Source organism: Paenibacillus sp. FSL R5-0475, assembly GCF_038004585.1.
Taxonomy (GTDB): Bacteria; Bacillota; Bacilli; order Paenibacillales; family Paenibacillaceae; genus Paenibacillus_AQ.
This window is the reverse complement of record NZ_JBBORK010000001.1, coordinates 2133849-2191519: the sequence shown is the minus strand read 5'-3', so window position 1 is coordinate 2191519 and position 57671 is coordinate 2133849. Positions and strand designations below refer to the sequence as shown.

The 57671-nt window shown below is 42.9% G+C and carries 56 protein-coding genes and 2 riboswitches (2 of these 58 cut by a window edge); of the genes, 48 read left to right on the top strand and 8 right to left on the bottom strand.

The window, feature by feature from the left end; all coding sequences use genetic code 11:
• On the bottom strand, positions 1–769 hold the 5' portion of the coding sequence (locus MKX41_RS09520; protein WP_340969898.1) for an MBL fold metallo-hydrolase. The gene continues 290 nt to the left of window position 1, outside the view; the window shows 769 of its 1059 coding nt (coding positions 1–769); it begins with the start codon at positions 767–769; the stop codon falls past the left edge of the window.
• Between the two features lie 920 nt (positions 770–1689).
• On the opposite strand from MKX41_RS09520, the gene MKX41_RS09515 reads away from it, so the two are divergent.
• The 9 genes from MKX41_RS09515 to murB all read left to right on the top strand — a co-directional run bounded on the left by MKX41_RS09515 (position 1690) and on the right by murB (position 12136).
• Positions 1690–3006, top strand: a complete 1317-nt coding sequence (locus MKX41_RS09515) for a hemolysin family protein (RefSeq protein WP_042188644.1) — start codon at positions 1690–1692, stop codon at positions 3004–3006.
• Between the two features lie 160 nt (positions 3007–3166).
• Positions 3167–3919, top strand: coding sequence for a DsbA family protein (locus MKX41_RS09510; RefSeq protein ID WP_340969894.1), 753 nt, complete (start codon positions 3167–3169; stop codon positions 3917–3919).
• A complete protein-coding gene (locus tag MKX41_RS09505) occupies positions 3916–4380 on the top strand; it encodes a disulfide oxidoreductase (protein ID WP_076298723.1) in 465 nt (154 codons plus the stop codon). The genes MKX41_RS09510 and MKX41_RS09505 overlap by 4 nt, the downstream gene beginning before the upstream one ends.
• A gap of 197 nt (positions 4381–4577) precedes the next feature.
• Positions 4578–4736: riboswitch (cyclic di-AMP (ydaO/yuaA leader) on the top strand.
• A gap of 123 nt (positions 4737–4859) precedes the next feature.
• Positions 4860–6677, top strand: coding sequence for an APC family permease (locus MKX41_RS09500; protein ID WP_076283595.1), 1818 nt, complete (start codon positions 4860–4862; stop codon positions 6675–6677).
• Between the two features lie 202 nt (positions 6678–6879).
• On the top strand, positions 6880–7887 hold the full coding sequence (locus MKX41_RS09495; RefSeq protein ID WP_340969890.1) for an ABC transporter substrate-binding protein: 1008 nt from the start codon (positions 6880–6882) through the stop codon (positions 7885–7887).
• A 221-nt stretch (positions 7888–8108) separates the two neighbouring features.
• Positions 8109–9164 carry a FecCD family ABC transporter permease gene (locus tag MKX41_RS09490; protein WP_339264976.1) on the top strand — a complete coding sequence of 352 codons (1056 nt, stop codon included), beginning with the start codon at positions 8109–8111 and terminating at the stop codon, positions 9162–9164.
• On the top strand, positions 9164–10198 hold the full coding sequence (locus MKX41_RS09485) for a FecCD family ABC transporter permease (RefSeq protein ID WP_340969887.1): 1035 nt from the start codon (positions 9164–9166) through the stop codon (positions 10196–10198). Before MKX41_RS09490 ends, MKX41_RS09485 begins: the two co-directional genes overlap by 1 nt.
• A 75-nt stretch (positions 10199–10273) precedes the next feature.
• Entirely contained in the window at positions 10274–11074 is an 801-nt protein-coding gene (locus MKX41_RS09480) for an ABC transporter ATP-binding protein (RefSeq protein WP_340969885.1), read from the top strand.
• A gap of 150 nt (positions 11075–11224) precedes the next feature.
• Complete coding sequence (murB, locus tag MKX41_RS09475; RefSeq protein WP_340969883.1) at positions 11225–12136, top strand: UDP-N-acetylmuramate dehydrogenase; 912 nt, start codon at positions 11225–11227, stop codon at positions 12134–12136.
• A gap of 60 nt (positions 12137–12196) precedes the next feature.
• Here murB and MKX41_RS09470 read toward each other — a convergent pair whose 3' ends face one another.
• Positions 12197–12532: a hypothetical protein gene (locus MKX41_RS09470; protein WP_042188628.1), complete on the bottom strand. Its 336-nt coding sequence runs from the start codon at positions 12530–12532 to the stop codon at positions 12197–12199.
• 212 nt (positions 12533–12744) lie between these two features.
• Here MKX41_RS09470 and MKX41_RS09465 point away from each other — a divergent pair, with 212 nt between their 5' ends.
• The 17 genes from MKX41_RS09465 (at position 12745) to MKX41_RS09385 (ending at position 29832) form a co-directional block, all read left to right on the top strand.
• A complete protein-coding gene (locus MKX41_RS09465; protein ID WP_340969880.1) occupies positions 12745–13593 on the top strand; it encodes an ABC transporter ATP-binding protein in 849 nt (282 codons plus the stop codon).
• A complete protein-coding gene (locus MKX41_RS09460) occupies positions 13590–14276 on the top strand; it encodes an ABC transporter permease (RefSeq protein WP_339241440.1) in 687 nt (228 codons plus the stop codon). The genes MKX41_RS09465 and MKX41_RS09460 overlap by 4 nt, the downstream gene beginning before the upstream one ends.
• 74 nt (positions 14277–14350) lie before the next feature.
• Positions 14351–14394, top strand: a riboswitch (PreQ1 riboswitch).
• A gap of 163 nt (positions 14395–14557) precedes the next feature.
• A complete protein-coding gene (gene queF, locus MKX41_RS09455; RefSeq protein ID WP_042193989.1) occupies positions 14558–15031 on the top strand; it encodes a preQ(1) synthase in 474 nt (157 codons plus the stop codon).
• 29 nt (positions 15032–15060) lie between these two features.
• Positions 15061–15723 (top strand): 7-cyano-7-deazaguanine synthase QueC, encoded by a 663-nt coding sequence (gene queC, locus MKX41_RS09450; RefSeq protein WP_076283604.1) that lies wholly within the window; start codon positions 15061–15063, stop codon positions 15721–15723.
• Complete coding sequence (locus MKX41_RS09445; protein WP_076283605.1) at positions 15723–16205, top strand: 6-pyruvoyl trahydropterin synthase family protein; 483 nt, start codon at positions 15723–15725, stop codon at positions 16203–16205. Before queC ends, MKX41_RS09445 begins: the two co-directional genes overlap by 1 nt.
• The gene (queE, locus tag MKX41_RS09440; RefSeq protein ID WP_340969878.1) at positions 16198–16920 is read left to right on the top strand and encodes a 7-carboxy-7-deazaguanine synthase QueE; all 723 of its coding nucleotides are present in this window, start codon (positions 16198–16200) and stop codon (positions 16918–16920) included. Before MKX41_RS09445 ends, queE begins: the two co-directional genes overlap by 8 nt.
• A 128-nt stretch (positions 16921–17048) precedes the next feature.
• The gene (locus MKX41_RS09435; protein ID WP_042188616.1) at positions 17049–17573 is read left to right on the top strand and encodes a cysteine hydrolase family protein; all 525 of its coding nucleotides are present in this window, start codon (positions 17049–17051) and stop codon (positions 17571–17573) included.
• Positions 17574–18392, top strand: a complete 819-nt coding sequence (locus MKX41_RS09430) for a VanW family protein (protein ID WP_340969874.1) — start codon at positions 17574–17576, stop codon at positions 18390–18392. It begins immediately after the preceding gene.
• A gap of 80 nt (positions 18393–18472) precedes the next feature.
• On the top strand, positions 18473–19609 hold the full coding sequence (locus tag MKX41_RS09425; RefSeq protein ID WP_340969871.1) for a zinc-dependent alcohol dehydrogenase: 1137 nt from the start codon (positions 18473–18475) through the stop codon (positions 19607–19609).
• Positions 19610–19750: 141 nt separating this feature from the next.
• The gene (locus MKX41_RS09420) at positions 19751–20665 is read left to right on the top strand and encodes a DMT family transporter (RefSeq protein WP_340969868.1); all 915 of its coding nucleotides are present in this window, start codon (positions 19751–19753) and stop codon (positions 20663–20665) included.
• A gap of 32 nt (positions 20666–20697) precedes the next feature.
• Positions 20698–21543 carry a class I SAM-dependent methyltransferase gene (locus MKX41_RS09415; RefSeq protein WP_340969865.1) on the top strand — a complete coding sequence of 282 codons (846 nt, stop codon included), beginning with the start codon at positions 20698–20700 and terminating at the stop codon, positions 21541–21543.
• A gap of 232 nt (positions 21544–21775) precedes the next feature.
• Positions 21776–23275 (top strand): sugar ABC transporter ATP-binding protein, encoded by a 1500-nt coding sequence (locus tag MKX41_RS09410; RefSeq protein WP_340969862.1) that lies wholly within the window; start codon positions 21776–21778, stop codon positions 23273–23275.
• Positions 23276–23307: 32 nt separating this feature from the next.
• Positions 23308–24300 (top strand): ABC transporter permease, encoded by a 993-nt coding sequence (locus tag MKX41_RS09405; protein WP_340969859.1) that lies wholly within the window; start codon positions 23308–23310, stop codon positions 24298–24300.
• A 60-nt stretch (positions 24301–24360) separates the two neighbouring features.
• Positions 24361–25341 carry an ABC transporter substrate-binding protein gene (locus MKX41_RS09400; RefSeq protein ID WP_340969857.1) on the top strand — a complete coding sequence of 327 codons (981 nt, stop codon included), beginning with the start codon at positions 24361–24363 and terminating at the stop codon, positions 25339–25341.
• Between the two features lie 113 nt (positions 25342–25454).
• A complete protein-coding gene (locus MKX41_RS09395) occupies positions 25455–27065 on the top strand; it encodes a response regulator (RefSeq protein WP_076298712.1) in 1611 nt (536 codons plus the stop codon).
• Entirely contained in the window at positions 27062–28846 is a 1785-nt protein-coding gene (locus MKX41_RS09390) for a cache domain-containing sensor histidine kinase (protein WP_340969854.1), read from the top strand. Before MKX41_RS09395 ends, MKX41_RS09390 begins: the two co-directional genes overlap by 4 nt.
• Positions 28843–29832 (top strand): substrate-binding domain-containing protein, encoded by a 990-nt coding sequence (locus tag MKX41_RS09385; RefSeq protein ID WP_076298710.1) that lies wholly within the window; start codon positions 28843–28845, stop codon positions 29830–29832. Before MKX41_RS09390 ends, MKX41_RS09385 begins: the two co-directional genes overlap by 4 nt.
• Before the next feature lie 65 nt (positions 29833–29897).
• Here MKX41_RS09385 and MKX41_RS09380 read toward each other — a convergent pair whose 3' ends face one another.
• Positions 29898–30782, bottom strand: coding sequence for a LysR family transcriptional regulator (locus MKX41_RS09380; RefSeq protein WP_076283614.1), 885 nt, complete (start codon positions 30780–30782; stop codon positions 29898–29900).
• A gap of 332 nt (positions 30783–31114) precedes the next feature.
• On the opposite strand from MKX41_RS09380, the gene MKX41_RS09375 reads away from it, so the two are divergent.
• The 10 genes from MKX41_RS09375 to MKX41_RS09330 all read left to right on the top strand — a co-directional run bounded on the left by MKX41_RS09375 (position 31115) and on the right by MKX41_RS09330 (position 38461).
• Positions 31115–32047, top strand: a complete 933-nt coding sequence (locus tag MKX41_RS09375) for a phosphate ABC transporter substrate-binding protein (RefSeq protein WP_042132223.1) — start codon at positions 31115–31117, stop codon at positions 32045–32047.
• 97 nt (positions 32048–32144) lie between these two features.
• On the top strand, positions 32145–33041 hold the full coding sequence (gene pstC / locus MKX41_RS09370) for a phosphate ABC transporter permease subunit PstC (protein WP_076298709.1): 897 nt from the start codon (positions 32145–32147) through the stop codon (positions 33039–33041).
• Positions 33038–33934, top strand: coding sequence for a phosphate ABC transporter permease PstA (gene pstA / locus MKX41_RS09365; protein WP_042128135.1), 897 nt, complete (start codon positions 33038–33040; stop codon positions 33932–33934). Before pstC ends, pstA begins: the two co-directional genes overlap by 4 nt.
• Before the next feature lie 39 nt (positions 33935–33973).
• Complete coding sequence (gene pstB / locus MKX41_RS09360) at positions 33974–34750, top strand: phosphate ABC transporter ATP-binding protein PstB (RefSeq protein ID WP_042188599.1); 777 nt, start codon at positions 33974–33976, stop codon at positions 34748–34750.
• 120 nt (positions 34751–34870) lie between these two features.
• A complete protein-coding gene (locus MKX41_RS09355; RefSeq protein ID WP_076283615.1) occupies positions 34871–35473 on the top strand; it encodes a nitroreductase family protein in 603 nt (200 codons plus the stop codon).
• Positions 35474–35712: 239 nt separating this feature from the next.
• Positions 35713–35892 carry a helix-turn-helix transcriptional regulator gene (locus tag MKX41_RS09350; RefSeq protein ID WP_042132222.1) on the top strand — a complete coding sequence of 60 codons (180 nt, stop codon included), beginning with the start codon at positions 35713–35715 and terminating at the stop codon, positions 35890–35892.
• Positions 35893–35894: 2 nt separating this feature from the next.
• The gene (locus MKX41_RS09345; protein ID WP_076298708.1) at positions 35895–36368 is read left to right on the top strand and encodes a DUF6773 family protein; all 474 of its coding nucleotides are present in this window, start codon (positions 35895–35897) and stop codon (positions 36366–36368) included.
• A gap of 83 nt (positions 36369–36451) precedes the next feature.
• Entirely contained in the window at positions 36452–37168 is a 717-nt protein-coding gene (locus tag MKX41_RS09340; RefSeq protein WP_076298707.1) for an MBL fold metallo-hydrolase, read from the top strand.
• Position 37169: 1 nt separating this feature from the next.
• Positions 37170–37742 (top strand): TetR/AcrR family transcriptional regulator, encoded by a 573-nt coding sequence (locus MKX41_RS09335; RefSeq protein WP_076298706.1) that lies wholly within the window; start codon positions 37170–37172, stop codon positions 37740–37742.
• 26 nt (positions 37743–37768) lie between these two features.
• On the top strand, positions 37769–38461 hold the full coding sequence (locus MKX41_RS09330; protein ID WP_340969843.1) for an AlkZ-related protein: 693 nt from the start codon (positions 37769–37771) through the stop codon (positions 38459–38461).
• A gap of 71 nt (positions 38462–38532) precedes the next feature.
• Here MKX41_RS09330 and MKX41_RS09325 read toward each other — a convergent pair whose 3' ends face one another.
• From MKX41_RS09325 to MKX41_RS09315, 3 genes are all read right to left on the bottom strand, one after another.
• Entirely contained in the window at positions 38533–38715 is a 183-nt protein-coding gene (locus MKX41_RS09325; protein WP_042128123.1) for a hypothetical protein, read from the bottom strand.
• Between the two features lie 221 nt (positions 38716–38936).
• A complete protein-coding gene (locus MKX41_RS09320; RefSeq protein ID WP_076283619.1) occupies positions 38937–40166 on the bottom strand; it encodes an aminopeptidase in 1230 nt (409 codons plus the stop codon).
• A 51-nt stretch (positions 40167–40217) separates the two neighbouring features.
• A complete protein-coding gene (locus MKX41_RS09315; protein ID WP_042188585.1) occupies positions 40218–41450 on the bottom strand; it encodes an aminopeptidase in 1233 nt (410 codons plus the stop codon).
• 177 nt (positions 41451–41627) lie between these two features.
• Here MKX41_RS09315 and MKX41_RS09310 point away from each other — a divergent pair, with 177 nt between their 5' ends.
• Positions 41628–41903, top strand: a complete 276-nt coding sequence (locus tag MKX41_RS09310) for a hypothetical protein (RefSeq protein WP_042188584.1) — start codon at positions 41628–41630, stop codon at positions 41901–41903.
• A 61-nt stretch (positions 41904–41964) separates the two neighbouring features.
• Here the strand turns inward: MKX41_RS09310 and MKX41_RS09305 are convergent, their stop codons facing one another.
• Complete coding sequence (locus MKX41_RS09305) at positions 41965–43311, bottom strand: TrkH family potassium uptake protein (protein WP_081393020.1); 1347 nt, start codon at positions 43309–43311, stop codon at positions 41965–41967.
• A 161-nt stretch (positions 43312–43472) separates the two neighbouring features.
• Between MKX41_RS09305 and MKX41_RS09300 the strand changes: the two genes are divergently transcribed.
• Genes MKX41_RS09300 through MKX41_RS09290 form a run of 3 tightly spaced genes read left to right on the top strand, consistent with a single transcriptional unit; the run spans position 43473 to position 44838 of the window.
• Entirely contained in the window at positions 43473–43826 is a 354-nt protein-coding gene (locus MKX41_RS09300; RefSeq protein WP_042193979.1) for a VOC family protein, read from the top strand.
• A 25-nt stretch (positions 43827–43851) separates the two neighbouring features.
• Entirely contained in the window at positions 43852–44280 is a 429-nt protein-coding gene (locus tag MKX41_RS09295; RefSeq protein WP_340969834.1) for a GNAT family N-acetyltransferase, read from the top strand.
• Positions 44281–44304: 24 nt separating this feature from the next.
• Complete coding sequence (locus MKX41_RS09290) at positions 44305–44838, top strand: GNAT family N-acetyltransferase (protein WP_340969832.1); 534 nt, start codon at positions 44305–44307, stop codon at positions 44836–44838.
• Positions 44839–44874: 36 nt separating this feature from the next.
• Here the strand turns inward: MKX41_RS09290 and MKX41_RS09285 are convergent, their stop codons facing one another.
• The gene (locus MKX41_RS09285; RefSeq protein ID WP_340969830.1) at positions 44875–46200 is read right to left on the bottom strand and encodes a hemolysin family protein; all 1326 of its coding nucleotides are present in this window, start codon (positions 46198–46200) and stop codon (positions 44875–44877) included.
• Positions 46201–46313: 113 nt separating this feature from the next.
• Between MKX41_RS09285 and MKX41_RS09280 the strand changes: the two genes are divergently transcribed.
• From MKX41_RS09280 to MKX41_RS09245, 8 genes are all read left to right on the top strand, one after another.
• Positions 46314–47081, top strand: coding sequence for a DUF1836 domain-containing protein (locus MKX41_RS09280; protein WP_042188578.1), 768 nt, complete (start codon positions 46314–46316; stop codon positions 47079–47081).
• Positions 47082–47172: 91 nt separating this feature from the next.
• Positions 47173–48375: an MFS transporter gene (locus MKX41_RS09275; RefSeq protein ID WP_042193977.1), complete on the top strand. Its 1203-nt coding sequence runs from the start codon at positions 47173–47175 to the stop codon at positions 48373–48375.
• A 192-nt stretch (positions 48376–48567) separates the two neighbouring features.
• Positions 48568–50172: a TerB N-terminal domain-containing protein gene (locus tag MKX41_RS09270; RefSeq protein ID WP_340969824.1), complete on the top strand. Its 1605-nt coding sequence runs from the start codon at positions 48568–48570 to the stop codon at positions 50170–50172.
• 15 nt (positions 50173–50187) lie between these two features.
• Positions 50188–51507, top strand: a complete 1320-nt coding sequence (locus MKX41_RS09265) for an ATP-binding protein (RefSeq protein WP_340969821.1) — start codon at positions 50188–50190, stop codon at positions 51505–51507.
• Entirely contained in the window at positions 51504–53702 is a 2199-nt protein-coding gene (locus MKX41_RS09260; protein WP_340969819.1) for a DEAD/DEAH box helicase, read from the top strand. The genes MKX41_RS09265 and MKX41_RS09260 overlap by 4 nt, the downstream gene beginning before the upstream one ends.
• A gap of 178 nt (positions 53703–53880) precedes the next feature.
• Positions 53881–55548, top strand: a complete 1668-nt coding sequence (locus MKX41_RS09255; RefSeq protein WP_076283627.1) for a spore germination protein — start codon at positions 53881–53883, stop codon at positions 55546–55548.
• A gap of 37 nt (positions 55549–55585) precedes the next feature.
• A complete protein-coding gene (locus tag MKX41_RS09250; RefSeq protein WP_076283628.1) occupies positions 55586–56689 on the top strand; it encodes a GerAB/ArcD/ProY family transporter in 1104 nt (367 codons plus the stop codon).
• On the top strand, positions 56682–57671 hold the 5' portion of the coding sequence (locus MKX41_RS09245) for a Ger(x)C family spore germination protein (RefSeq protein ID WP_076283629.1). It continues 201 nt past the right edge of the window; 990 of the gene's 1191 nt are visible here — the first part of the coding sequence; it begins with the start codon at positions 56682–56684; its stop codon lies off the right edge, out of view. Before MKX41_RS09250 ends, MKX41_RS09245 begins: the two co-directional genes overlap by 8 nt.

The following is a 57671-nucleotide window of genomic DNA, read 5'->3' as shown; positions in this document are numbered from 1 at the left end:
CCTTCTCGGCATCGCCGGTAAACAGGAAGGACTTGTTTTTATAAGTAACTTTTAAAACAGCACTCCAGTCATTAAGATTATCCCCATACGATCTAATAGGAGCCAGAAACTTCGCCTCAACACCAGTCAAAGGAATAGTAGTGCCTTTAGTCACTGATTTGATGGTACGTCCTTCATTCTTCACAGCGGTTAAAAAATCTTTGTATGTTTCAGTGGTATGTGATACCTTTGGGGCGTAGACAGATTTAACGTCCAACGCTTTCAAAACATCATCTAACCCACCAATGTGATCTGCGTCAGGATGAGTAGCAACGAGGGCATCAAGTGTTTTTACACCAAGGCCATTCAGGTACTTTACTATATTCTTGCCCTGATCGTTATTACCTCCGTCAATGAGGACATATTGATTATTCGGAGTCCGAATTAGAGTAGAGTCACCTTGTCCAACATCAAAAAAGTAGACCTGAAGAGTACCAACGTTCTGTTTCTTTGGTAAAAGCAAAGCTGGAGCTGGAACTGGTGTGGCAGTAGGCTTTGCTGTTGGTTTCGCGGTAGGTTTAACAACTGGTTTAGCCGTGGCAGCCGGTTTTGAATTTGAACTTCCTCCATTATGGTAATGGTATTCTCCGTCTTCCAGTCCCCACTTTGCACAATTTGTACGGCAATAATGACCGCCTTTTGCATCTGTGCGTCCTGGATGTGCCTCAGCAAGTACAGGCATCAACAATAAAACAAGGGACATGATGATTGGTACAATAATTCTTTTCATAAAAAAATACTACCCCCAATGTATGATTCTGGGAGTAGTCTATCAGAATAAGGTAATATTTTCTACTTTAATTCGTAACTATTTAATTTATCTTGGTTGTGTTCGTATGAAAAATTAATTTATTTTTGTATTATATAGTCTAAAAAAAGGAGGACATGGAAGGGGACATTGGTCACAAATTTGGTCACAAACTCATTTTAATTAAGTTTAATCAATATTAGCTAATCCCAATAAAAACAAGAATTCTTGTATAGAGTTTAAGGCATTTAACCCTTTCCTCTATATCAGTTGGTTAGAGCGGTCGGTTTATAACCGATTGGTCGGGGGTTCGAGTCCCTCAGGACCCACTTATCAAAAAACCTTACTTTGTAAGTTTTTTTGCTGTCTTGAGAGTGCAATAGTAAATGGTCACATTTTGGTCATGGCGTTGATGTTGTGACTGACTGATGTTCGAAAATCAGTCTAGACTGGCAAGCGTTATGAATGATCATGAGTAGCAATTGGAACTTCAACGTAAGCTGGAGGTGCTCCGGTTGACGGGACGGGTTCTAAAGACTTAACATATATAATAGAAGGAACACATTTATAAGAAATTAGAACAAAAGAAAATCATCTGATAAAATCACGGAAAAATCACATAATCTCTTTTTATTAGTTTGTACCTGTTTCTACTATTAAGGGGGATGTGTCCATCAGCGGCAAAAATAGATCATATTTTTACACTGGTTTTGACCTGTTTTGATGGGCTATGTAATAATATAATAAAGTATATATTCAAAAACGTGATTCCAGACTGGAGATGAAACCATTGGGAAATTGATACTGAAAGGAACAACTGGCAAGCTTCTTGCCGATACTCTGAAAAAACGAAGGAGGTGGGCCTATCCATCCGTACGGAGAATGATGGATAGGATTATAAATTGAGCGACCCTTTACCCGGTATATTACACGTAGGTCTTATTATTCTGTTGGTATTATTAAATGGATTTTTTGTTTCAGTCGAATACGCAATGGTGAAAGTACGAAGCGGTAGAATTGATACCCTTATTGAAGAAGGTAGTAAAAAAGCTTTAAAAGCGAGAAGCATCGTACGCAACTTGGAAGGTTATCTATCCGCCTGTCAGCTTGGTATTACATTGGCTTCACTTGCGCTAGGATGGTTGGGGCAACCCGCTATAGCTAACCTTGTAGGGCCCTTATTAGGAAGTATAGGTTTTGGAGTAACCGCTGTTAATGTTGTATCTTTGATTATTGCTCTAATGTTTATCACTATCTTGCATATCGTACTAGGAGAGCTTGCACCTAAGACTATTGCAGTTAACAAGGCTGAATCTGTCCTTTTGCTAACATCTGGGCCGATGAATGTGTTTTACAAGATCATGTATCCAGTGATTTGGATCGTAAATGGGCTGGCACGTGGTTTATTACGGATCTTCCGTTTATCCCCTGCTTCAGAGCTGGGAACGGCGCATACGGAAGAAGAAATCCGTATTATCATGCAAGAAAGTAATAAAAGCGGCTTTATTGATAATACCGAAATGGCGCTGGTTGACAATATTTTTGAATTTGTGGACACAATGGCCCGTGAGATCATGATTCCTCGAACAGAAATGATTTGTCTGAATAATCATCTTTCAACGGAAGAGAACCTTGAGATTGCTTTTGATGGAATGAGGACGCGTTATCCAGTCTGTGATGGTGATAAGGATCATATCCTAGGCTTCATTCATATCAAGGACTTAATTAGGGATCGTGAACAAAGCTATAATAAATTGATTCGTCCTATACTAACCGTACCAGAATCTATTCAGATTAGTGCTCTGCTGAAAGTCATGCAGCGCGCAAAGACACAAATCGCCATTCTGATTGATGAGTACGGTGGAACATCAGGAATGGTTACGCTGGAAGATATCATGGAGGAAATTGTAGGAGAAATTCAGGATGAGTTCGATGAGGAACGTCCTGGTGTTGAGAAGCTGGGGGAGGATGAACACTCCATCGACGGCTTGATGCTTATTGAAGAGATCAATGATCTTTTGGGGCTCCATATGGATACTGAGGATTATGATACGATAGGCGGTTGGCTGTATTCTAAATTGGAGGTTAATCCACCTCAAAAAGGACAGTCTGTAGAATTTGATGATCATCTGTTTATTGTGGAAGAAACGGATAATAAGCGGATTTCTCGAATTAAGCTGCTGAAGTTACAGCTATTGACTGAAGAAGCTGGTGCATAACGAACTTATTAGTAATTATTAGGACACAGTGCTATAGCGCTGTGTCTTTTTTACAGCGTTTTTACAGTATTGTTTGCCAAAAAGAGATTAAAAATTATATAATTTTAAATGTATATGATAAAAACTACATTAGTCCACAGAGGACAGAAAGGAACTCTCCTTGAGTAAACCTAATAAAAGTACAAGCGTTCCCCAGCTTAGCAAACAAGAGAAACGGCGGGTAGAACAGGAGCAGCAAAAGCAGAAGACGAGAATTTTAATTATTAGTTCAATAGCTTTAGTAGTCATCATTTTTGTTGGATTGTTTATGTTAGCTTCGAAAGATGCCGCAAAAAATGCCACTTCGGGAGAACCAGTAGCATTCAATTACAGTGAGCTACCTAGAGTCGGTAAAGAGGATGCACCTGTTAAAATTGTTGAATTTGGAGACTTAAAATGTCCAGCGTGTTCCCAATTTGCAACTTCAGTTAAACCGAAAATTGTTCAAGATTTTGTCAACGAGGGAAAAGCAGCGCTCTACTTTGTAAATATGGCTTTCGTTGGTCCAGACTCTGAAACTGCCTCACTTGCTGCATTATCTGTTTACCATCAGAATCATGATGAATTCTGGAAGTTCTATGATGCTGTATATGCTCAGCAAGGTGATGAGAGCGAAGAATGGGCGACTGAAGATTTCTTAGTAAGCCTTGCGGAGAAAGAGAAGTTAGCTATCGATTACGAACTGCTTCGTAAAGATATTAAGGATCGTACGTATGCAGATGAGCTGAATAAGGGTATGCAGTTAGCTAGTGAAGCTGGGGTGACGACTACACCATCCCTTTATATCAATGGAGTAATGACTGCGGATCCATTTAACTTTGAAGCGATTTCAACTGAGATTAACGACGCCGCAAAAGCTGTGGAGGCAAAGTGACAAAGTTCCTATCTTTTTGCAAGCGTAACTGCCTGTATCTGGCCTGGTTCGTCTCTTTAGTTGCTGTTGCTGGTAGCTTGTATCTGAGCGAAGTATTGAAATATGAACCTTGTAAGCTTTGCTGGTTCCAGCGAATTTTTATGTATCCTCAGTTATTCCTCTTGGGAATTGCGACGTTTCGAGGGGATAAAAGGATTATCCCATATGTTCTTCCACTAAGCTTGATTGGTGGTAGTATCTCGATCTATCATTATGCGGAGCAGAAGATTCCTGCGTTAAGTAAAGTGCTTCCTTGTACAATTGGAGTTCCTTGTAATAAAGATTACTTGAACTTTTTTGGATTCATTACGATTCCTTTCCTTGCATTAATCGCTTTTGTTTTAATTAGCATTTTACTTTGGTACGGACGTAAGGAAGAAGAAGTGATGGAGTTAGATACAGAGGAAAGTTTAGGATTTTGATTTTTTAACTTTAAGTGATCCGAAAAAATGTGAAAAGTGATTAAAAACACGATCCAGAGGGATAATTGAAGAGAATGAAAGAGAGCATCCAATAAGACGCTGTATTTGCGCTTACTGGATGTTTTTTCATTCTTTTTTCATTTTTTTCAACGCTTTACTGTATACACTTTGTAGACTAATATTAGACCTTGTGAGAAGTTGAATATGCGCTGAATTTTCTTAGGAAAAACGGGGGAACCAAACTTGGCATATGTGCCAATGGGGTGAATCGGAATGGGTCGATTAGACTTTTACCGTAGGGCTAAACCACAGCCCGAATCCGCCAGCTAACCTCGTAAGCAAAGGTGGGATAATGACCATGCATAGCATGCGGATCATTTCCGTATGCTATTTTTAGTGTCTGCATTTATGAAATCCACCAATGAAAACAGCGCGCGGAAATTCCGTTTCAGCTCCCAAAGAAAGGAACTGTATCCACCATGGTAAGCAAGGTAAAACGACTATTGATCGGGCGTCCGATGAAGTCGAACGAACTCGATCATGAAAAGTTATCCAAGGTTAAAGCACTGGCTGTCCTGTCTTCTGATGCGCTCTCGTCTGTAGCCTACGGAACGGAACAAATTTTGATTGTACTGGTGGCTGCGGGGTTTACTGCCATCTGGTATTCCCTGCCAATTGCATTAGCCGTATTGGGCCTGCTGGCCATCCTGATTTTATCCTATCGGCAGACGATTTACGCTTATCCTCAGGGAGGCGGAGCTTACATCGTTGCCAAGAGTAATCTTGGTGTTCCGACAGGGCTCTTAGCAGGAGGGTCTTTGTTAGTGGATTACATTCTGACCGTAGCTGTTAGTGCGTCGGCAGGGACGGATGCGATCACATCGGCTTTTCCAAGTCTTCATAATCACACCGTTCTTATTGCAGTATCAGTTATTATTTTACTTACTTTGATTAATCTTCGCGGAGTTACAGAATCAGCTTCATTCATCGCAATCCCAGTGTATTTGTTTGTAGTGTCGATTGTAGTGTTGATTATCTCCGGTATTATTAAATATGCAGCGGGTGGCGTACATGCGAATGTCCCTGAAATTGGCTCTGCTGTTTCTAATGTTAGTTTGTTTCTACTATTAAAAGCCTTCAGTTCTGGCTGTTCGGCACTTACGGGTGTAGAGGCTGTATCTAATGCCATTCCAAACTTTAAAGCACCAGCTGAAAAGAACGCAGCCAAGACCTTAATGGTCATGGGGGTTATACTTGGATTTATGTTTACAGGTATCACACTACTGGCGTATTGGTACGGCATAGTGCCTGATGAAAAGGCAACGGTTGTTTCTCAGATCGCTGAATCGACCTTTGGCCGCGGAACCTTATATTTTTTCATTCAAGGTATCACAGCAGTAATTTTGTTCTTGGCAGCTAATACAGCTTACTCAGCGTTCCCGCTGCTCGCATTTATGTTTGCAAAAGATAAATATATGCCACATGCTTTTATGGTTCGTGGAGACCGTCTAGGTTTCTCTAATGGTATTATTTTTCTAGGTGTTCTGTCTGCTGTGCTTGTAGCTGCATTCCACGGAAATACAGAAAGCTTGATTCCACTTTATGCGGTTGGTGTATTCATTCCTTTCACATTGTCACAGCTAGGAATGATGGTTCATTGGTTTAAAACAAAACCATCGGGATGGAAAAAAAGATTTGTTGTAAATACCATCGGTATGCTGACTACATTGACGATTACGCTTATTTTTATCATCACTAAATTCTCAAGCGTATGGATGGCTTTCATTTTCTTACCTGCTGTAATGTTCGTGTTCCACCGGATTCACAAGCACTATTTGAACACTGCAGATCAGCTTCGTATATGCCCGAGTACAGATAAACCTTTGATTAAAGGCAGTACAGTTGTTGTTCCTGTTGCGGGTGTAACACGTGCTGTACTACATTCCATCAGCTATGCCAAGTCTCTAACGGATAATGTTGTAGCCGTGTATGTTGGCTTTGATGAAGAGGACATTCAAAAAATGGAGCAACGGTGGGAGGAATGGAATCCGGGTGTACGCCTGATTGTACTTCGTTCCAGATATCGCAGTATTATTCGTCCGTTAGTGAAATTTATTGATACAGTGGAGTGGAAGACCGCAGCGACGGATCATATCACGATTCTGATTCCACAGTTTATAACTAAGCATTGGTGGCAAGCTGTACTTCATAATCAGACCAGCTTTTTAATCCGTTCGTATCTAATGAATTCAAAAGATGTTGTAGTTGCGACTGTCCCATATCATTTGAATAAATAATGGATCATTAAGGAGAGGCTATATCCGGAACGTTCGGAATATAGCCTTTTTTTGTATTTTTAAGAAGGAAATTATTACAAATCCACAAAATTTAAAATTTATATGTTGACATAGAGAATGAGAATCAATATCATTTAAAAGTGAGACTGAGGTAGTCAACACCTTTGAATAACATAGGATGTACACACTAGGAGGGTATTTAATGTTTTTGTTTAACAGAAAAAGATTTGGAAGCATGAAATTAACGATGGTCGGATTAATGGTGATGGTGCTATTCTTATCCGCTTGCGGTAATAATAATCCCGGTAACGCTTCAAACGCAGGAACAGACAAAGCGACGGCACCTACTGCTGAAGCTACAGAAGCTCCTGCAGCTGCTAAGACGTTAACGGATGCAATGGGACATGAAGTAACGATTCCAGCTAATCCTGGGCGTGTACTGGGTTCTTATTTGGAGGATGCTTTGGTAACTCTAGGTGTGACTCCAGTAGCGCAATGGTCAGTGACTAATGGTATTCAAGATTATCTGTCCACTGAATTGAAGGATGTTCCTACGATCAGCTACGATCTTCCGCTCGAGGCAGTAACCAGCTTCGCTCCGGATCTTATCCTCATCCCATCGGAGTCATCTGTACAGAATGGTATCTATGACCAACTGAATAAGATTGCACCGACTTATGTGATTGGGGATAAGCTAAATCAAGATTGGCGTAAATCGCTACTCAAGATTGGTGAAATTCTGAACAAGACACCTGAAGCAGAGAAAGCCATTAAAGATTATGAAGACAAGGCGGCTGCAGCGAAAGAAAAGCTTAAAGGAGCTATTGGAGATGAGTCCGTGGCGATTTTATGGTTGGTACAAAAGAACTTCTATATTGTAGACGAAACCCGCAGCAGTGGTGCTGTATTATATACAGACCTTGGTGTAAAGCTGCCTAACTTAGTAACAGAAATTCCTGTTGGTACAAGAGCTACTTGGAATCCAATTTCGCTAGAGAAGCTTTCTGAGCTGACAGCAGATCATATTATCCTTGTAAATAGTGATAAGACTGAGGGTTCGGAGATTCTGGACAGTGCAATTTGGAAAGGCATCCCGGCTGTAAAAGCTGGCAATGTGCATGAAATGAGCTCAACAAGCAGTTGGCTATACAGTGGTGCGAACGCTGGTGGCAAAATTATTGATGATGTGTTAAAAAGTTTTGTGAAATAAAAAGTCGTAATTCACCATGAATGAGACTGATCATTTGGGTGGGGAAGGGCGTGCAGATCAAGTATCTTAAGATGCTTAGATCTGCACCATTTTTTTATAAACCATTCCTGTATTACTGAAAAATAACTCCTACAATTGTACAACCTAATTTTTTTTGCGATAATGAGAATGATTGTTGTTATCATATAGAACATTGTAACTATCGATTAAGGAGACGACTCATGGTTTCACCCTCAGATTTCGCACATCGTAATAAAAATGATACACAAAAAGCTATACATACCCGACCGGCAGCTGCAATGGGTATTCTAGTGATTGGACTCGCTGCCATTGCCTTTGGACTGGCACTTTCGGTCTCAGTAGGTGCGGCAGATATCAAGCTAGCTACGGTATGGGAAGCAATATTTCATTTCAATCCAGATGTACAAAAACATCAGGTGATAAGAGAACTGCGATTTCCACGCGCGATAGCAGGTGCTTTGGTCGGTGCTTGCTTCGCTGTAGCAGGGGCAATCATGCAGGGGATGACAAGGAACCCTCTTGCGGATTCAGGTCTGTTAGGCTTGAATGCGGGAGCAGGTGTAGCGCTGGCCATAGTTTTTGCTTTTGCACCTTCGCTCTCCTTCACTTCACTTATGTTGTTTTGTTTTATAGGTGCTGCTATAGCGTCTTTTATCGTATTTGGAATCGGGTCGCTATCTTTTAATGGCCTTACCCCTTTACGTTTGACGCTGGCAGGTTCCGCGGTTAGTGCACTACTGGTTGCTGTTAGTCAGGGCATAGCTATTCTTTTTAACTTATCCCAAGATATAGCCTTCTGGTTGGCTGGCGGAATGGGTGGGGCAAGCTGGACTCAGATCAAGATTATCTTCCCTTGGGTGTTCGTGGCACTAATCGCAGCGATGATGTTATCGCGGTCAGTCACCTTGCTCAGCTTAGGAAGAGAAGTTGCAGTTGGTCTGGGGCAGCGGACAAGATTAGTACAGTTGGCATGTATGATTGTTGTAGTAGTTCTTGCCGGAAGTGCAGTCTCAATGGTTGGCCCGATTGCTTTTATAGGACTAATTATTCCACATGTAGCACGTTATTTCGTTGGAGTAGATTATCGCTGGATCATTCCTTGCTCGGCAGTTCTTGGAAGCTTATTGATCATCTTTGCGGATATCGCCGCTAGAATGATAAATGCCCCTTATGAGACGCCGCTAGGCGCATTAATTGCCATCATCGGTGTACCTTTCTTTATTTACTTAGCGAGTAAGCGGAAGGGGGAGCTGTAATGCACAGAACAACCCTTTCTCCCAATGACAATGAACGCCGTACACGTGCTATTACAGTGTTATCACTCCTTGCCATATTGATCGTTGTTGTTTTTATTGTCAGTATGAATACAGGATTTATGCGTCTATCCCCACGGGAGGTATTACATACACTGCTGGGTGATGGAACTCATCAGCAAAAGCTTATTTTATTTGATTTCAGATTGCCTCGCATCGTAATTTCATTGTTGGTTGGAGCGGGCTTTGCGGTGTCAGGCTGTATTTTACAAAGTCTCGCAAGAAATGCACTTGCTGAACCGGCTACGCTGGGCATAAGTGCGGGTGCTGGTTTTGCGGTAATCATTTTTATCTCGTTTTTTCCGGCTACAACAGCAGCTCCGGTATTTGTCTTGCCGCTCTTAGCGCTTGGAGGGGCTAGCTTAACCGCCGCTTTAATCTATATTCTTGCTTATAGAAAAGCAGATGGTCTATCTCCAACGAGGTTGATCCTTATCGGGATTGCAGTCGCTGCCGGAATTAACGCTTGCCAGCTGGTGTTGGCACTTCGGCTTGATCCCAATAATTATCAGTTTGTAGCGACTTGGATCGCCGGGAAAATATGGGGTGGCGATTGGAGATTCGTCCTTGCTCTGCTACCTTGGATAGCGATTCTGTTACCGTTCGCCTTCTATAAAGCCCGTATTCTTAATGTATTGAATCTAGGGGACCATACTTCAGTAGGACTTGGAATGCGAGTGGAGAAGGAGCGTATTCTTCTTCTAGTGACTGCAGTTGCGCTTGCCGGCTCCTGCGTTGCTGTAAGTGGAGGAATTGGCTTTGTCGGCCTAATTGCACCACATCTTGCCCGCAAGCTTGTGGGACCCCGTCATCAGGTATTATTGCCCGCTAGTGCGTTGACAGGGGCGCTTCTTATGATTACTGCTGATACTATCGGCAGATGGGTGTTACAGCCTGCAGAAGTTCCAACAGGCATCGTGGTTGCGATCATTGGTGCACCTTACTTTTTATATTTACTCGCCAAATCGAAAGCATAATGCGTACGAAGCGAGTTTTACTATGTAGTTCATTCTAGGAGCATAGCTCCATAAAACTTTTAAGGAGTTGTTAACATGTCAGAACGTTTGAACACAGAAGAGTTAAGTATTGGGTATGCAGAGGCTACAATTGTTAAAGGGTTGAACTTAACTATCCCTACGGGAAAAATAACCGCACTAGTGGGCGCTAACGGTTCTGGTAAATCTACAATTCTTAAAACAATGGCCCGGATCATGAAGCCTAAGAGCGGCAGTGTAATGTTGGACGGTAAATCGATCCATAACTTTTCAACGAAAGAGGTAGCTCGTCAGCTTGCGATCTTACCGCAAAACCCAACAGCTCCAGACGGTCTAACGGTCTCTGAACTTGTCAGCTATGGTCGCTTCCCGCATCAAAAAGGATTTGGCACAATGACAGCAGAGGATCGCAGCATTATCTCCAACGCAATCACTGTTACAGGTATGGATCCTTTCCATGACCGTCCGATTGACCGCTTATCTGGAGGACAACGTCAGCGTGCTTGGATCGCTATGGCATTGGCGCAAGAAACTGACATTCTATTCCTGGACGAACCAACAACATTTCTAGATATGGCTCACCAGCTTGAAGTTCTACAGCTTCTGCAAAAGCTGAATGAGGAAGAAGGCCGTACCATTATCATGGTCGTGCATGATTTGAATCATGCTACTCGCTATGCACAACATATGGTAGCTATTAAATCCGGTACTGTGGTTAGTGAAGGCTCACCTACTGAAGTTATGACACCAGATGTACTGCGGGAAGTGTTTGGAATTGAGGCAGATATTGTTCCAGATCCACGCACCGGTGTGCCGCTGTGCCTTCCTTACGAGCTTGCGGCCTACAAAGCTGTGTAATCATAATCGAAAATCATACACGAACAGGCTCCCGTCATTGACAAGGGAGCCTGTTCGTTGTTACAGTTGTGGTTGCCTACAAATCCATGATACTACTACTAAAAATAGATCAAGGACCATCATTTATACATGGTTAAAGGAGCATGAAACATGAATATTGACAAAATTCAAAATGACCTAGAGCAGTTAATGACTGCAGGGATTGTGAAGAGTCATGAGAACTTAAAAGATCACGTGTATACCAAAATGGGCGGTAAAGCTGATATTTTGGCAGCACCAGCTACTTATGAGGAAATTCAAAAGATCGTTACATATGCGGAACAGAATGGGATAAACCTTACGGTACTTGGGAACGGCTCCAATGTGATTATCCGTGATGGAGGTGTGCGTGGAATAGTTCTGCAAACGGCAGGACTAACGGATGTGGGGATTCGAGACAATCTCTTATATGCGGAGTGCGGCGCTAAGATTATTGATGTTTCCAGATATGCGCTGGATATGGAGCTTACGGGTCTTGAGTTCGCCTGTGGCATTCCAGGAACGGTTGGTGGAGCGTTATACATGAACGCAGGCGCTTACGGCGGAGAAATTAAAGATGTACTGTATAGTGCACTGGCTATAACTAAGAGCGGACAATTAGTGACTCTGCAAGGGGATGAGCTGCAATGGGGTTATAGAAAAAGCGTGTTCGCAAGCGGTGAATACATCGTACTTGAGGCCAATTTTGCTATGACTTCTGGTGATGCATTAGCCATCAAGTCGAAAATGGATGAACTTACTTACTTGCGTGAATCTAAGCAACCGCTTGAGTATCCTTCCTGTGGTAGTGTCTTTAAACGTCCTCCAGGTCGGTTTGCAGGTCAGTTAATTCAAGAGAGTGGATTGCAGGGAACAAGAATCGGTGGTGCTGAGGTATCCAAGAAGCATGCAGGGTTTATTGTAAATGCAGATAATGCAACAGCCAGCGATTACATTGGGCTAATTCACCATGTAAGAGCGACTGTGAAGGATAAATTCGGCGTGGAGCTTGAAACTGAAGTGGAGATCATTGGAGAAGAGTAACTATTAATTAGAAAGAGCCCACAGATTATTGTGGGCTCTTTTGCTGTCATTACATATGGTTTAATCCACTGAAAGGGTATATTTAGCTCTTTCAGTAGTTATTTCCGCCTTGCGATCACTTATGTCCTCAATCCGAAGCCCGTCAATAGCTAAGTCATAGGTGGAGTGTGGTAGCGATACTAGCTCACCATCGGCGTTTAAAGTGCTGCCAAATCCTTTTAATATTAATGCACTCCCAAGATAATCATCGATAACATCCTCCGCACTCCGAAACTCAACAGCCTCTAGATTAAAATGAATTTTATCCAGATCACGAAGCTCCTTCTTTTCAATTACAATAGTTTCATTCACATGACTGTTAATCCAGTCCATAAGTTTCTGTATACTTTGTTCCATTAGATGATCCCACCCTTACCTCGAAGATTATTATGTTTAAGTTACCCTTTTCTTAGGATTTGAATCCTTATTTTTGCCACATCTGAGCGGATTTGAACAAAGGAAGGTACTAAGGAATAGCGAATGTTACAGAATAGCAACAACAGAGATAATCCTCTACAACCAGAATAAGGATAGAAGAAAGTTAACTATTCTAAAAAGGGGGAGTGTTATTGATTCAGCTAACTGATGTCTCAAAATATTATCAGGAGAGGTGTGCAGTTGATCGAATTACTTTCACGGTGGAGAAAGGTGAGGTCTTTGGATTTCTAGGTCCCAATGGTGCAGGGAAGACTACAACGATGCGAATGATGACAGGGCTTCTTCAGTCTACAAGCGGAGAAATTTTAATTAATGGCATGAATATTTCACGTCATAAAAAAGATATCCATGCTCAAATTGGTGTTGTTTTCGAGCTTCCGAACCTATACATGCGTAGTTCTATTCGAAATAATCTGGAGCTGTTCGCTGATCTGTATAGGGTAGCAGGAAATCGAGTGAATGAAGTCATGGAAACCCTCCAGCTGTTAGATAAGGAAAAAGCTAAAGTAAGCAGCTTATCCAAAGGCTGGAAGCAGCGTGTTCTAATCGCTAGAGCATTATTACATAAGCCTCAAGTGTTGTTTTTAGATGAGCCTACAAGTGGGTTAGATCCAAATTCAGCTTCACTCATACGTAATCACGTCAAGAGAATTCAAGAAGAAGGCACAACCATCGTCTTAACGACGCATGATATGCACGAAGCCGAGGCATTAAGCGATAGAGTGGGCATCATGCACGCTGGTGCCTTGGTGGCACTCGATGAACCGCATAGACTTAAGACCATTTATGGTAAACCAGAAATTGAAGTTAAATATCAGCAGGATGGGAAAGTGGTTATGAAATCCTGGCCGATTGCAGAAGAAGCTACTAAAGATCATATCTATCAGTTAATGTCTACGAATCAAATTCTAAGTATGCACAGTAAAGAAGCTTCGCTGGCAGATGTATTCGCTGCCCTGACGGGAAGTGAGCTAAGTTGAGTTATCAGATATGGAAGCTGTATAAACATGAAAGTAAGGATATACTGCGTAATCCTGCGACTGTAATTCTAATAATTTTGCCTATATTTATGGCTAAAATCATCATCACTGTAGTGGACAAGAGCGGTTTGGACTTCATGCTTCTTTCTACATGGATATTATTTGCGCAAGTGATGGTTGGGATCATGATTACCGGCCCAGGATTAATTGAGGAGAGGGAGAGTAAGACTTATGATGCGCTGTTGATTACTCCGCTAAGCAGAGGCCAGATTATTACTGCGAAAGCTGGATCTGTTCTTGTTTTTTCTTTGTTATCACAGCTGATTGTTTATGTACTAAATCAAGGTTTGACAATGGATTTACTCCCTTCCTTATTGTATATGTTATTGGGTGGAATTATCTTTGTGCAAGTTGGAATTATCATTGGTTTAAAGGTAAGTTCCTCCAAAAATGGTTCAGCCATCAGCTCCGCATTTATGGTCGTTTTTTTCTTAGTAGCTTCTGTGTACGTCGCTCTTCCAGAGTGGACCTATCCGATCTTTGTTATTCTGCCAAGTATTGAAATCGTCCAGAATTTGAACAGTATTCTAAATGGAGAAGGAGTATTGCTCCTAGAAAGCCTGCTTTTGCTCTTGTGGATTGTGGTGCTTTCGCTCTGGATTTGGAAGACGGGCAAAGCGTAGAACTTGTCAGAAGCAAATTACCGTGGTATAGTTCAAGACGCAATATGCATGAAGAAGAAGTCTGCACGGATTGTGCAGGAGAGGTTCGCGAACTCCCTCTATAAAAAACTAAGAGTATATTAAATCTTATAAGCGGATGCAGTCCTTAACCCGGATGTTGCTTCCGTTTCTTCTTAGTGGAGCAAAGTTTTCGAAATCTCGTTCTTCTTTCCATTACCGGCCAAGGCCGAAGGAAAAGAGAGGGGTTTTTTGTCGTGTCAGAAGGAAGATTGAAAGAGGAAATGCAAGAAGTCACTTTACTTGGTAATCAGGGAACGCAGTACAAGTTTGGTTATGATCCAGCTATTCTTGAGGTGTTTGATAACAAGCATCCAGGGCGTGATTATTTTGTTAAATTCAACTGCCCTGAGTTTACTAGCTTATGTCCTGTTACAGGTCAGCCGGATTTTGCCACACTGTATATTTCGTATATTCCTGAACAGAAAATGGTGGAATCTAAATCATTAAAGCTGTATCTGTTTAGCTTCCGTAACCACGGTGACTTTCATGAGGACTGCGTCAACATTATTATGAATGATCTGATCTCACTGATGGACCCACGATACATTGAGGTATGGGGCAAGTTCACTCCGCGTGGAGGAATATCTATTGATCCTTATTGCAACTATGGAAGACCGGGTACGAAGTATGAGGCGATGGCGGAGCACCGCTTAATGAATCACGACCTCTATCCGGAAAAAGTGGATAACCGCTAATCCCAACAAGTTGATAAGGAGAGATTAAGATGAACAAAAAAGCACTCGTCGTATTTAGCGGCGGACAAGATAGCACCACTTGCCTGGTTTGGGCAATGAAGCAGTTTGAGGAAGTGCAGGTAGTTACCTTTAATTATAATCAGCGTCATGCGGCTGAAATCGAAGTTGCTACAGAAATAGCAGCTAAGTTTAATGTAAAACAGCATATCCTTGATCTTGGGCTGCTTAATCAGCTGGCACCAAATGCACTAACCCGCCAGGATATTGATATCGTTGCTGGCGAAGGTGATGAGCTTCCTAGTACATTTGTTGACGGACGGAATCTGTTATTTTTGTCTTTTTCCGCAATATTAGCTAAACAATTGGGTTACTCCCATATCGTCACTGGTGTCTGCCAAACGGACTTTAGCGGGTATCCGGACTGCCGTGATGTATTTGTGAAATCATTGAATGTTACGCTGAATTTATCTATGGACTATGAGTTTGCGATACACACTCCATTGATGTGGCTGGATAAAAAAGAAACGTGGAAGATGGCAGATGAACTTGGTTATTTTGATTATGTTCGCGAACACACATTGACCTGTTACAACGGTATTATTGGCAGTGGCTGCGGTACTTGTCCAGCCTGTCTGTTGCGTCAGCGTGGTCTTGAGCAATATGAGGCGGAGAGAATGGAGGCCGGTTCTTAATGCTTAACGAGGTTTCAGTCTGCAAAATATTTACGTTTGATGCGGCGCATCAACTAATTGGTCACAAAGGGAAATGCAGCAATCTGCACGGACATACTTATAAGCTCGAAGTAGTGCTTAAGGGCAAACCAGAGGCTACGGAAGGTCATTCAGACGAAGGGTTTGTTATTGACTTCAGCGATATCAAGGCGACTGTACAACAAAGCCTTGTAGATCGTTTAGATCACGCTTTTCTTGCTATGGGAAATGAACCTGTGTTAGAGACGTTAACGAATACGGGCTCCAAAGTAGCCTTGTTGTCATTCCGCACCACAGTGGAGAATATGTCTTCATATATTGCCTACAAGCTTAAGCAAGCAGGGTTGCCTTTGTACTCGGTAAAGCTATGGGAGACTCCAACCTCCTGGGCAGAGGTGCTGGCTGAAGATGTTCCGGATGAAGGGCCATCCTACCGTTTATATGGAGGCTGTGACTGTGAGTAAGATTCCTGTAATTGAAATGTTCGGTCCGACTATTCAAGGCGAAGGTGCGGTAATTGGAGTGAAGACGATGTTTGTCCGCACCTATGGCTGCGATTATCGCTGTGGCTGGTGTGACTCTGCTTTTACTTGGGATGGTACTGCTAAGGATAAGGTTCGAATGATGACCTCGGATGAAATTATGAATGAACTTTTAGCTATAGCTGGAGATAATTTCGACTGTGTTACGATTTCAGGCGGAAATCCTGCTTTGATTGGTGACGGGATGGGCACTTTTATTAACCTGCTACATGAGCGCGGGATTCAAGCTGCAATAGAAACTCAGGGGAGTAAATGGCAGGAGTGGTTCAATGACGTGGATGTGCTGACAATTAGCCCTAAACCCCCAAGCTCAGGAATGACGACGAATTGGGAAATTCTAGATAACATCATGAGTAAAATGGAGAAACTGGGTCGTTCTATGCATAGCTTGAAGGTCGTAGTGTTTGACGATAAGGATTTTGATTATGCAAAAGACATTCACCAGCGATATCCCAATGTGCAGCTCTTTCTGCAGCCTGGGAATGATGATGTCACTGAAGAAGGCGACATTTCTGCTCGACTTTTGGGAAGGCTGGAATGGTTGTTTAATAAAGTAATCGTAGACTCTGAGATGAATAGAGTACGTGTCCTTCCACAGCTGCATGCATTGATCTGGCATAATAAGCGTGGCAAGTAAAAAGTATTTAAATGTAACGGGTGTCTGCTCAGCAGATGCCCTTTTTTTATTGATTTAAGCCTTTAAATAGGTAGATAGAATGTCCCATAATCTGGTATGATTTTCATAAAAATTGTAGGAGGTACTAAATGGGAAATTCAACTGCACTATTAATTATCGATGTTCAAGAAGCTATGTTCTCCTATCCTGATCAAAAGCTGTACGATGAAGAGGGTGTAATGGAGAGAATTATTTCCCTTCAGAACAAAGCTAGGGTAGCAGGTACTCCAATAGTTTATATTCAACACACCGAAGATGAGGAATATACAAAAGGTACGCCCACATGGCAGATCAGTCACCGCATCACACCGCAGGAAGGTGAAGTTATTGTGGAGAAGCCTACTTGGGATGCTTTTCACCGAACCGAACTGCAAGAGGAGCTACAGAAGCTGGGGATCACGAATCTGGTGATTTGTGGGATGCAAAGTGAGTTCTGCCTAGATACGACAATAAGACGCGCATACAGTATGGGTTATAAGAGTGTTCTCGTACAAGATGCTCATAGCACCTTTGATAATGGGGTACTGAATAGTAGTGAGATCGTTAAGCATCATAATGCAGTAATCGGAGGGAGATTCGCCCAGTTACGAGCTGAAAGCGAGGTTCAGTTCTAGATGAGTACACCTCAGGCTGCCATGAAACCTATTCAGCGTTCTCGACTTAGACTATTTGCCGGAAAGCGATATTTTATTTGGAAAAGATATTTGAAATGGTGCACTAGCCGCAGCAAGGTGGCGAAGCAGCGCACTAGTGAAATTTTATCTAATGAAGTGATGACTCATGCTACACCGTTATTAAGAAGTCTACGGAATGTAGATATGGTGCTTCAATACAATAAAATAACCAATTTACGTCTGGCGATAGCGAAGCTGGATGGGCTCATGGTGCGCCCGGGTGAGACTTTTTCCTATTGGAGAAGCATCGGTAAGCCCAGTAAGCGAAAAGGGTATCTAGAGGGGATGGTACTGCATTATGGTGGCTTCCATTCTGGAGTCGGCGGGGGACTGTGCCAGTTGTCCAATCTGATCTACTGGATGACACTGCATACACCTCTTACGGTTACAGAACGGCATCGGCACAGCTATGATGTATTTCCAGATGAACAGCGTACACAGCCATTTGGAAGCGGGGCCACCTGTTCTTATAATTATTTGGATCTTCAAGTGAAGAATAACACGAATCAAACGTATCAATTAAAGCTCTGGCTGGATGACAGCCATTTGCATGGGGAATGGAGATGCGATGAGCAGTCCCTTTATAAATATGAAGTGTATGAAAGTGATCATTGGATTAGTTTAGAACCTTGGGGAGGGTATATACGCAGTAACAAGATTAGTCGAAAAGTATATACACGGACCGGAGAGCTAGTTGGAGATGAAGCTGTAACCGATAACTATGCGCTTATGATGTATTCTCCGCTTCTTCATGGATAAGAGGATAGGCATAGGGATATAACATAGAAAGGTGTGATCCTTATATCTCTATACCATTTCCAAAGGAGCGGATTAACAGCATGAAAGCATTAACCTACCAAGGGAAGAAGAAAGTGAAAGTTAAAGAGGTAGCTGATCCGAAGATTGAGAAAAAGGATGATATTATCGTTCGAATTACTTCTACAGCGATTTGTGGCTCAGATCTGCACATTTTTAACGGTGAAATTCCAGGTATGCATGATGACTATGTTATTGGTCATGAGCCCATGGGGATTGTTGAGGAGATCGGTCCAGACGTAACTAAAGTCAAGAAAGGCGACCGGATCATTATTCCATTTAATGTAGCCTGTGGTCAGTGCTACTTCTGCCAGCATGAGATGGAGAGTCAATGCGACAATGCTAATGACGCCAAGGATACAGGCGGATATCTGGGTTATTCCGATACTTATGGGGGCTTTGCAGGAGGGCAAGCCGAATTACTGCGGGTTCCTTATGGTAATTTCGGCCCTTTTGTCGTTCCTGAGGATGCAGAAATGGAAGATGAGAAAATTCTTTTCTTATCTGATATTGTACCTACTGCTTGGTGGGGAGTAGAAAGCGGCGGAGTGAAGCCAGGGGATACAGTCATTGTTCTCGGCTGCGGGCCTGTTGGACTGCTTACTCAGAAGTTTGCCTGGATCAAAGGCGCCTCAAGAGTAATTGCAGTTGATCATATTGGCTACCGTCTGCAGCATGCGAAGCTGACCAATAATGTCGAAATTTACAACTTTGAAGAGATTAAGGATATTGAAGCTCATTTGAAGGAGATAACACATGGGGGCGCAGATGTAGTTATTGACTGTGTAGGTTTGGATGCCAAAATATCTGCTTTGGAGAAAGTGGAAACCACTCTGAAGCTACAGGGAGGCTCACTCAGTGCATTTAGAATGGCCTCGGATATCGTACGTAAATTCGGAACTATTCAGCTTGTAGGAGTTTATGGGCTTAATTACAATATGTTCCCTTTGGGTCATCTATTTGAACGCAACATTACTTTAAAAATGGGACAGGCTCCAGTGATTCACTATATGCCTTTGCTTTATAAGATGATTAAAGAGAATAAATTTGATCCAACAGATATCATTACACATCGCTTGCCTATCAGCAAAGCGGAGCATGGCTATGACATTTTTAGTGAGAAAAAAGAGGATTGCATCAAGGTGGTTCTGAAACCTTAGCCTTTAAGAAGCATGAGCTCTCGTCAGAAATGACATTGCTTATGCTTTTTTTAGTGAAATCTAATGAAAATAGATGCATTTTTTCACGGTCTGCGTTAAATTAACATAAGTGACTTAAGATAGTGAAAGGACGCGTACCATGTGAAGCTTAAAAAACCGCCACTTCCTATTCCGATTTTAATGTTGATTGGGATTGTGGCCATCTCTTTTTCCGCCATTTTTATTAAGTGGTCTGCAGCGCCAGCGTCTATACAAGGAATGTATCGGCTGTTGTTCACCTCGCTGCTGATGTTGCCTTTTGCAAGACCATACAGCGGAGCAGCGTTCGCTCTTCGTAAAAAAGACTGGATCATGCTAGTGCTCTCAGGCACTATGCTAGCTCTACATTTTTTGCTTTGGATGGGCTCTTTGAAGTATACTTCGGTAGCTAGTTCAACGATGATCATGGCGCTGGAGCCAGTGTTTATTATGCTGGGCGTTTATTTTTTGTATAAGGAAAGAACGGCTGTGTCTGCTATTCTGGGGCTGAGTATTGCTATTAGCGGAGTAGTGTTTATCGGCTGGGGAGATATTGGTATCTCTGCAGATAATCTTAAAGGTGATTTGTTATCGGTTGGAGGAACAGTCGCGGTAGCTGTGCATATGCTTATCGGTCAAAAGCTTGTAGTGCGCATGCCCTCATACCTGTACAGCTTGATAGTCTTCTTATCAGCGGCTGGTGTGTTTGCCATTTACAATCTGTTCATGGGGATTTCCTTTTTTAATTATCCTGCGAATGAGTGGGGGATTTTCCTATTGCTAGCAGTTGTTCCTACGGTGTTTGGTCATATTTTATTTAATTGGCTGCTTCAGTATGTATCCGCAACTACGGTATCTATGAACATCTTAGGAGAACCAGTGGGGGCTAGTATCCTTGCTTATCTGCTCTTGGGTGAACAATTAACTGCGCTACAATGGGCAGGTGGACTTTTGGTTATGTTAGGACTGGGCGTATATTTGTACGCTGGAAGAAAGAAAACGATTCAGGTGGCAGATGCCATTCAGAATGCTTCATAACAGATATTTTAATCATAAAGGGGTCGCAAGGTATGGAAGAACAAGATCAAAATTTAGAACTGCATCCTGGAAAAGGCACTGCGCCAACGAGTGAGGAACTATGGAACGAAGACACGTACACAGCTTGGGTTGCTCGATTTGGTACACCGTCTGAGGCTGCAGCCAAGTTAATCAAGGAACCAAGTGCAAAGCTGTACCCGCTCTCTTCTTATTTTGGAGATGTACAGGGTAAAAAGATGATGAATCTCATGGGATCAAACGGAATGAAGGCAGTTGCGCTGTCATTACTTGGAGCGGATGTTACTGTTGCTGACTTCTCAGAAGCTAATGCGCGTTATGCAGCTGATCTCGCACAAGAAGCAGGTGTTCAGCTTAACTATATCGTATCGGATGTTCTTAAGCTGCCAGATCACGTGCTCGATGGTTCATATGATATCGTATTTGCTGAATTAGGAATTGTACACTACTTTACCGACCTAGCACCGTTTATGGAAACCGTCCGCCATTTACTTTCTCCTGGTGGGATTTTTGTTCTACGTGATTTCCATCCTGTGACAACTAAGCTTATATCCTCTAAGGGTTCTACAGCGAAGGTTCGTAAGCACAAAGTTAGCGGGGACTATTTCGATACGACATTGGAAGAAAAAAAGGTCTCGTACTCTAAGTATTTGCCTTCCACAGGCAAACCAATAGACGAACAGGAACATAGCGTTGTATATTGGCGCCGCTGGACGCTTGGAGAAATTGTAACAGCTGCTGCCAGTTCCGGGCTTGTGATCCGCCAATTGATCGAAGAACCCAATCTATCCTCGGATGTTTATGATAAAGGAATACCAAAGACATTCACCTTGGTGGCAGGAAAGGGTCAGAACCTGTAGGCTATTCGAATGTAACTGTTATACACATATGAGCTTATCTAAAGGCTACTTCGTCCGTAAAAGGACGGTGTAGTCTTTTTTGCTTGCTTCAAAACATAAAATTTTAAACTTTTTTACGGAGAATATTCCATTACATTGGAAACTTATAGGTAATACAATAATTTTACATTCAACATTTGAAAGCGATTACTTTACAAAAAGGCAATCATAAAGGATTTGAGGTGGATATGAAATGGACGAAGTATTACTACGAATGGCGGGGATTGATAAATTTTTTCCTGGTGTTCATGCATTGAATCAATGTCAATTTGAGCTGAAGCGTGGGGAAGTGCATGCCTTAGTCGGTGAAAATGGCGCAGGAAAGTCTACCTTAATGAAGATTGCAACAGGAGTCTATTCCAAGGATGCGGGTCAGATGTGGTACAAGGGATCTGAGGTGGAGATTGCTAATACTCGCGCTGCGCAGGAACTCGGGATTAGTATCATTCATCAGGAACTGAATCTAATGCCGCATCTTACAGTGGCCCAAAATATATTTATTGGTCGTGAGCCGCGCAAGGCGCTGAAATGGTTCGTTGATGATCTGGAGCTAAATCGTAAGGTGCAGGAACTGTTTGATCAGATGAATCTAAAACTAGATCCGAAGACTTTGGTCTCAGATCTGACAGTTGCTAATCAGCAAATGGTTGAAATCGCCAAAGCTTTGTCCTTCAATGCGGAGGTACTGATCATGGATGAACCAACTGCAGCGTTGACAGATACGGAAATTAACGAGTTATTCCGTATGATCGAGCAATTACGAGAAAAAGGTGTAGGTATTATATACATCTCTCACCGCATGGATGAGTTGAAACGGATCACAGACCGCATTACAGTCATGCGGGATGGTTGTTACGTGGATACTGTTCGGACGGATTCAATAACTATTGATCAGATTATTAGCATGATGGTTGGTCGTGAACTGTATCAAACGTCGAAGCCAACACATTCGTTACAGACAGAGCAAGTCGTACTAGAGGTTCGAAACTTATCCAGTGGGCAAATGTTGAAGGATATCAGCTTTCATCTGAATAAAGGTGAGATTCTGGGCTTCGCTGGATTAATGGGCGCTGGACGTACTGAGGTTGTTCGTGCCGTATTTGGGGCTGATCCTATCGATAAGGGTGAGATTAAGCTGCATGGAAATACGGTTCGTATAAAACAGCCTCACCAAGCCGTGCAGCATGGAATTGGCTATTTGTCCGAAGATCGCAAACGCTACGGGCTGCTTGTAGATATGGACATTAGCATGAATAATGCGATTGCTTCCTTCTATAAATTCTGTAATGCATTCGGATGGATGAGGGATCGGGAGATGCGAAAGTCCGCGGAGCAGCATGCGGAAGCACTAGCAACCAAGACTCCAAGTGTAAGTCAAAAAGTCAAATTCTTATCCGGTGGGAATCAGCAAAAAGTAGTTATCGGGAAATGGTTAACGAGAGATTGCGATGTGTTGATCTTTGACGAGCCAACACGTGGTATTGATGTAGGAGCGAAAAGTGAGATCTATAAGTTGCTTGATCAGCTAGCAGGTGAGGGAAAAGCGATCATTATAGTCTCTTCAGATCTCCCAGAGATTCTAAGAATGAGCCATCGCATTATTGTCATGTGTGAAGGACGTATAACTGGTGAACTACTCGCAGAAGAAGCATCGCAAGAAGCGATAATGAAATATGCGACGATGCGTTCATAATCGTTCAAGAGTTTATCGGAGGTGTCAGGGTCATGAAGATTGCAGATAAAGGGACTAGCCAGCCTATCAGCTCTAAGCAAAGCGGGGCGCAATCAGGGTTTAAACAAAAATTATTAGCATTCGCAAGTTTGATCATTCTGGTCATCGTATTTTCCGTAGCATCAAGTAACTTTTTTCAGTTTTCTAACCTAGTTGGAATCCTCGTCTCGACAGCTGTAATTGGAGTATTAGCGCTGGGTGCAACCTTTGTAATTATTACGGGTGGGATCGACCTTGCTTTGGGTACTGTGATGACCTTCTCCTCGGTGATGGTTGGCGTCATCATTACATTCTGGGGCCTACCTGTTCCACTCGGAATTGTAGGCGGGATTCTAGCTGGTGCACTATGCGGTTTTATAAGTGGTTTAATGGTGGCGAAAATGAATATTCCTCCTTTCATTGCTACTCTGGCGATTATGATGGTCACTAAAGGATTATCACTTGTCATAACGGGTGCCAAGCCGATTTATTTCAATGATGATCCGATTTTTGCCAAGATTGCAATGGGCAAGATGATCCCAGGCATTCCTAACACCATCGTAATCTTCTTATTGCTCGGTGTTATCGCAAGCATCATCTTGTCGAAGACCATTATTGGACGCTATAACTTTGCACTTGGCAGCAATGAAGAAGCAACTCGCTTATCAGGTGTGAATACGGTCAAATGGAAGATTGTGATCTATACCATCACAGGGATTTTCAGCGGAATCGCTGGTATCCTGATGGCATCACGTCTAAATTCAGCCCAGCCATCACTTGGCACTGGTTATGAACTTGAAGCTATAGCGGCTGTCGTCATTGGAGGCACATCTTTAAGCGGGGGCGTAGGTTCTATTCTAGGTACAATTATTGGTGCACTGATTATGAGTGTACTGACGAATGGCTTACAGATTATGTCCGTTGCTCAGGAATGGCGGACAGTCATTGTTGGTGTTGTCATCATCATAGCAGTGTATGCTGATATTCTTCGCAGACGGAAGCAATGAACGAGGTATTATCTCCATACGGAGTGATATACAAAGCAAATGACGAGGGGGAAGATTTAAATGAAACAACGTCGAAGAGGGATTATCATGCTTGCCAGTTTGTTATTGGCTACTACCTTACTTGGTGCTTGTAACAACAGTGATAGCAAAAAGAGTTCATCCGGTTCAGACAAACCATATATCCCAGTCATTTCAAAAGGCTTCCAGCATCAATTCTGGCAAGCGGTGAAGCAAGGAGCCGAGAAGGCTGCCAAGGAGTTTAATGTCGAGATTACGTTTGAAGGACCTGAAAATGAGAGTCAGGTAGATAAACAAATTGAGATGCTGCAGACGGCGCTAGATAAGAAACCAGCAGCAATCGCGTTAGCAGCTCTCGATAGCAAAGCAGCGATTCCATATCTGGAAAAGGCAAAGGAAAACAATATTCCAATCATTGGCTTTGACTCTGGTGTAGATAGCGATATTCCTGTAGCAACCGCAGCGACTGACAATAAAGCGGCAGCAGCTTTGGCAGCTGATAAAATGGCTGAGTTGATCGGCAAAAAGGGTAAAGTAGGTTTAGTTGTACATGACCAAACAAGCAGCACAGGTCAACAGCGTCGTGATGGCTTCTTAGAACAAATGAAAGCGAAATATCCAGATATTGAAGTGTTAGAGCCGCAATATGGCGGCGGAGATCAGTTGAAGTCCACGGATCTTGCAAAAGCGATGATGCAAGCCAATCCGGACCTTAAAGGAATCTATGGCTCAAACGAAGGATCTGCAGTAGGAGTAGCTAATGCAGTAAATGAATTACAGATGGGTGGTAAGATTGTGGTTATCGGCTTTGACTCCGGTAAACAGTTAATGGATGCTATTCGTAGTGGTGTTGTAGCTGGCGCTGTTACACAGGACCCCATTGGTATTGGGTATCAAGCGGTGAAGGCAGCTGTGCAGGCGATTAAAGGGGAAACCGTAGAAAAGAATATTGATACCGGGTTTCACTGGTACGATAAGAACAATATAGATTCCGATGAGATCAAACCTCTGCTGTACGAATAGAAGAGATTAATAATAGAGGTTGCCTCAAGAAGGCAACCTCTATTATGCTTATCCCAAAAGGTAAACATTTACATTACATGTACTCGATGAGTCAATAGCTGAGGAGGTGTTGGATGTATAAGATTATTCTAGTTGATGATGAAGACGAGGTTCGTGAGGGGATTAAACAGAAGATAGCATGGAATAATCATGGTTTTGAACTTGTTGGAGATTTCGATAACGGCAGAGATGCCCTTGATGCAGTCGAGCAGTATCGACCGGATGTGATTATTACAGATATTTGCATGCCCTTTATGGATGGACTAGGATTGGCTAAAGCTGTAATGGAACGATACCGGGACATGAAGGTCATTATCGTAACTGGTTATGAAGACTTCGAATACGCTAAACAGGCTATAACCTTGAAGGTGACGGAATATTTGTTAAAACCAATTAATGCTCGTGAGTTTGCCGAATATCTAAGCAAGATGAAGCAGGGTTTGGATGAAGAGCATTTACAAAAGTCCAATATCGCTAAGCTTCGTATGCAATTAAATCAGAGCTTTCCTTTGCTTCGCGAACGTTTTCTGGAGAAGCTTGTTACTACTCGTATGAAAAACGACGAGATCGAGAATAAAATGAATTATTTTCATATACAGCTGCGGGGTGAGGCTAACCTTGCACTCGTAATCGATATAGAAATGGACAATCGTAGCCTGGATATTGCTTCTGATGCTGAGCTGCTGCGCTTTGCAGCTTTTAACATTGTGCAGGAGCAACTTGAGAAGGAGCAGGGCGGTGTCGTATTTCAGACGAGAGATGGGAAATTCGCTGCGATATTATCAGGGGATTCCGAAGAGATCGAAGTCACAACACAACTTCTTGCAGATCAAGTACAAACCAGCCTGAACAAGTATTTGAAGCTGACGGCTACCATCGGCATCGGTAGAAAATACGTTGATTTACAGCAAATTCCACAATCATTCCAGGAAGCGATTTCATCCATAGAATATCGATATCTTTTAGGCATAGATAAGGTTATCTCCATACAGGATCTTGAGTTCGGCAAAGGATTGGATCAAGCACATTTCTCTTCATGGGAAAAGCAATTCATATCCGCGTTGAAGACAGGTAAAGCATCAGCGATCTCAGAGGTCCTCTCAAAATGGTTTCAGGAGCTAAAGAGCAATAGCTCTTCTATAGAAGACTGCCGCAGTAGCATCTACCAAATGCTCGTTTCTCTAATGAACTATGTGGTCGATATCGGATTCCCAAATACAGAGCTTGTTTCGCATAATATGTTTGCTGAGGTTGCAGCCCTTAAGACTTTAGATGAAGCTAGGAATTATTTGGAGAGAACTTGCCATGAGTTGATACTCAAGCTATCGGAACAAAGAACAACCGTCAGAACCTCTCAGATGAAAGCAGCAGAAGCTTATATTCGGGAGAATTATTGTAATGACAGCTTTTCACTTAATGAGCTCTGCAGCCATATTTTTATGAGCATCAGTTATTTCAGTGCGACTTTTAAACAGCATACTGGAGAGACTTTTATTGAGTATTTGACTCGTCTCCGTTTGGAAAAAGCTAAAGAGCTCCTTACCGTCACACAGTTGAAGACTTATGACATCGCTGCTAGAGTTGGCTATGCTGATCCTCAGTACTTTAGTGTGATTTTCAAACGTAATGTTGGGATCACACCGAAGGAATATCGACAGCGACAGAAGGAGAATCTCCTTCTATGAAACCTCATCGCTTCTTCCGAAGTCGAAGTATTCATAATAATATCGCTATTTCTTTTTCCCTTCTTATTCTCTGCACAACTATAGTTCTGAGCTATACTTCATACCGACTCTCCTCAGCTGCCGTCATGGGGAATTCCGTAGCCTATACTTCACAATTAATAGAACAAGTAAAACTGAACATCGAGAATTATATTAGTAACATGGAGAGTATTGCTGCTTTGGTATTAACTAGTAGTGATCTTGAGAGATATGTAGAAGGTTCGAGTTCGGGACAAGAAGGGAAAGTCAAAGATAAGCAGTTAGCCAGCCAATATCTTCGATCTGTCGTCCAATCCCGCACCGACATTTCTTCTATAGTGTATGCAGGCTCGGAGGGTATAACGGTTTCAGATCGACTGGACGCGGTTTTGAAACCGCTTCCTGAGTTGATTGCTCAAGAGTGGTATCAGCAAGCTTTGAACCAGACGGGAGTCGCTGTCTCCTCTTCACATGTGCAGCACTTATTTCAGGATGAATATCGTTGGGTAGTGTCGATCAGTAGAAAGCTATCAGATACCTTTTCAGAAATGGAAGCAGATCGACAAGGTGTGCTACTTGTAGATCTTAATTACAGCGTTATTAACAATTTGTGCAAACAAATCGAACTGGGAAAACGCGGCTATGTATTCATCGTAGATCCGTCAGGGAGCCTAGTCTATCATCCTCAACAGCAGCTGATCTACTCGCAGCTTAAGTTTGAGCAATTGGAAACCGTTCTTGGGATTAAAAGCGGGTCGGTTACAGTGAACACAGGGAACGAGCAGAAGCTGTACACGGTGGATACAACCAGCTTTGGTTGGAAGATTGTGGGGGTGACCTATCCAGATGATCTGGTTGCTAACAAACAGCAGATGCAAGGTACAGCTGCCTTGTGGGGAGCAGTAAGTCTCATCTTTGCCATGGCTATATCTGTGCTTCTTTCGTACGCACTAACTAAGCCACTCAAGAATCTTGAAATAAACATGAAAAAGGCTGAACGCGGAGAGTTCGACATTCGTGTGGAAATTGAGAGCACGAACGAAATTGGCAAGCTTGCCCGAACATTTAATCTGATGATCATGAAGATTAAAGAGTTAATGAGCCAGATTGTGATGGAGCAAGAGATGAAGCGTGTGAGTGAGTTGAAGGCATTACAAGCACAGATTAAGCCCCACTTTTTGTACAATACGCTAGACTCGATCATCTGGATGGCAGAGACCGGTAAGATGGAGGAGGTGGTCGAAATGACCTCATCATTATCGAAGCTGCTGCGTTCTACGATTGGTGAGGGCGAGGAATTGATTCCGATCGCAAGAGAATTAGAACATATTCGACACTATCTAACGATTCAGAATATGCGCTATCGCCATAAATTCACATATTCGATCGAAGTGGATGAAGACATTCTTGAATGCAGTATATTAAAATTGGTCCTTCAACCCTTAGTTGAAAATGCGATTTATCATGGGATAAAGCATAATCCTGAGCAAGGGCACATCCTGATTAGAGGTAAAAGAGAGCAAAACGATATTACCATTCAGGTTATTGATAATGGTGTTGGTATGAATCCAGAGCAGATGAACAAGTTATTGCTTCAAAAGGCAGATTACAGGATTGGCAGTGGGGTTGGCGTCGCAAATGTGAACCATCGCATTCAGCTATATTTCGGGGACCATTACGGGTTGTCTTTTACGAGTGAAATGGAAGAAGGGACGACGGTCACTTTAAGAATTCCTGCGCTCTATGAGGAGGAGAATCCATGAGCTCACTATGGTCGAAAATAGGCTTGTCTGCTCTACTGTTATTCTTCATTGTAGCGCTCGGGTGTGTAGGTTATCGTATGTTTATGAACGATCTTGATCCAAAGGTCAGAACCATTATCTACGTTCCTAAGACTATCGATACCAGTATTGAATTCTGGGAGGTAATGAAACAAGGGGTGGCGACTGCTGCCAAGGAATTCGGTGCAGATGTCCATACGGTAGGAACAGATACCGAGCTAGATGTAGATAAGCAGATTCAATTACTGGAACAGGCGATTGAGGAGAAGCCTGATGCCATTATTTTGGCTGCTACCGACTATTATCGTCTCGTTCCGGTTGCAGAGCAGATTAAGGCGGCTGGTATCACTCTTATTACGGTGGATTCGGGACTGAACGGCGGTGTATCGGAGAGTTTTATAGCTACAGATAATTATGAAGCAGGCCGTAAAGCAGCGCAGAAGTTGATTGAAAATATTCAAAGCGACGATCAAGTCGCCATTATGAATTTTGTACAAGGCTCCGCTACAGCTATCGAAAGGGAGAAAGGGGTTCGGGATGCTTTATCTCAGAATGGAGTTAATCTTGTGCAGGATACTCTTTACAGTAACGGATCTTCGAAGAAGGCATATCAATTAACTGTTGATCTTCTAAAGAATCAGCCACAACTAAAGGGAATCATTGGCTTAAATGAGCCCTCTACATTAGGTGCGGGACTGGCAATTATGGATATGGGCTTAAAATCAAAAGTGAAGCTGGTTGGGTTCGACAATTCCAGTAGTGAGGTTCAGTTGCTGGAGAACGAAACGATGCTGGGAACGGTGATTCAAAAACCTTTTACTATGGGGTACTTGGCTGTGAAAACCGCACTTGAAGTCGTTTCAGGTCACAAAGTAGCTCCTGTTATGGATACAGGCTCCGAATTCATTACGAAGGAAAATATGTACACAAGTGAGAATGAAAAGTTAATGTTTCCCTTTATAGAATAAGCAAATAAGAGCGCTCAAAACCATTTTGGCTTTGGGTGCTCCCTTTTATAAAATAGAAGGACCTATTAGTTGTTGTTTAATATATCGGCAAAAGATTGCTGCAACGGTGTTAATATATGATCTTTTCGCCAAGCCAGTACAAAACCACCGCTCTCAGGCAAAACTCCCGGTAGAGGAGCATAACAAAGACGACCTAACGCAAGTTCTGCTTCAATGCTAACTCTAGAACAAATACCTACGCCATCTCCCTCGCTAACTAACATCTTTAGAGTTTCAGGTGAATTCAACTCGGATCGGTTCCACAAGCGAATATGATTTATTTCTGCCCATTGATCCGCAAATCCCCGTAAACAAGAACCACCCTCATACTGAATCCAAGGCTCAAGCGCGATCTGTTCTGGTGTTAACTTCTCTATAGTTGCAAAAGGGTGACCAGGGGCAAAAATGAGCACAGGCTCGTCGCGGACAACCAGCTGAAAGTTAAAGGATTCATCATGCCAATCAGAAGTGTGTAAAATAGCCATTTGAATTTCTCGGCTTCGGAGTCGTTCCTTTAACAAAATATCACTTTGGATCGACATTGAATTATTAATCCCAGGATATTGTTTCATGAATTGGATTAGCGCTTTAGGTAAAATATAAGTTGCAGGTATATAACTTGCTTCCAGCTTTAAAGTACCTTGTGTTGGTGAAGAAAACTGTTTAACAGTACGTTCAGCTTCAGCTGTAAGTGAGACAATCTTGAGCGCATATTGATAAAGGGCCCGACCCGCATCTGTGAGCAGTACTCTTCCACTTCGATATTGGAATAAAGGCGTTCCAAATTCATTCTCTAGATTCTTCATATGAAAAGATACTGTGGGTTGTTTAAGGCCTAATTCAGCAGCTACATCGGTTACTTTCTTATATTTTTCAAGTAGGATAACGATCTTTAACTTCATAATATTCATGACTTTCCTCCGTACAATGATAAGTTGGATAACAAATTATATCTCCATTATAGATTAAATCTATACATATATATAGTTTCTATTGGTATTTTTATCGTTGGCTTTACAAAGTTAAGAAGTTTCTCTAACGAACGAGCTCTAGAATAAGAAGAGTCAGAGGGGCTAAGAAGCTCCGGACAACAACAATAACATATGCGTACAATGCACTTTTACAGTAAACAAGCATATGGGGGCCAAAGCTCCACAACACCATGTTAAAGCTTGCGAAGCCAGTTCCGTATGAACTGTATGAGGAAGCCGTGCTAACAAAACATTTAGGAGGAGACAAAACAATGCAATTCAAAAAATCTTGGGTTATGACTTTGGCTTTAACAAGCGTACTAGCACTTTCAGCTTGCGGTAATGGTGGGGCAAACAACACGGGAGGAAACGCTGCAGCTACAAATGAAGGTAGCGGCGCTAAAATAAGTGGTTCGATTCTAGCTTCAGGTTCAACAGCACTACAACCATTGGTTGAGCTAGTAGCCGAGAATTTCATGGATAAAAATGCTGGTGTGGACATTCAGGTTCAAGGCGGCGGCAGTGGTACTGGTCTTACTCAAGTAGCTGAGAAACAAGTAGATATCGGTAACTCTGACGTATTCGCAGAAGAAAAACTAAAAGATGCAGATGCAGAAAAAGCAGCAGCTCTTGTAGATCATCAAGTAGCAGTAGTAGCGATCGCAGCAGTAACCCATCCGGATGCTGGAGTAGACAGCTTGACTAAGCAACAGCTTATCGATATTTTTACAGGAAAAGTTACAAACTTTAAAGAAGTTGGCGGAGCGGATCAAAAAATCCAAATCATCAACCGTCCAGGCAGCTCCGGTACTCGTGCAACCTTTGAAAGCTTTGCACTTGGAACTAAAACTGAAGATATCCCAGGATCGATTCAAGAAGATTCCTCCGGTACTGTTAAGAAAATGATCGGAGAAACTCCAGGGGCTATCGGTTATCTGGCTCTTTCATACCTTGATGACTCAATCAAAACACTTAGCCTTGATGGTGTAGAAGCATCTGTAGACAATGTTATTTCTGGTAAATATCCAGTATGGGCTTACGAGCACATGTACACAAACGGCGAACCAAATGAAACAGTAAAAGCATTCCTTGACTTTTTCTTGACAGACGAAGTACAAACAGGTGAAGTCGTTGAGCTTGGATACATTCCAGCAGTAAAAATGCAAGTTACTCGTGACGTTGCAGGAAATGTTACAGCTAAGTAATTCACTTCTAAGTAATTTGTAAGGATTAGAATCTCAAGTGATTAGAGGCGGATACATCTGCCTCTCTTTTCACTTTAGAAAGAGGGAGCAATTAAGGGTGAAACTAAAGAACTCACGCATCGAGAAACATCATATTGAAGATTTTGTGGGACGTACATATATGTCCTTCTGTGTACTGCTATTGATAACAATCATTGTATCGATGGTATATTTTGTGGCGTCTAAAGGTATTTCAACTTTCACAAGCGGTGATGTTAGCGTTACTGATTTTCTATTCGGAACAAAGTGGTCACCTGAAGCAGATACGCCATCCTTTGGTGCTTTTCCGTTTATTACTGGATCCTTCTTAGTTACTCTACTTGCAGCATTGATTGCTAGTCCACTTAGCCTTTGCGCTGCGCTGTTCATGACTGAGATTGTCCCAGGATGGGGCAAAAAATTGCTTCAGCCCGTAATCGAGCTGTTGGCAGGTATCCCTTCAGTTGTTTATGGTTTCATCGGATTAAGTGTTATTGTACCGTTTCTACGCAACAACCTGCCTGGTCAAGGCATCGGGGTAGCTGCAGGCGCGCTTGTGCTCTCGGTCATGATTCTTCCGACGATTACAAGCGTGGCTGCAGACGCGCTGGCTTCATTGCCGCAAAATTTAAAGGAATCCTCCTATGCGCTTGGTGCCACCCGGTGGCAGACGATCTCTCGAGTGATTATTCCGACAACGTTTCCTGCTATTATGACTGGTATTGTACTGGGGATGGCACGTGCATTCGGTGAAGCCCTTGCTGTACAGATGGTTATCGGGAATGCGCCATTCGTACCAAAATCACTCTTTGAATCAGCTTCTACCCTGACGAGTGTAATCACACTTGGAATGGGGAACACAACCATGGGCTCTGCGCACAATAATGCTCTGTGGAGTATGGCACTGGTTCTTATGTTGATGACCTTTGTATTTGTCTTCTTTGTGAGACTGCTTGAAAGGAGAAATAAAATTTGAAGCCGAGAACCGTAAATAAAATTGCCACAAGCCTTATTGTGTTTTTCGCATTGCTCATCGTAGCTATTCTGGTTGGTCTATTAGGATATATCCTCTTTCGAGGTCTTAGTCACATTAGTTGGGATTTTCTATTCTCTGCACCGCAAAAAATTCGAGCAGGTGGAGGAATTGGCCCTCAGCTATTCAACTCCTTATTCCTTTTGGTACTCACGCTAATAATTACAGTACCTCTAGGACTGGGTGCCGGTATTTACATGGCTGAATATGCTCGTCCGGGAAAAATCACCGGCTTTATTCGCTTAATTGTTGAGGTATTATCTTCGTTCCCTTCAATCGTAGTCGGCTTGTTTGGTCTATTGCTGATTGTTAACTATTTCAATCTTGGCTTTTCATTAATCTCTGGAGCACTGGCATTGACGGTCTTTAATCTACCGCTGATGGTTCGGATTACTGAGCAAGCTTTCCGTAGTGTTCCGAAGCAACAAAAAGAGGCTGGTTTTGCACTAGGATTGTCCAAGTGGAAAATCGTAACCTCCGTGTTATTCCCAGTAGCATTACCAACGATTATTACCGGTACTATTTTGTCCGCTGGCCGTGTCTTTGGGGAAGCAGCCGCGTTGATGTTCACTGCAGGAATGAGTAGCCCAAGACTAGATTTCACTAACTGGAATCCACTTAGTCCGAACTCACCACTGAATCCTTTCCGTCCAGCTGAAACACTGGCTGTTCATATCTGGAAGGTAAATAGTGAAGGCCTTGCTCCTGATGCCGCGCAAATTGCTGCGGGAGCTTCAGCAGTACTTGTAATTATGGTGTTGATCTTCAACTTGGCAGCACGTTATTTCGGTAGATTTATTTATCGTAAGCTTACAGCTTCAAAAAGAATGAACTAATTCCTAAAAACTAAAGTAGAGATGTAGGAGGAGTAATCGATGGGAACGTCGGCAACAGCAGTGCGTGAATCTTTTCAAACCGAGGACCTGAGTATTTTTTATGGAACATATGAGGCTGTAAAGGGGATTAGTCTTCCTTTTGCTGAAAATACGGTTACTGCACTGATCGGCCCATCCGGCTGCGGTAAATCAACCTTTCTTCGTTCACTGAACCGTATGAATGACGAAATCTCCGGATCAACAACCAAAGGAAGCATCTGGATTGATGGCGTTGATATTAATGCTCCTGGCACAGACGTTATCAAACTGCGTCAGAAGATCGGTATGGTTTGGCAAAAGCCCAATCCGTTCTATAAATCCATTTATGATAACATCGCCTTTGGACCGAAGTACCATGGGGTAAAAGGAAAAAAAGCACTCGATGAGATTGTAGAGAGCAGCCTTCGTAAAGCAGCATTGTGGGATGAAGTGAAGGACCGTTTAAAAGATTCAGCATTAGCTTTGTCCGGTGGACAACAGCAGCGCCTTTGTATTGCAAGAGCGTTGTCAGTTAACCCACAAATTCTACTCTTGGACGAACCAGCATCCGCACTAGATCCGGTTTCCACTGGTAAAGTAGAGGAGCTCATCAAGGAGTTAAAAGAAGAGCTTCGTATTGTAATTGTGACGCACAACATGCAGCAAGCTGCACGGATTTCTGATTATACAGCTTACTTCTATCTGGGATCCCTTATAGAATACGATAAGACGGATAAGGTTTTTACTAATCCAGAGAATCAAATGACACAAGAATATATCATGGGTCGTTTCGGCTGAAGCCTTTCAACATCGTTCCTTAGGGAACGGTGTTTTTTGTTTCTATTATTTGCAAATGGCAGATAGATACTGTATCATTAATGATAATGATTATCATTATTACTATAGGGAGTGGATCTCATGACACAAACTCAACCGACTCAAAAGAATAGCGTAGCTGAAGTAATAAGAGAAAGACGCTCTATTAAGCTTTTTAAAAAAGATCCACTGCCACAAGGTCTATTAGAGGAGTTGTTAAATGTAGCGGTATGGGCGCCCAATCATGGGGTGCGTGAGCCATGGAGATTTATTGCTTTTCAAGGTGATGGTACAAAGTTCTTGGCTGAAGCGGCATTTGCTTTCGTGAAACGTGCTTTTTCTGATCCTGAAGTGGCTGCTAAGCGAAAAGAATATATCTCAAATATTCCATTAACGTTAATTGTGGTGATGCCTGAGGATCCTCGGCAGAGAGAGTGGGATGAGGATTTTGCAGCAGCGTCAGCACTTGTGCAGAACTTCCAGCTAGCAGCTTGGGAGCAAGGCGTGGGAACGATTTGGAAGACCGATCCTTATATCAATAATCCTGAATTCCGTAACAAAATTGGTGTGAAGCCTGGAGAGAAGATCATAGCTATGATCCATGCCGGATACCCGGAGACTGTGCCAGACAGCCGTCCACGAACGGATGCTTCTGAACTATTGAAGATCATTGATAGCTATCCAGAGAACGATGTAGTGGAATAAGCAGAAGGTTTTACGGTATTTGAATAATGAATATTAAAAGAATATATATCCGAAGCATCCGAAGGGGTGCTTTTTTGTTGTAAGTTTAAGCTCATAATGTCGTATGGTTGATAGGAATATCGCGATAAATGTTTATAGCAATATATAATGTACATAATGAATGATATTGATTACAATTTGGTTAAGTGAATGAATTTAAATAAGGAGGGAAAAGCGTGGGGGAGAACAAGAACATCAAGATGAAACTGGCTCGTATACAAAAAGATCTTTCCCAAGAACAGTTAGCGGAAGTTGTAGGGGTTACAAGACAGACGATTGGTCTGATTGAAGCCGGGAACTATAACCCAACGCTTAAGTTGTGCATAGCTATCTGCAAGGCATTGGATCGATCTTTAAACGATATTTTTTGGGAGGAATAAGGGTGAGCAGGACAAGGATTAAGGATGAGCGGATTATCAGCGAAATTCAGAAGTTTAGTACGCATGGTTTTATGATTGTGTTCGTGGGCTTTATGGTTAGTCTTTTGGTAAAAGTGTTTATTCTGCAATGGGACATTAAGTATTGGTTTGATACGTTTGTGATTGTGATGGCAGGGTGTTTGTATATAACTGTTCGTTCCGTCAAAAATGGAATATATCTGCTACCGAGTAAAGAAGGCGAAGGCGATGTAAGACGGTATAAGAAAATCAATTTAATTGGGGGAGCTGTCAGTACGTTAATATGGGCCGCTTTAATGTTCCTATCTGATTTTAGAGAAGCCGGGGAGTTGGATATTGCTAAAAGTATCATGAGCACCCTTGTGGGTTCCGTTATATTTTTCGTTGGGATAACATGGATTCAGTGGTTCATTATTAAAAGATCTAATAAAAATGCGGACAAAAGTCTAGATGGATAAGAAAACTAATAATTCACTCTTGTAAAACTAATATGATTAGTTTATATTTAAGCTAATATCATTAGTTTTATGGAGGGGTAATGATGAGAGTAACGCGTGAAGGTCATTTATTACAGCTAACTTGGATGCCAAGAGTGTTTCCTGTGAATTGTTACATCATTGAGGAAGAGAATGAGTTGACTTTGATAGATGCGGCAATGCCGTTCAGTGTAAAAGGAATTATAGATACCGCAGCGAAGCTTGATAAAAAGATCACTCGTATTATATTGACGCATGCTCATGACGATCATATAGGTGCACTGGATGAGCTAAAGAGACAGCTTCCAGAGGCTCAGGTGTACATTTCAGAAAGGGATGCAGCATTGCTTAGTGGAGATCGTTCCCTTCGTGAGGGAGAACCTCAGACCCCTATAAAGGGAGGCGTACCCAAGAAGGTAGCAACGAGACCAGATGTATTGCTCTATGATGGGGATACCATTGGTTCATTAACAGCAATTTTAACTCCTGGTCATACTCCTGGATCTATGTCTTTCATGGATACACGAAGCGGCGCTGTTATCGTTGGAGATGCTTTTCAAACCTTCCGGGGAACCGCAGTTTCAGGAACCGTAATTCCTTGGTTTCCGTTTCCTGCTATGGCAACCTGGAGTAAAGATCAAGCATTAAAAAGTGCGATTAAGCTTCTAGAGGCTTCCCCGACTATACTGGCTACTGGACATGGAGACTTACTTAGAAACCCAGTGCAAACGATGGAGAAAGCTATACACAAAGCACAAATGATTCAAGATAGGAGTAATTAAAATGTCACCTAGAGCAGGATTAGATCGTCGTACGCTAGTTATTGCAGCAGCAGAAATCGCCGATCATGAAGGGATAGAGGCCGTAACCTTAGCCGCATTGGCTAACAAATTAGGTGTTCGTTCTCCGTCTTTATATAATCACATTAACGGGCTACAGGAATTGCGCACACAACTTGCAATTTATGGACTAGGGGAACTTTCCAATGCAATGAACAACGCAGCTAAAGGCTTTAGTGGAGACGCTGCTGTACAGGCGATGGGGCGAGCGTATGTGGACTTTGCTAGAAGCAGGCCTGGATTATACGAGACAACGTTGCGAGCCCCTGAACAGGCAAATACGGAGCTGGAAACGGCAAGTGATCATATTTTGAAGCTTATCATTCATGTGATGAAGGATTATCAATTGGGTGATGAAGGAGAAATTCATGCAGTACGCGGGTTACGAAGCATACTGCATGGCTTTGCCTCTTTGGAACAAAAGGGCGGTTTTGGAATGGCGCTTGATACGAATGTAAGCCTATCTCGGCTCATCAGTACTTATATTGCTGGGATCGGAAATATGAAGTCTAAATAATGGAGTACATAGGAGATGATGTTGTGATGTATAAGGAATATGAAGAGGAAAGTGTTATCACCTTTGAGAAAACTGCAGAAATCGTTACCAAGATTGGGATTTTGCCGCTTGCCACTCTGATTCCTGAGCACCCATCTTTAAATGGATTAACGAAAGCGGAGAATTGGCATACGGGTTCAGAGCTAGATCCATGGTCATGGCGTGTAAGGTTTCCTGGTGAAGGCCTGGCTGGATACGGTAAATTTGTTAAGAAGAAAGCTATCTTGGTCTCTAGGGAGTGGTTTCCAGCATTTGTGGCAGCTGTAGGTAGTACTAAATCTATAGAAGAACGTTATAATGACGGATTGGCCAGCAGAGAAGCAGTGACTTTACTGCAAATTATCCGTGAACATCAAGGGATTGATACGCGTATACTTCGTATTGAAGCTGATATGAAGGCTAAAGAAAAGAAGACGGCTTTTGATAATGCGGTTACGGAGCTTCAGGCATCGCTGGACATCGTTATTTCAGGTGTAAAAGAACGCCAAAATGCAGAAGGTGAGAAAAATGGCTGGAGCAGTACCTCGTTTGAGACTGTAAGCCACTGGATGGAAGATAACGGTCTTTCCTCATTTGAAGGCGATAGAGAAGAGGCAATAGCTTGGCTACATTCCAAAATGAATGGTATATGGTCGCCTACAGCAATAGCCTGGACGAACAAAGCATTCTCATGGAAATAAAAACGGTTAATCACTACTCCCATGAGAGTGATTAACCGTAAGCGTTTTCTAATAAAATCATATCCATCACATTATTGTTCCAACATAGGTGCCAAGTAAGCAATCAGGAAATACAAGAATCCGAAAAACAGCATAACATAGGCGGTATATTTGATTGCATTAGATGCAACAATTCTTGAATCCACCGGTGCTTGAATTTCGAGCTGTTCTTCTTCAACGCTGTCAATTTCATTGGATATTGGGTCTCTCAACATGATAATCCCCTCCTTGGAAATTAGATCCTTAACTGTATTGTGACATATTTGTGAACGGAAATCAACAATAGTGTGAACAAATATTGAACTTTTATTCAAATTTGGACTATTTATTTTCTGGATATCTAATTTGCAATAAAAAACAACCTGCTTTTGTCCTCGGAAGAGGAACCAAGCAGGTTGTTTGGCATTTTATTTATTCAATAATTTAAGCGAAGAAATTAAGCCCAATCTCCATCACGGAAGATCGGTACGGTTGTTCCATCATCCTTAATACCATCAATGCTCATTTCAGGTGAACCCATCATAAAATCAACATGTGTATGGCTTTGGTTCATTCCTTTTTCCTGCAATTGTTCTTTGGTCATTGTTGTACCCTCTTGAAGGGTAAAGGCATATGCTGCACCTAACGCCAAATGGCAGGAGGCATTCTCATCATATAATGTGGTGTAATATAGAATTCCGCTCTCGGATATGGGGGAGTGGAAAGGCACCAAAGCGACTTCTCCAAGATAAGCAGAGCCTTCATCTAACGCGATAAGGGAAGCTAGCGTTTCTGAACCTTTTTCAGCGGTGAAATCCGTTACTTTGCCGTTCTCAAAGGTGAGGGTGAAATTGTCAATAAGATTACCCCCATAGCTAAGCGGCTTAGTGCTGCTTACCTTACCATTCACACCAGACTTCAGTGGGGCAGTAAATACTTCTTCTGTAGGGATATTGGCTAGGAAAGGGACACCTTTGCCATTGACAGCTCCGGCTTGACACCAGATATGGCCTTCTGGTAGTTCAATCGTCAAATCGGTTCCATGTCCTGTATAGTGCAGCTTACGGAACTTATTATCATTCAAAGCAGTACAACGTGCTTTTAGACCATCTAAATGTTGACTCCATGCTTGAATAGGATCAGCCTGATCCGCACGTGTAGCTTTAAAGATAGCATCCCATAGCAAATCAATCTGCTGATCAGGTGATGCTTCAGGGAATACCTTTGCCGCCCACGATGCTGATGGGAATGCTACAATACTCCAACTTACGTGATTCCCCATTAACAACTCACGATATGGAGCTAATGTCTGTCCAGAGATCCGCTGATTATCTGCAATTCTTCCTGATTCAACACCGTTCAACAGATCTGGATTCGTTGAAGTTATCGATAGAAATGCTGCACCTTTTTTAGCCAGATCTTCTAATTCATCTGCTTGCCATTGTGGCGGTTCCAAAAAGGAATCGGATGGAGCGAGGTCATAACGTGTACGTGTAACAACCTCGTCGCTATAATTAACCTTGACGAGCTTCGCACCCGCTTCATAGGCTTTGCGTACGACAAGACGCACTAGTTCTGCCGAAACGATGTCGGCATTTACAACAAGGGTCTGCCCAGGTTGGATATTAACCCCAATCTTCACTGCCAGCAACGCATAGTTCTCCAGTTTTTGCTTGAAATCTAACATAGTTTCAACTCCTCCCAATATCTCTAGTCTTTTATTTCATATTTGCAATAATTAGAACGCCCAGTTTCCATTCAGGAATACAGGTTCTTCGGTTCCATCAGCAGATATACCATAAATGTTCATTTCCGCTGAACCGATCATGAAATCCACATGGGTAACGCTATTATTCAATCCATGTGCAATCAGTTCATCAGGAGTCATATCTTTACCGCCTTCTAAACAGAAAGCATAAGCCATACCTATAGCTAGATGATTGGATGCATTCTCATCAAACAAGGTATTGTAATAAAGAATATTGGACTCTGAGATAGGGGACTTATGTGGAACTAATGCAACTTCACCTAGGTATTTTGCTCCTTCATCCATACTAATGAGGTGCTCTAGTGCTTCTTGTCCTTGCTCTGCACTAACACTAACAATTCGTCCGTTCTCAAAAGTAATAGAGAATCCATCGATAATGTTGCCGCCATGGCTAAGAGGTTTGGTGCTTCGTACGGTGCCATTTACACCAGTCTTTAGAGGAGCGGTAAATACTTCCTCGGTAGGCATATTGGCTACAAAAGAATGACCCTTAGCATTAATACTGTCTCCTTGTGCCCAAATATGGCCTTCTGGAAGTTCAATGCTTAGGTCCGTACCAGGTGCTATGTAATGCAGCTTCTTATATTTTTTTGCGTTGAGTACATTTGCTTTTTGATCTAAGGTGTCGAGATGTTCTTGCCATGCAGCTACCGGATCTTCACGATCAAGACGTACGGTGTGGAAAATAGCTTCCCAAAGTTTATTTACACGTTCTTCAGCTGGAACATTCGGGAATACTTTATCCGCCCAAGCCTGACAAGGTACGGCAACAATACTCCAGCTAACTTTGTCGGACATTTGCATTTCACGATATTTGGTGAGTGCGGCTCCCCGTACTTTTTGATAATTTGAAATGCGTACAGGATCAATACCTTTAAGTGCATCAGGATCTTCCGCGATCACGTTAAGAATAGCTGCACCCTTCTCGGCGAGTTCGGTCATTTCACCTGCGTACCAAGTAGGAGGCTCAGTGAACACTTCTGGTGCAGCATGTTCAAACTGCTGGCGTGTAATGCTTGCATCACTCCAGTTCACCTTCACCAAGCTTGCTCCAATCGCATATGCCTTGGCGGTAATCATACGAACGAAATCAGCTGCAAGAATCGGTGCATTCACCACCAGAATTTGCCCTGGTTGAACGTTAACCCCAATTTGCACAGCTAAATCTGCATATTTACTAAGCTTTGCCTCGAAATCAGTCATCGATATTTCCTCCAATTACTAATAGTTTGGTACTTTACAAGTATTGTACTAAATTATTAACCGCCGGATGAAAAAAGTCAATTACATGGAATTTACAGTGTAAATTGAGGAATTACATTCATTTCAATGCTATACTGAGAGGGGAAATGATTTGATGAATGGAAGGAAGATTAACGGATGAATTTAGAGATCGTAAGTGCTGAAATGAGCCGTAAAGAGGATAAAAGCTATGTAGGGAGGACGATATTTACTCTCGAAAACCATAAGGCTCCATATGAGATCACTTTTTTCAGTACAAGAGGAACGGAATGGGATTACAGCCTAAGCTTTGCTGGTGAGCCTGGAAGTGAAGAGCAGTTCTTAGAAACTGACGCGCTACTTGAAAATGATGACGATGTATACAATCAATTGCTTGATGCCGCACTAGATAAACAAGAGATCGTTGAAGAGTAAAATATACAAGTGCTGATTGATTACCAGCGGCAATATTCATTGCCGCTGGTTACATCTCGCCTTATCCGATTGTAATCTTACCTTCAGGATATCTGTAAAGTTCCTTACTACCCTTAGGTTTGAGTGCATAAGCTAGAGTAAGCGGACCTGTCCGACCCAGAAACATTAGAAAAATAATGAGCACTTTACCCGCCGTAGTCAATTCTGGAGTAAGTCCCATGGAGAGACCAGAAGTCCCGAATGCAGATACGGATTCAAAGAGTACAGCAAGAAAGTCAGCCTTTTCTGTCACGGATAACAACATCGTAGCAATGACCACTAACATTAGAGACATCAGTGTCATCGTCACGGCTCTATAGACATTTTCTTTGGCGATCCGATGACGAAACATTACAATATCCTCTTTACCCCTTAGTCTTGCAGAAACCGCAGCCACTAGAACAGCGAACGTAGTAATCTTAATTCCCCCACCAGTAGATCCAGGCGCAGCCCCTATGAACATTAGCAGAATCATTAGAAATTGCGTTGATTCCCGCATCAGTGGAATTTCAATTGTAGTGACGCCACCTGAACGTGGTGTTATCGCTTGTAAAAATGTAGCCATCATCTTTCCACCTGCACTCAAGGGCTTCAGCGTAGAATTAAATTCTAGTAAGAAAAATAGAGCAGCCCCAATGACAATCAATATCATAGAGGTCGAAAGAACAACCTTAGAATGTAGAGTAAGCTTTTTGCGTTTTGGAAAGTCAAAAACATCAGACAGGACGATAAAACCGACCCCTCCAAGAAAGATGAGAATCATTGAGGTGAAATTCACTATAGGATCATTTACAAAACGAGTAAGTCCACTAAAGGGTCCATGAATGTCACCGAATAAATCAAAGCCTGCATTATTAAAAATAGATATGCTGTGAAAAATTCCATAATATACAGCTTTCCCGAAAGGCATATCCATCATAAACCTACCGGCAAACACGATGGCACCTGTGAGCTGAATAACAAGGGAATAGATCAGGACTCTGCGGATCAACTGGACAATACCTTGCATGGAATTCTGGTTCATAGATTCTTGCATAAGAATTCGCTCTTTAAAGGATATTCGTTTATTAAGGACCAAAGTAATCAAGGTGGCCATCGTAATAAAACCCAATCCCCCAAATTGAAATAATACGAGTAGAACAACTTGTCCAAAAGTAGTCAACTGTGTGCCCGTATCAATGACTGCCAAACCTGTAACACAGGTTGCCGATGTAGCCATGAATAATGCATCAATAAAAGAAATATGCCCTTCTACTGAGGCGACCGGCAAACTAAGTAAAAAAGTTCCGGCAGTGATAAGTATTACAAATCCTAGTGATAAGACTTTTGGTGGAGTTAATTTCAATCCACCGAAGTTCAGATTAGCCAATTCAATTCTCCTGTCATACGTGAAATTAGAGTAGTGCACACAAAATTATAACATAACTTGCCAGACCTTCCCTAAGTGGAGGGAGGTAATTGACATATTTTATCGAATTATTCTAGAATAACACCCTATTCTGCAACTTTAAAGAGGAGGCTTTCTTAATGGTGGTAAGTCCGATTCTGAATCAGATTGGTGCAGTTTTTATTCCGGTAAAGGATATTGAGAAATCCAAAGAATGGTATTGCCAATTGCTTGGTTTGCCTTTGGATGGTGAAGTATTATTCGGGCATCTATACGTGATCCCCATGCAAGGACCAGAAATCGTATTAGACAGCAAAATTTACACTTCTGAGTCCGTTCTTAATATCCCCTCTTTTCATCTAAATACCGAGGATATTGATGCTGCTTATGACTATGTGAAAGCAAATGGCGGAGAGATTCTTACGGATATCGAGCATGACCATTGGTTTAATTTTAAAGATCCGAATGGCAATGTTATCATGGTCTGCCGTTGTTAAGAACGATTAAGAAAGGAATAAACAAATGATAAGAGAGGCTGTTCCTGAAGACGCATTGTATATTGAAAACTTATATCGAATGTTGTTGCCTGAGCAGACAGCTATACAAGTGTCACCGGACCGCCTGAAGCGGATAGCTGACAATACGGATAGTTTTCTTTATGTGTACGAAGAAGAAGGGGCTATTGTTGGGACGCTTCATCTTCATTTATGTATGGATGCTTTATGTGACGATCGACCCTTTGCTGTCATTGAAAGAGTCATCATATCACAAGAGGTGAGAGGGAAAGGATACGGTGCGAAACTAATGAGATACGCTGAGCACGTAGCCACTTCTAGGGGCGCCCTTAAGATCATGCTATCGAGTGCGGTCAGAAGAGAGGATGCACATCAATTTTACGAGCATCTTGGATACAATAGCAGCTCCAGTAAGCTGTTCAAAAAGTACTTATAGCTATTTATGATTGGAAGTGATGATATGATGGTTACACTTAAAGTGCTTATACCAGAGGATGCAGAAGAATTACTTCGATTACAGCATCAGTTGGATCAGGAATCCAAATTTATGTTATTAGAGCCGGATGAACGACAATCCAGTCTAAATCAGGTCAAAGAGATGATCGAAAGCTTCGCTTTAGCAAATACTTCAATCCTTATTGGTGCTGAGGTTGATAACCATTTGATAGGTTTTATGTCGGTTAGAGGTGGAAATGTTAGACGCAATCGCCATAGTGCGTACATAGTCATTGGAGTTCTAAGACAGCATCAAGGTCAGGGGATTGGTACGGGGCTATTCAAAGAACTGGATGTATGGGCTAAGAATACTGAAATTGTCCGGTTAGAGTTAACAGTTATGACCCATAATGAGATAGCTATGTCGCTATATATCAAAAATGGGTTTGAGATCGAAGGGACGAAAAGAAAATCACTTGTAATTGATGGCCAATGGGTAGATGAATATTACATGAGTAAGATTTTGATAAAAGAAAAAAGGATAGAGGATCAGATTTAATCTGATAACTCTATCCTTTTTTTTATGATTAAAAGCTTATGAATTCTCAAGCTCTGACGATTCAGTGTCACCAGTGGTCTCAATGATGACCTCAACCTTGCGTACACGGTATCTGTTCATTTCACGAATGATTAAGGTTACGTTGTCATGTACAATGCTTTTGCCAACGGCCGGATCTGGGATATGACTATATAACCAGCCTCCAATCGTTGTCACTTCCTCATGTTCAAAATCAAGACCGGTAAGCTCCTTGACCTCAATTAAAGATACCTTACCATCGAACAGATAATTTGTATCGCTTAGTTTCTCAACTTCTCGGCGCTCATCACCGTCAAATTCATCTCGAATTTCACCAACGATTTCTTCCAAAATATCTTCAATCGTGATGAGTCCAGACGTTCCGCCATATTCATCAAGCAGCAGGGCGATATGCACCCGCTCCAATTGCATACGTGTTAAAAGGTTCTTAACAGGTGTTACCTCAGATACGGTTAGAACTGGCTGAATCAAGCCTTTGAAATCAAAATCAGGGTTATTGTCATATTGCAAATAAAGCTGTTTCGTATTAATCATTCCGATGATATTATCCTTGCTACCTTCTGCAACCGGGAAGCGAGTATATTGTTCCTTACGAATAATCTCGAAATTTTCTTTCAATGAATGATTGGTGAAAAGACATACCATATCCGTTCGTGGAACCATGATTTCTTTGGCCAACATCTCGTCAAAAGTAAAGATGCGGTTGACATAGCCATATTCAGCTTTATTGATTTTTCCACTTTCATAGCTTTCGGATAAGATCAAACGAATCTCATCTTCACTATGAGCGTCTCCATGCTCACTGGCAGGCTTCATCCCAAAAAGGCGAACAAGCAGATTTGCGGAACCATTCATAAACCAAATGAGTGGGTACAAAATTCTGTAGAACCAAATAATCAGCGGTGATGTAATTTGACCGATTTTTTCCGGAATGTTTATAGCTACTGTCTTCGGAGCAAGTTCCCCGACAACGACGTGTAGGAATGTTGCAATGACGAATGCGAATAAGAACGCAAGAGGGTGACTCACACTTGGACTAATATTAGCCCAGTCGAATACCGGAAGGAGCAACTGCTCAAACGCTGGCTCTGCCAGTGCACCAATACCCAGTGCAGTGATTGTAATCCCGAGCTGACAAGCAGATAAGTACCCGTCAAGATTAGCAGACACTCGTTGTACAGCAAGCGCGTTCTTCTTTCCCTCGATCACCATTTGACTGATCTGACTACCTCTAAGTCTCACCAATGCAAATTCCGTTGCTACAAAAAAAGCGGTTAAAATAATCAAAATAGCCACCAACGTCAAACTAAGTCCTATACCCATATAATCTTTACCATCCCTTTCGTTCCTAAAATAGGTTATACTCATATTATGAGTTCTTATGAACTATTCTACGAACTTTTCAGAGAAATATCAAATGGTGGAGGGAAACAGATATGGAATCATTTGCATTGACTCGTGTGGAGATGTCCAGTCTTCTGCTCTCATTGACCGGATTATCAGACCGGAAACCGCTGAATATCCTCCAAGAGGCATGGACTAAATTTCATCTTGATGAAGTACAAAAGGGGACTTCGTTACCCGCTTTTTTATCTACAGATGTTCCACCCATTTTTCAAAAGATCATTAAGGGGCATGATGTAAAAGGCTTTTCACTCGGTGAAATTGCTTCATTAGGCCATCTAATAGAGTATTCCACTTTGACTGTGACTACTATGCAAAATTGGGTGAAGCGTGATTTTAAGGAGTATCTCGGTTCTCCAAGAGAAGGAAAGAAGTATTCAGTTAATCAGGCAGCACTTCTGTTTATGATCGATGATCTCAAATCGGCCCTAAATTTCGAAAGTATTCGTCAGCTATTCCGATTAATGTTCTTAAAGCCAGATCGAGACGATGATGATCTTATAGAACCGACAAAGCTGTATTACGCATATGCTGGGCTGTTTGAAGAGATCAAGAGCAATCCAACTATACAAACCCAATGTAAAGTAGATCAACTTTTACACAAGGAGTTCTCCTGGAAAGAAGATTCCCTGCTTAGAAGTTCCACAGATCGTGTGATCAATCGGCTGACGCATCTTACGAGATCTCAGAGAGAGTCTGTCCGCAACATACTTCTGATAGCCACGATAGCTGTTCAGACCTGTTATTTTCAATCGCTTGCCAGACAATACTTTAATGCAGCTTTATTTCTTGATTTTTGAACGCTTCAATTTTAATATGTATAAGTGAAACAATCAAAAGTAAGTTTCATAAGATATATGTTGGATATAAGGGGGCTTAGAAGTGAATCAAATGACACTGCTGCGGAATCCGAAGCAAAGGAAATTACTCTTCAGTGCAGGCTTAAGCTGGATGTTCGACGCGATGGACGTCGGGATGATTTCTTTTGTTGTAGCGGCTTTAGCCAAGGATTGGAATCTGGGACCGGAGCAGATAGGTATATTGACAAGTATTAACTCCGTGGGCATGGCTGTGGGTGCTGCGGCAGCAGGGATATTAGCCGATCGTTTTGGACGTAAACCGATACTTCTATGGACACTCCTAATTTTCTCGGCTGCGAGTGGGTTATCGGCTTTTGCAACAGGCTTCGGAATACTCTGTGTACTTAGATTTATCGCTGGATTTGGACTAGGTGGGGAGCTGCCCGTCGCCTCAACATTAGTGTCTGAAAGTATGCCTGCCCGTGAGAGAGGCCGTGCGGTTGTGCTGCTGGAGAGCTTTTGGGCGGTTGGATGGATCGCTTCTGCTTTAATTGCATTCTTCGTGATTCCTGATTATGGCTGGCGTGTAGCATTCGGTATTGGTGCTGTTCCTGCTCTATACGCTCTTTACTTAAGACGTGCTATAGACGATTCACCGAAGTTTGCTGAGATCAAGAAGGCGCCTGTATCCTTGAAAAAACGTATCACAACAGTATGGTCACCAGAGTATCGTCGTTCTACGATTATGCTGTGGATTTTATGGTTTACTGTAGTGTTTTCGTATTATGGGATGTTTCTATGGCTACCTACAGTTATGGTACTTAAAGGCTTCAGCTTGGTTAAAAGCTTCGAATACGTGCTTATCATGACGTTAGCTCAGCTGCCGGGTTACTTTACTGCCGCTTACTTCATCGAAAAGTTCGGACGTAAGTTTGTCCTGGTCATCTATATGCTGTTCACTGCCGTTAGTGCGGCATGGTTCGGAAATGCAACTACAGAAGGCATGCTGATGGCGGCCGGGATTTGCTTATCGTTCTTTAATCTCGGAGCATGGGGTGGCATGTACGCTTATACACCAGAGTTGTACCCAACAACTATTCGCTCAACAGGCGCTGGTTTAGCGACTTCCTTTGGCCGGATTGGCGGCATCATCGCTCCTTTGTTAGTAGGGGTGCTGGTAGGTAAATCTATAGCGATTGGCTCGATCTTCATGTTATTTTTTGTAACGATTATTATCGGTGCGTTAGCGGTGCTCTTCCTAGGAAAAGAGACAAAGGGAACGGAGCTCCTGTAAAGGATAATTCTTCATTACATACTTGATGTTAATCTACCAACAATGCTAAAATTTAATAAGAACAAAACGGTTCCTTCACAGTTGTGAACAGGGCCGTTTTTTTTAACATTAGAAACTATATTTTTAGGGCCCCCGCAAAGAAGGCGTTATGCTTGCATTAGTCCTTCTTTTATAAGAACGGAGCGATCGAACATGAGTAAGGATAGGAATCAGCCTCATTTCACGGAATTAGTCTGGGAAAGTACGGAACAAAATGTTCCTATTCCCCCGCGAAATTCATCAGAACCAGCGCTGCCAAAGTTATCTACTGCAAATGTAGGGAAGCCTAAAACGTCGTCTGAACCTTCTTTACAGCTTCAGCTTTGGGATCTGGAGACCGACACGCCGGAGCCTGTGACAACTACCGAAGGTCAGTTTGTAGCTAGAGCGAAGGAGCTGGAACACAGAACCGAGGATTCCGCGCTATTTGTTCCTTTTAAAAGCTACTGGCCAACGTATGGTCATATGACGGGCACGCAAAGTAGATGGTATTTTTATTGGCGCAATGAAGTTAGACAGGGTAGATATCCGAAAACGGATCTTTCATATATTTTTCTGCACGTGTATGAGCTTATTAATGGTGTAGGCTGGCAAGATCCTTATGATGGCTATAAGCAGCTCAGTCAAATCTGGGAAGCTTATCGTGAAAATTATAAACGTCTGGATCAATATTTGGGTGGTTGGATCGCGGACTTCTCGTTTGTTCATCATTTGGATGTGCCTCTATCTTTAATCGTTGCTCGTTCACGCGGTCTTGCCGGAGATCTGGCAGAGCTAGAGTTAGAGAGATGTCTTACTGTAGCTCCTGAGCAGTTAACCTTTACGGTATTAACAGCAATGTCGGACTACGATATTAGTAAATCGAAGTTTTATATGGGGGAAGGTAAAGGAGCCCTCGCACGATATATTCCACAGGTAGTGGCATTAATCAACGCTTATGTCAGTAGGAAACATGGCTCGAATTTGGTTGAAATGTTCCCACCAGGCCCCTCAGTAATGCGTGAGCGTTATTTATTTCGTAGCGCCGTATATGATATTTCGCTATATGGTTATTCAGTACTTATACCGGTTGTGCGTATCAGTAAATCTCCACCGCTTCGCAGTTTGATTACAAGGCTATTCCGTTTGACTGAGAATAAATTACGGGAACTGCTGGGGTATCGAGGACGGCTCAAAGGGGTTAATGTGGATGCGGATATGGATGACCTTATCACTCGTTTTCTGAAGCGGGAATTTGAGAAAGAGAAACAGGAAGATAAGGGGCCGGCAGTAGTTATTGATCGTGAGAAGCTTGAAAGGCTGCAGAGTGATTCCGAGATTGTACGAACCATGCTTACGGTTGAGGAAATGAATGAGCTGGAAGAACTTGAGGATAGCGGTTTTGAGATTACTAATGAGGAATCCGAGCTTGAAGAAGTAGTAGAAAAAGAAGAATTTGAAGATATTGAAGATGAAATCATTGTACCGCTTCAGTCTCTTGAGCCTGAATTAACTATAGAAGAAATTCAATCTGCTAACGTAGATACGGAGTGGGAGCAGTTCTCTAATGCTTTAAGTCCACTCCAACACGAAGCTCTGATTGCGTTTATGAACGAGGATGGAACACAAACCATACAGAAGCTAGCGGCTGCAAATGGCACGATGTCAGAACTCTTGATTGATGAGATAAATGATATCGCAATGAACATTCTAGGTGATTTGATCATAGATGGTGAAGAAATTGCAGAAGAATATAAAATTCATCTGCTTAATATTTAATGGGGTGAACTTTGGATGAATGGTTTAAAAATACCCAAACGTATGACGACAGCGCTAGTCAATTCACTGACAGCCGGTGTGGTTCCGCGTATCGGACTAGAACATATAGCCGTTGGCCGCCGGCCAGAGATTGAAGCGATATTGAGAGATATGGATAATATTGCGGAGGGTGGAGCTGCTTTTAAGCTGATTACAGGCAAATTCGGTAGCGGCAAAAGCTTTCTTTTGCAGATGATCCGTAATTATGCGATGGATCGGGATTTTGTAGTAGCCGATGCGGATCTATCCCCTGAACGAAGATTAGTGGGAACGAAAGGACAAGGTCTTGCTACATATCGAGAGCTGATGAGTCATTTGTCTACCCGGACACGTCCAGATGGAGGCGCTCTGGAGATTATTTTGCAAAAATGGATCATTACGCTTCAGCAGTCTGTGATGCAAGAGAATGAATATGGCCCTGATCACCCCCAGCTTGGAGACGAAGTTGAGAAACGAATCTATGCTGTAGCCTCCGAAATGCGCGGTTTGGTACATGGATTTGATTTTGCCAAAGTGCTGGCTACTTATTGGAATGCACATAAACTCGCTGACGATGAATTGAAGCAGGATTCCCTTCGCTGGCTAAGAGGTGAATTCGCTACTCGAACGGAAGCACGAAAAGCACTTGGTGTGGGCGTGATTATTGATGATGATAATTGGTATGATTATATGAAACTGTGGGCGGAATTCACTTCTGCTATCGGTTATAAGGGACTGCTGCTATTCATTGACGAAGGCGTCAACCTCTACAAAATCACGAACAGTATCTCACGTCAGAGTAACTATGAAAAGCTGCTTACAATGTTCAACGATACGATGCAGGGCAAGGCAGAAAGCCTAGGGATTTTTATAGGGGGGACTCCGCAATTTGTGGAGGATGGACGGCGTGGATTATTTAGTTATGAAGCGCTGCGTTCAAGATTAGTTGCAGGAAGATACGGCGCAGCAGGTCTGAACAATTATACTGGGCCTATTATTGCACTGGACATGCTCTCACATGAAGAAATTTTGATCCTTTTGCAAAAGCTTAGAGATATTCATGCCCTTCATTATGGTTACGAAGCACAGTTAACACAGGAACAATTGGTTCATTTTATGGAAGAAGCTGTGGGCAGATTAGGGGCAGACGAGCTCCTGACACCGCGTGAAGTGGTGCGTGATTTCATGGATCTACTTCACACCTTACACCAGCATCCGGAGATCTCTTTCGAGAAGCTAGTGGGCGAACGAACCTCTAAACCTGTCGATACTGAACAAAATGAGTTAGATGGATTCCTCGCGGAGTTTGAATTATGAGTGATAATCCGTTTTATAGGCTGGCTCCCTTTATTAAAGAGTTTATCTATAAGAACCGTTGGGAGACTTTGCGTGAGGCGCAGGTGGATGCCTGTCGTGTGCTGTTTGATACGCCGCATCACTTACTGATTGCTTCGGGTACAGCTTCAGGTAAGACAGAGGCGGCTTTTTTTCCAGCGCTTACTGAGCTGTATGAACGTCCTTCCGGTTCGGTTGGCATTCTGTATATCGCTCCGCTGAAAGCATTGATTAACGATCAATTTACACGGCTGAACGATTTGCTCCGTGAGGGCAATATTCCAGTGTGGCACTGGCATGGAGATGTACCGCAAGCTGATAAAACCAAACTTGTGCAGAATCCTTCAGGCGTACTGCAGATCACCCCTGAATCCCTTGAGGGATTACTGATGAACCGCCCGAATGCTATTCCGGCGCTGTTCCATGATCTCCGTTATATTGTCATTGATGAGGTCCATGCCTTCATGGGAGCTGATCGGGGAATTCAGGTCCTGAGTCAGCTGGCAAGAATCTCACGAATGGCGGGATGTCATCCGCGTAGAATCGGTCTATCGGCTACGCTTAGTGACTATGCTTCGGTGACGGAGTGGCTGGCGGCAGGGACGCGGGAGAGCGTAGAGGTGTCCGCTCCACAGGGCGGGCGTAAGCTCCGTTTAAGTGTGGAGCATTTCTCTTTCCCGGATGCACGGGATGAAGTGCAGGCGGAGCATTTAGAACGCGCGAAGCAGTCTTACTACGATTTCATTTACGATCATACGCATCTTAAGAAAGCGTTGATCTTCACGAATAGCCGCTCGGATGCGGAGACGGCAACCCTTGAGCTGCGGAGAACGGCCGCGAAGCGTGGGGAACGGGATGTTTTTCACGTTCACCATGGCAGCATCTCCGCGATGCTCCGCGAAGAGACGGAAGCCGCGCTGCGGCAAGGCTCCGGTCCTGCAGTTGCGGCAGCGACATTGACGCTGGAGCTGGGCATTGATCTAGGAGAGCTGGAGCGGGTGCTCCAGGTCGGCGCTCCTTATAGCTGCGCAAGCTTTGTGCAGCGACTCGGCCGCTCGGGCAGGCGCGGTGACGCCGCATCCGAGATGATCTTTGTCACGCCCGAGGAAGAGGATGAGGAAGCACAGCTTCCGGCACGGATGCCTTGGACGCTGCTTCGAGCGATAGCGGTTATTGAGCTATATGTGCGCGAGAAGTGGGTTGAACCACTGGTGGTGCGCCAGCTGCCAGTCGGGCTGTTATACCATCAGACGATGAGCATATTGAAGAGTATGGGGGAGGCGGAGCCGGAGGATTTAAAGGAGGCTGTACTAAGCTTACCTTCCTTCAATAGCATTGATCCTGCCGACTACGATACCTTCATGATTTATATGCTGGGTATGGGACAAATCGAGAAGATGGATGAAGGCAGCTTGATTATTGGGATGGCGGGGGAGAAGATCGTGAATAACTTCCGCTTCTACGCAGTCTTCAAAGACGATGAAGAGCATGTTGTCTATAACGGGACTGAAGAGATCGGTTCGATCACAACAGTACCACCACCAGGTTACTGTTTTACTCTGGCAGGGAAGCTCTGGAAGGTAGAAGAGGTCGATAATCGCCATAAAGCTGTTTATGTAAAAACCTCACGCGGTAAAGTGGATACGTTGTGGCTTGGAGCGGGCGGGGATGTGCATACACGAATTATGACCAAAATACGTGAAGTGTTAGGCGCAACATCCTTGTATCCGTATCTTGCACCGAGTGCGGCTGCGCGGCTTGAACGAGCTCGTCGTTTAGCGAAGGAAAGTGGAATGCTTGAACGTTCCGTTATGCCGGCAGGTGGAGATTCGATGTTTATCTTACCGTGGGCGGGTAGTCGGCAATTCCGCACACTAGAGCGCCTTCTTAAGAACAATTTGAAGAGCTCACAGGGACTTCGATCTATCGTGCCGATGGAACCTTATTATATGGTGGTTGCAGGCAAAACAGATGCAGAAACGCTGGAAGCGGAGATCATCGCTGAGAGTATGGCTGCCGCTGATCCTTTAACATTGTTATCTCCAGATGAAGCACCCTACCTCGGAAAGTATGACGAGTTCATCCCGCATGAGCTGTTGCGCAAAGCTTTTTCTTTAGATGGATTAGATGTTCCGGGGTTGCTTGAAGTGCTAAAACAATGGCGGCAACCACAGTAACTATTTTAAATATTTTTAATCGAGACGCCCGCTTATGCGGGCGTCTCTTTATGTTCGGACGCACAGCAACGTGTATCTCCTTGCGCCGATATAGACTTTCCTCCTATTCCATAAGTTGTATAAAAACAGGGCAGGCAGAGAATAGTATCTAGAAGATTCCTATTAAAGGATGATAACGATGTGGTCTAAAATAGTCTCTTATATTCCAGATTGGACAGTTTTTATGCAGGCAGCCATCACGCTGCTCTTTCCCATAGGGTTATATTACCTTTACAAGCATTTGTATTTTTATGTTGGAAGCGGACGTTCCAAGGAGTCAGGAGCTGACTCTCAGGAGGAACATAAGAAGGCAGACAATGAGGGAGTAAAACAGCAGCAGGGTGCGTCTACAGTGTTTACGCAAGATTATGATGCCGACCTAGCGGCGATAAGAACGGCCTTGGGGGGGAATAGTGATGTGCATTTTCGTGAATTTTCAGTCAAAGGTATTCAGGCACGTGCCGCATTGGTCTATGTGGAGGGCATGCAGGATGAAGAGCTAATCAATCAACAGGTGTTGCAAAATCTGATGTTTGCCGGTGAAATGCAAGCTTCGGAAGGAATATACACCTATATGAAACAGACTATGCTCCCGCTGGCTCAGCTTAGTGATGCTAGAGATTTGGACCATCTGCAGGAGTCTGTCCTGTTTGGATACACTGCACTGATTGTCGAAGGCATGCGTGAGATGCTTCTGGTGGGCTTTCCACATGGAGCAGTGCGCGCAATAACTGAGCCAACCTCGGAAGCTTTACTGCGGGGACCCCGGATTGGCTTTACCGAAGTGCTCAGTGAGAATACATCTATGCTACGGCGCCAAGGTCTTAATATGAATCTGGAAATGAAAATGGTTGAAGTGGGTAGCGAAATCAAGAAGAGTCTAGTTATCGCTTATATGAAAAACATTGTAAATCCTGATCTGCTACAGGAAGTGAATGAACGGATCTCCAAAATTGATATGGATTTCATTCTGGAATCTGGCTATGTGGAGCAGTTAATCGAGGATGATTATTTAAGTCCGTTTCAGCAAACACAGAATACGGAAAGACCCGATCGAGTGATTGCCTCTTTATTAGAGGGGAGAATTGCAATTTTGCTGGACGGCACACCGTTTGCACTCATTGTTCCAGTGACGTTCAGTATGCTTTTACAGTCTCCCGAGGATTACTATGAGCGCTGGTTTCCAGGTACCCTTTTAAGGGTGTTACGGTTTTGCGCATCATTTCTGGCTCTGTTAGCCCCTGCGCTTTATATTTCCTTTATCTCCTTTCATCCGGGACTAATTCCTACTCAGCTGGCCATTTCCATAATTGAAGCACGCCAAGGTGTACCCTTTCCTGCTTTAATTGAAGTACTGATTCTGGAGATTTCCATTGAAATCTTACGTGAAGCTGGAATTCGTCTGCCGAAGCCCATAGGTCCGGCAATGGGAATTGTCGGAGGTCTGATCATTGGAGATGCCGCGGTACAGGCCGGTATTGTAAGTCCATTTCTAGTAATTGTCGTTGCAGTGACAGCGATCTCTTCGTTTTCCATACCGATGTACAGTGCCGGCATTACCCTCCGGATCTTACGATTCGCAGGCATGTTATTTGCAGCGGTCCTGGGCATGTACGGAACCATCCTGTTCTTCCTGCTGATTTGCAGTCATCTGACTCGCCTTTCAAGCTTCGGGGTGCCTTACATCACACCTATCTCGCCCTTTCGGGTAAGTGACTGGAAGGATTTATTTATCCGTGCACCCTTATCCATTATGAAGCGAAGACCGGAGATGCTGAAGACCCAGAAGAAAAATCGCAAATCCTAGAGAATGTATTCTTGCAGGAGCAGGGGGGGAGACCACAGTGTTCAAACGTACGGATGACAAGATCACAACCTCGCAAGCTGCCATAGTATTGACCAATTCAATGCTGGGTGCCGGAATTTTGACCTTGCCAAGAGATCTTGTCAAGGCTGTACAGACTCCTGATGCCTGGGTTTCTGTGGTGCTGGGTGGTATTGTCGTGTTTATAGTGATAATGGTTATGGTGAAGCTTAGCCAGCAATTTCCAGGTAAAACTGTCTTTCAGTATTCTAAAAAAATTGTTGGAAATCTTCCAGGTGGTGTACTGAGTTCTTTGTTGATTCTGTACTTTATTGTGATTGCGGGCTTCGAAATCCGAGTACTGGCGGAAGTAACGTTGTTCTTTCTTCTGGAAGGGACTCCAATTTGGGCGATTGTGATGCCGTTCATCTGGGTAGGCACCTATTTGGTGTATGGGGGGATTAATTCCATTGCCCGTGTGTTTCAAATTGTGTTTCCGATCAGTATCTTTATTCTGATTATTTGTTTTATCTTAAGCTCCAGAATATTTGATATCCATCATTTACGCCCTTTTATGAGTGAAGGCCTGATGCCGGTCATTCGGGGGATGAAGTCGGGCATCCTGATCTTTACTGGATGTGAGGTTGTTATGATCATGACGGCCTTTATGGAGCATCCGCAGGAAGCGGTTAAAGGGATGATGGTCGGATTCTGTATCCCGTTGGTACTGTATTTGGTAACTGTTGTGATGGTTATTGGAGGTCTGTCCATCAATTCTGTAATCACCAGTACCTGGCCTACGATAGATTTGGTACGAAGCTTGGAAATTTCAGGATTCTTTTTTGAACGATTTGAATTTCCTTTGTTAGTCATATGGCTGATGCAGATGTTCTGCAATTTTTGCAGTTTTTTCTTTAATGCGTCACTTGGAATTTCGCAAGTGTTTAATCTGAAGATCCATCCGGTTATGTTCGCCTTAATGCCTGTAATTTTCATCTGCACGATGATTCCTCAACGCATCAACGATGTCTTCAGTCTTGGTGAATCGATTGGCTATATGGGTGTGCTGATTTTTATGTTGTTGCCACTGTTATTGTCGATCGTATTACTGATCAGGAAGAAAGGACTCAAGCAGAATGTTTAGACAGAGGGTAATACACTTACTAATAATATTCATGATTCTGCTTACGCAGCCTGGTTGTTGGAGCAGTAAAGAGATTGAAGACCTGAGTGTTATTACGGGATTGGCGCTTGATAAGGGGGAACCTAGAACGCTCGAACGGGAATTTGAGGAGCGTGGAGGGAGCTACCCAAAGCATAATAAACTTACGGCAACCGTACAAATTGTGCCTGAAAGAACAATCGGGAACTCCGGTAAAGAAGGCGAAAAAACCAAAACCCATTTTTACAATATTTCAGAAACAGGGGATTCTCTGCTTGAAATATTCCGTCAGTTCTCCATTCGCAAGAACCGTCCGATTATAGGCCATCACCTTAAGGTTATCGTCATATCAGAGGATTTAGTGCAAAAGGCGAAGATCAGACAGTTAATGGATTTTGTACTCCGAGATAACGATATCCGTCCCAGTTGTCTCATATTTCTTAGCCAGGGGCTCGCGTCCGATTCGCTTATGACGACTGAGGAGGAGATTCCTTCCTTCCGGCTGGTGGAGATGGTCCGTAACAATTTCAGAACCAGTAAAGTTATGAAGGGCATAACGCTATCGAATCTAGATGCGCTTATGTACTCCAAGCAAAGCTTTGTGTTGCAGAACGTTATAGAGGCACATGGTGAGATCAAATTTTCCGGAGCCGGTATAATCAAGGGAGATACAGGACATTGGATCGGAAATCTCGACCAAAATGACGTGGAGAGTATTGCCTGGATCAAGGGGGATATAAGAGGAGGGAGTCTCAAAGCATATGATCAGTCGAACGAGTCGATTACTTATGAGATTAAATCCGTTAAGAGTAAGATTACGCTGAAAGAGACCGATGATAAGAAGATATCATTTCATGTTGCAATTGAGTCCACTGGACGCCTAATAGAGGATTGGAATGTTGATGCGCATTCCTCGGATGTTGATTATTTCAAAGAACTAGAGAAGATATTCGAAGAAAAACTA

Excerpts from the sequence above, each read along its gene's own strand:
- MKX41_RS09500 (WP_076283595.1), top strand. The coding sequence starts at position 4,860 with ATGGTAAGCAAGGTAAAACGACTATTGATCGGGCGTCCGATGAAGTCG.
- MKX41_RS09495 (WP_340969890.1), top strand. The coding sequence starts at position 6,880 with ATGTTTTTGTTTAACAGAAAAAGATTTGGAAGCATGAAATTAACGATG.
- MKX41_RS09490 (WP_339264976.1), top strand. The coding sequence starts at position 8,109 with ATGGTTTCACCCTCAGATTTCGCACATCGTAATAAAAATGATACACAA.
- MKX41_RS09485 (WP_340969887.1), top strand. The coding sequence starts at position 9,164 with ATGCACAGAACAACCCTTTCTCCCAATGACAATGAACGCCGTACACGT.
- MKX41_RS09480 (WP_340969885.1), top strand. The coding sequence starts at position 10,274 with ATGTCAGAACGTTTGAACACAGAAGAGTTAAGTATTGGGTATGCAGAG.
- murB (WP_340969883.1), top strand. The coding sequence starts at position 11,225 with ATGAATATTGACAAAATTCAAAATGACCTAGAGCAGTTAATGACTGCA.
- MKX41_RS09470 (WP_042188628.1), bottom strand. The coding sequence starts at position 12,532 with ATGGAACAAAGTATACAGAAACTTATGGACTGGATTAACAGTCATGTG.
- queF (WP_042193989.1), top strand. The coding sequence starts at position 14,558 with ATGCAAGAAGTCACTTTACTTGGTAATCAGGGAACGCAGTACAAGTTT.
- queC (WP_076283604.1), top strand. The coding sequence starts at position 15,061 with ATGAACAAAAAAGCACTCGTCGTATTTAGCGGCGGACAAGATAGCACC.
- MKX41_RS09445 (WP_076283605.1), top strand. The coding sequence starts at position 15,723 with ATGCTTAACGAGGTTTCAGTCTGCAAAATATTTACGTTTGATGCGGCG.
- MKX41_RS09435 (WP_042188616.1), top strand. The coding sequence starts at position 17,049 with ATGGGAAATTCAACTGCACTATTAATTATCGATGTTCAAGAAGCTATG.
- MKX41_RS09430 (WP_340969874.1), top strand. The coding sequence starts at position 17,574 with ATGAGTACACCTCAGGCTGCCATGAAACCTATTCAGCGTTCTCGACTT.
- MKX41_RS09425 (WP_340969871.1), top strand. The coding sequence starts at position 18,473 with ATGAAAGCATTAACCTACCAAGGGAAGAAGAAAGTGAAAGTTAAAGAG.
- MKX41_RS09415 (WP_340969865.1), top strand. The coding sequence starts at position 20,698 with ATGGAAGAACAAGATCAAAATTTAGAACTGCATCCTGGAAAAGGCACT.
- MKX41_RS09410 (WP_340969862.1), top strand. The coding sequence starts at position 21,776 with ATGGACGAAGTATTACTACGAATGGCGGGGATTGATAAATTTTTTCCT.
- MKX41_RS09405 (WP_340969859.1), top strand. The coding sequence starts at position 23,308 with ATGAAGATTGCAGATAAAGGGACTAGCCAGCCTATCAGCTCTAAGCAA.
- MKX41_RS09400 (WP_340969857.1), top strand. The coding sequence starts at position 24,361 with ATGAAACAACGTCGAAGAGGGATTATCATGCTTGCCAGTTTGTTATTG.
- MKX41_RS09395 (WP_076298712.1), top strand. The coding sequence starts at position 25,455 with ATGTATAAGATTATTCTAGTTGATGATGAAGACGAGGTTCGTGAGGGG.
- MKX41_RS09390 (WP_340969854.1), top strand. The coding sequence starts at position 27,062 with ATGAAACCTCATCGCTTCTTCCGAAGTCGAAGTATTCATAATAATATC.
- MKX41_RS09385 (WP_076298710.1), top strand. The coding sequence starts at position 28,843 with ATGAGCTCACTATGGTCGAAAATAGGCTTGTCTGCTCTACTGTTATTC.
- MKX41_RS09380 (WP_076283614.1), bottom strand. The coding sequence starts at position 30,782 with ATGAATATTATGAAGTTAAAGATCGTTATCCTACTTGAAAAATATAAG.
- MKX41_RS09375 (WP_042132223.1), top strand. The coding sequence starts at position 31,115 with ATGCAATTCAAAAAATCTTGGGTTATGACTTTGGCTTTAACAAGCGTA.
- pstB (WP_042188599.1), top strand. The coding sequence starts at position 33,974 with ATGGGAACGTCGGCAACAGCAGTGCGTGAATCTTTTCAAACCGAGGAC.
- MKX41_RS09355 (WP_076283615.1), top strand. The coding sequence starts at position 34,871 with ATGACACAAACTCAACCGACTCAAAAGAATAGCGTAGCTGAAGTAATA.
- MKX41_RS09350 (WP_042132222.1), top strand. The coding sequence starts at position 35,713 with ATGAAACTGGCTCGTATACAAAAAGATCTTTCCCAAGAACAGTTAGCG.
- MKX41_RS09340 (WP_076298707.1), top strand. The coding sequence starts at position 36,452 with ATGAGAGTAACGCGTGAAGGTCATTTATTACAGCTAACTTGGATGCCA.
- MKX41_RS09335 (WP_076298706.1), top strand. The coding sequence starts at position 37,170 with ATGTCACCTAGAGCAGGATTAGATCGTCGTACGCTAGTTATTGCAGCA.
- MKX41_RS09330 (WP_340969843.1), top strand. The coding sequence starts at position 37,769 with ATGTATAAGGAATATGAAGAGGAAAGTGTTATCACCTTTGAGAAAACT.
- MKX41_RS09325 (WP_042128123.1), bottom strand. The coding sequence starts at position 38,715 with ATGTTGAGAGACCCAATATCCAATGAAATTGACAGCGTTGAAGAAGAA.
- MKX41_RS09320 (WP_076283619.1), bottom strand. The coding sequence starts at position 40,166 with ATGTTAGATTTCAAGCAAAAACTGGAGAACTATGCGTTGCTGGCAGTG.
- MKX41_RS09315 (WP_042188585.1), bottom strand. The coding sequence starts at position 41,450 with ATGACTGATTTCGAGGCAAAGCTTAGTAAATATGCAGATTTAGCTGTG.
- MKX41_RS09310 (WP_042188584.1), top strand. The coding sequence starts at position 41,628 with ATGAATTTAGAGATCGTAAGTGCTGAAATGAGCCGTAAAGAGGATAAA.
- MKX41_RS09295 (WP_340969834.1), top strand. The coding sequence starts at position 43,852 with ATGATAAGAGAGGCTGTTCCTGAAGACGCATTGTATATTGAAAACTTA.
- MKX41_RS09290 (WP_340969832.1), top strand. The coding sequence starts at position 44,305 with ATGATGGTTACACTTAAAGTGCTTATACCAGAGGATGCAGAAGAATTA.
- MKX41_RS09285 (WP_340969830.1), bottom strand. The coding sequence starts at position 46,200 with ATGGGTATAGGACTTAGTTTGACGTTGGTGGCTATTTTGATTATTTTA.
- MKX41_RS09280 (WP_042188578.1), top strand. The coding sequence starts at position 46,314 with ATGGAATCATTTGCATTGACTCGTGTGGAGATGTCCAGTCTTCTGCTC.
- MKX41_RS09275 (WP_042193977.1), top strand. The coding sequence starts at position 47,173 with ATGACACTGCTGCGGAATCCGAAGCAAAGGAAATTACTCTTCAGTGCA.
- MKX41_RS09270 (WP_340969824.1), top strand. The coding sequence starts at position 48,568 with ATGAGTAAGGATAGGAATCAGCCTCATTTCACGGAATTAGTCTGGGAA.
- MKX41_RS09265 (WP_340969821.1), top strand. The coding sequence starts at position 50,188 with ATGAATGGTTTAAAAATACCCAAACGTATGACGACAGCGCTAGTCAAT.
- MKX41_RS09260 (WP_340969819.1), top strand. The coding sequence starts at position 51,504 with ATGAGTGATAATCCGTTTTATAGGCTGGCTCCCTTTATTAAAGAGTTT.
- MKX41_RS09255 (WP_076283627.1), top strand. The coding sequence starts at position 53,881 with ATGTGGTCTAAAATAGTCTCTTATATTCCAGATTGGACAGTTTTTATG.